Annotated in this window: 56 protein-coding genes (2 of these 56 only partly in view); 20 read left to right on the plus strand and 36 right to left on the minus strand. The window is 50.8% G+C overall.

The features are described 5' to 3' along the window. Positions 1-203: the 5' portion of a hypothetical protein gene (locus CEK60_RS06570; RefSeq protein WP_089038350.1), read on the minus strand. 103 nt of this gene lie to the left of the window's left edge; the window shows 203 of its 306 coding nt (coding positions 1-203); it begins with the start codon at positions 201-203; its stop codon lies off the left edge, out of view. A 179-nt stretch (positions 204-382) separates the two neighbouring features. Between CEK60_RS06570 and CEK60_RS06575 the strand changes: the two genes are divergently transcribed. Next, a complete protein-coding gene (locus CEK60_RS06575; RefSeq protein ID WP_089038351.1) occupies positions 383-1,729 on the plus strand; it encodes a type II toxin-antitoxin system HipA family toxin in 1,347 nt (448 codons plus the stop codon). Further along, positions 1,726-2,028: a helix-turn-helix domain-containing protein gene (locus CEK60_RS06580; protein ID WP_089038352.1), complete on the plus strand. Its 303-nt coding sequence runs from the start codon at positions 1,726-1,728 to the stop codon at positions 2,026-2,028. The genes CEK60_RS06575 and CEK60_RS06580 overlap by 4 nt, the downstream gene beginning before the upstream one ends. Positions 2,029-2,060: 32 nt before the next feature. Here the strand turns inward: CEK60_RS06580 and CEK60_RS06585 are convergent, their stop codons facing one another. After that, complete coding sequence (locus CEK60_RS06585; protein ID WP_089038353.1) at positions 2,061-3,797, minus strand: PilZ domain-containing protein; 1,737 nt, start codon at positions 3,795-3,797, stop codon at positions 2,061-2,063. A 301-nt stretch (positions 3,798-4,098) separates the two neighbouring features. On the opposite strand from CEK60_RS06585, the gene CEK60_RS06590 reads away from it, so the two are divergent. Beyond that, complete coding sequence (locus tag CEK60_RS06590) at positions 4,099-5,268, plus strand: alpha-hydroxy acid oxidase (protein WP_089038354.1); 1,170 nt, start codon at positions 4,099-4,101, stop codon at positions 5,266-5,268. A gap of 117 nt (positions 5,269-5,385) precedes the next feature. Here the strand turns inward: CEK60_RS06590 and cydB are convergent, their stop codons facing one another. Next, positions 5,386-6,384, minus strand: coding sequence for a cytochrome d ubiquinol oxidase subunit II (gene cydB / locus CEK60_RS06595; protein WP_038484179.1), 999 nt, complete (start codon positions 6,382-6,384; stop codon positions 5,386-5,388). Continuing rightward, positions 6,381-7,793 carry a cytochrome ubiquinol oxidase subunit I gene (locus CEK60_RS06600; protein ID WP_089038355.1) on the minus strand — a complete coding sequence of 471 codons (1,413 nt, stop codon included), beginning with the start codon at positions 7,791-7,793 and terminating at the stop codon, positions 6,381-6,383. Before CEK60_RS06600 ends, cydB begins: the two co-directional genes overlap by 4 nt. A gap of 306 nt (positions 7,794-8,099) precedes the next feature. Here CEK60_RS06600 and CEK60_RS06605 point away from each other — a divergent pair, with 306 nt between their 5' ends. The 8 genes from CEK60_RS06605 to CEK60_RS06635 all read left to right on the plus strand — a co-directional run bounded on the left by CEK60_RS06605 (position 8,100) and on the right by CEK60_RS06635 (position 12,966). Further along, on the plus strand, positions 8,100-9,161 hold the full coding sequence (locus CEK60_RS06605; protein WP_089038356.1) for a hydrolase: 1,062 nt from the start codon (positions 8,100-8,102) through the stop codon (positions 9,159-9,161). 23 nt (positions 9,162-9,184) lie between these two features. Next, positions 9,185-10,192, plus strand: a complete 1,008-nt coding sequence (locus CEK60_RS06610; protein WP_089038357.1) for an aldo/keto reductase — start codon at positions 9,185-9,187, stop codon at positions 10,190-10,192. 128 nt (positions 10,193-10,320) lie between these two features. Further along, a complete protein-coding gene (locus CEK60_RS22370) occupies positions 10,321-10,497 on the plus strand; it encodes a hypothetical protein (protein ID WP_167457121.1) in 177 nt (58 codons plus the stop codon). 221 nt (positions 10,498-10,718) lie between these two features. Further along, positions 10,719-11,399, plus strand: coding sequence for a Bax inhibitor-1/YccA family protein (locus CEK60_RS06615; RefSeq protein ID WP_038484188.1), 681 nt, complete (start codon positions 10,719-10,721; stop codon positions 11,397-11,399). An 81-nt stretch (positions 11,400-11,480) separates the two neighbouring features. Beyond that, positions 11,481-11,870, plus strand: a complete 390-nt coding sequence (tusD, locus tag CEK60_RS06620; protein ID WP_089038358.1) for a sulfurtransferase complex subunit TusD — start codon at positions 11,481-11,483, stop codon at positions 11,868-11,870. A gap of 53 nt (positions 11,871-11,923) precedes the next feature. Beyond that, a complete protein-coding gene (tusC, locus tag CEK60_RS06625; protein WP_089038359.1) occupies positions 11,924-12,289 on the plus strand; it encodes a sulfurtransferase complex subunit TusC in 366 nt (121 codons plus the stop codon). 36 nt (positions 12,290-12,325) lie between these two features. Then, complete coding sequence (gene tusB, locus CEK60_RS06630) at positions 12,326-12,613, plus strand: sulfurtransferase complex subunit TusB (protein WP_089038360.1); 288 nt, start codon at positions 12,326-12,328, stop codon at positions 12,611-12,613. A gap of 2 nt (positions 12,614-12,615) precedes the next feature. Next, positions 12,616-12,966, plus strand: a complete 351-nt coding sequence (locus CEK60_RS06635; RefSeq protein WP_089038361.1) for a TusE/DsrC/DsvC family sulfur relay protein — start codon at positions 12,616-12,618, stop codon at positions 12,964-12,966. Positions 12,967-13,007: 41 nt separating this feature from the next. Here CEK60_RS06635 and CEK60_RS06640 read toward each other — a convergent pair whose 3' ends face one another. Further along, a complete protein-coding gene (locus CEK60_RS06640; RefSeq protein ID WP_089038362.1) occupies positions 13,008-13,640 on the minus strand; it encodes a helix-turn-helix domain-containing protein in 633 nt (210 codons plus the stop codon). A gap of 102 nt (positions 13,641-13,742) precedes the next feature. After that, complete coding sequence (locus CEK60_RS06645) at positions 13,743-14,684, minus strand: histone deacetylase family protein (RefSeq protein WP_089038363.1); 942 nt, start codon at positions 14,682-14,684, stop codon at positions 13,743-13,745. A 106-nt stretch (positions 14,685-14,790) separates the two neighbouring features. Here CEK60_RS06645 and CEK60_RS06650 point away from each other — a divergent pair, with 106 nt between their 5' ends. Continuing rightward, positions 14,791-17,538, plus strand: coding sequence for a bifunctional acetate--CoA ligase family protein/GNAT family N-acetyltransferase (locus tag CEK60_RS06650; RefSeq protein ID WP_089038364.1), 2,748 nt, complete (start codon positions 14,791-14,793; stop codon positions 17,536-17,538). A gap of 116 nt (positions 17,539-17,654) precedes the next feature. On the opposite strand, the gene pdxH is transcribed toward CEK60_RS06650, so the two are convergent. Further along, positions 17,655-18,299 (minus strand): pyridoxamine 5'-phosphate oxidase, encoded by a 645-nt coding sequence (gene pdxH / locus CEK60_RS06655; RefSeq protein ID WP_089038365.1) that lies wholly within the window; start codon positions 18,297-18,299, stop codon positions 17,655-17,657. Between the two features lie 237 nt (positions 18,300-18,536). Between pdxH and CEK60_RS06660 the strand changes: the two genes are divergently transcribed. After that, complete coding sequence (locus tag CEK60_RS06660; protein ID WP_089038366.1) at positions 18,537-19,229, plus strand: cytochrome b/b6 domain-containing protein; 693 nt, start codon at positions 18,537-18,539, stop codon at positions 19,227-19,229. A gap of 30 nt (positions 19,230-19,259) precedes the next feature. Here the strand turns inward: CEK60_RS06660 and CEK60_RS06665 are convergent, their stop codons facing one another. The 3 genes from CEK60_RS06665 to CEK60_RS06675 are packed head-to-tail and all read right to left on the minus strand — an operon-like array spanning position 19,260 to position 20,793. After that, positions 19,260-19,652, minus strand: coding sequence for a DUF2069 domain-containing protein (locus tag CEK60_RS06665; protein ID WP_089038367.1), 393 nt, complete (start codon positions 19,650-19,652; stop codon positions 19,260-19,262). After that, positions 19,649-20,275: an NAD(P)H:quinone oxidoreductase gene (wrbA, locus tag CEK60_RS06670; protein ID WP_089038368.1), complete on the minus strand. Its 627-nt coding sequence runs from the start codon at positions 20,273-20,275 to the stop codon at positions 19,649-19,651. The genes CEK60_RS06665 and wrbA overlap by 4 nt, the downstream gene beginning before the upstream one ends. A 47-nt stretch (positions 20,276-20,322) precedes the next feature. Then, the gene (locus CEK60_RS06675; protein ID WP_089038369.1) at positions 20,323-20,793 is read right to left on the minus strand and encodes a gamma-glutamylcyclotransferase family protein; all 471 of its coding nucleotides are present in this window, start codon (positions 20,791-20,793) and stop codon (positions 20,323-20,325) included. A gap of 121 nt (positions 20,794-20,914) precedes the next feature. Here CEK60_RS06675 and smrA point away from each other — a divergent pair, with 121 nt between their 5' ends. Next, positions 20,915-21,505, plus strand: a complete 591-nt coding sequence (smrA, locus tag CEK60_RS06680) for a DNA endonuclease SmrA (RefSeq protein ID WP_089038370.1) — start codon at positions 20,915-20,917, stop codon at positions 21,503-21,505. A 115-nt stretch (positions 21,506-21,620) separates the two neighbouring features. On the opposite strand, the gene CEK60_RS06685 is transcribed toward smrA, so the two are convergent. From CEK60_RS06685 to metH, 4 genes are all read right to left on the minus strand, one after another. Then, a complete protein-coding gene (locus CEK60_RS06685) occupies positions 21,621-22,166 on the minus strand; it encodes a DUF934 domain-containing protein (RefSeq protein WP_089038371.1) in 546 nt (181 codons plus the stop codon). Continuing rightward, positions 22,153-23,811, minus strand: coding sequence for a nitrite/sulfite reductase (locus tag CEK60_RS06690; protein WP_089038372.1), 1,659 nt, complete (start codon positions 23,809-23,811; stop codon positions 22,153-22,155). Before CEK60_RS06690 ends, CEK60_RS06685 begins: the two co-directional genes overlap by 14 nt. A gap of 138 nt (positions 23,812-23,949) precedes the next feature. Beyond that, entirely contained in the window at positions 23,950-25,266 is a 1,317-nt protein-coding gene (locus tag CEK60_RS06695) for an MATE family efflux transporter (protein ID WP_089038373.1), read from the minus strand. Continuing rightward, positions 25,266-28,961, minus strand: coding sequence for a methionine synthase (metH, locus tag CEK60_RS06700; protein ID WP_089038374.1), 3,696 nt, complete (start codon positions 28,959-28,961; stop codon positions 25,266-25,268). The genes CEK60_RS06695 and metH overlap by 1 nt, the downstream gene beginning before the upstream one ends. A gap of 287 nt (positions 28,962-29,248) precedes the next feature. Here metH and nfuA point away from each other — a divergent pair, with 287 nt between their 5' ends. Beyond that, positions 29,249-29,860, plus strand: coding sequence for a Fe-S biogenesis protein NfuA (nfuA, locus tag CEK60_RS06705; RefSeq protein WP_038484241.1), 612 nt, complete (start codon positions 29,249-29,251; stop codon positions 29,858-29,860). Positions 29,861-29,963: 103 nt separating this feature from the next. Here the strand turns inward: nfuA and CEK60_RS06710 are convergent, their stop codons facing one another. Continuing rightward, positions 29,964-30,998 (minus strand): DNA-binding protein, encoded by a 1,035-nt coding sequence (locus tag CEK60_RS06710; RefSeq protein ID WP_089038375.1) that lies wholly within the window; start codon positions 30,996-30,998, stop codon positions 29,964-29,966. 202 nt (positions 30,999-31,200) lie between these two features. Between CEK60_RS06710 and CEK60_RS06715 the strand changes: the two genes are divergently transcribed. Then, complete coding sequence (locus CEK60_RS06715; RefSeq protein WP_089040868.1) at positions 31,201-32,388, plus strand: tyrosine-type recombinase/integrase; 1,188 nt, start codon at positions 31,201-31,203, stop codon at positions 32,386-32,388. Positions 32,389-32,426: 38 nt separating this feature from the next. Then, entirely contained in the window at positions 32,427-32,843 is a 417-nt protein-coding gene (locus CEK60_RS06720) for a SufE family protein (protein ID WP_038484250.1), read from the plus strand. A 26-nt stretch (positions 32,844-32,869) separates the two neighbouring features. Here the strand turns inward: CEK60_RS06720 and yidD are convergent, their stop codons facing one another. The 10 genes from yidD to gorA all read right to left on the minus strand — a co-directional run bounded on the left by yidD (position 32,870) and on the right by gorA (position 41,873). Continuing rightward, positions 32,870-33,145 (minus strand): membrane protein insertion efficiency factor YidD, encoded by a 276-nt coding sequence (yidD, locus tag CEK60_RS06725; protein ID WP_205739042.1) that lies wholly within the window; start codon positions 33,143-33,145, stop codon positions 32,870-32,872. A 71-nt stretch (positions 33,146-33,216) separates the two neighbouring features. Beyond that, positions 33,217-33,684, minus strand: coding sequence for a phosphoribosyl-AMP cyclohydrolase (gene hisI, locus CEK60_RS06730; protein ID WP_089038376.1), 468 nt, complete (start codon positions 33,682-33,684; stop codon positions 33,217-33,219). Then, on the minus strand, positions 33,684-34,133 hold the full coding sequence (locus CEK60_RS06735; RefSeq protein ID WP_038484256.1) for a transcriptional repressor: 450 nt from the start codon (positions 34,131-34,133) through the stop codon (positions 33,684-33,686). The genes hisI and CEK60_RS06735 overlap by 1 nt, the downstream gene beginning before the upstream one ends. A 31-nt stretch (positions 34,134-34,164) precedes the next feature. Next, positions 34,165-35,163, minus strand: coding sequence for an alpha-L-glutamate ligase-like protein (locus tag CEK60_RS06740; RefSeq protein ID WP_038484259.1), 999 nt, complete (start codon positions 35,161-35,163; stop codon positions 34,165-34,167). Continuing rightward, entirely contained in the window at positions 35,160-36,683 is a 1,524-nt protein-coding gene (locus tag CEK60_RS06745) for an inactive transglutaminase family protein (protein ID WP_089038377.1), read from the minus strand. The genes CEK60_RS06740 and CEK60_RS06745 overlap by 4 nt, the downstream gene beginning before the upstream one ends. A 38-nt stretch (positions 36,684-36,721) precedes the next feature. Continuing rightward, positions 36,722-37,561, minus strand: coding sequence for an ATP-dependent zinc protease family protein (locus CEK60_RS06750; RefSeq protein WP_089038378.1), 840 nt, complete (start codon positions 37,559-37,561; stop codon positions 36,722-36,724). Positions 37,562-37,810: 249 nt separating this feature from the next. Then, positions 37,811-38,209: an ectoine synthase gene (locus tag CEK60_RS06755; RefSeq protein WP_009724424.1), complete on the minus strand. Its 399-nt coding sequence runs from the start codon at positions 38,207-38,209 to the stop codon at positions 37,811-37,813. A gap of 84 nt (positions 38,210-38,293) precedes the next feature. Continuing rightward, a complete protein-coding gene (gene ectB, locus CEK60_RS06760; RefSeq protein WP_089038379.1) occupies positions 38,294-39,562 on the minus strand; it encodes a diaminobutyrate--2-oxoglutarate transaminase in 1,269 nt (422 codons plus the stop codon). Between the two features lie 114 nt (positions 39,563-39,676). After that, complete coding sequence (gene ectA / locus CEK60_RS06765; RefSeq protein ID WP_030072977.1) at positions 39,677-40,255, minus strand: diaminobutyrate acetyltransferase; 579 nt, start codon at positions 40,253-40,255, stop codon at positions 39,677-39,679. A 235-nt stretch (positions 40,256-40,490) separates the two neighbouring features. Further along, complete coding sequence (gorA, locus tag CEK60_RS06770) at positions 40,491-41,873, minus strand: glutathione-disulfide reductase (RefSeq protein WP_089038380.1); 1,383 nt, start codon at positions 41,871-41,873, stop codon at positions 40,491-40,493. 172 nt (positions 41,874-42,045) lie between these two features. Between gorA and can the strand changes: the two genes are divergently transcribed. Next, positions 42,046-42,693, plus strand: a complete 648-nt coding sequence (can, locus tag CEK60_RS06775) for a carbonate dehydratase (RefSeq protein ID WP_089038381.1) — start codon at positions 42,046-42,048, stop codon at positions 42,691-42,693. Between the two features lie 39 nt (positions 42,694-42,732). Here the strand turns inward: can and CEK60_RS06780 are convergent, their stop codons facing one another. The 6 genes from CEK60_RS06780 to CEK60_RS06805 form a co-directional block, all read right to left on the minus strand. After that, entirely contained in the window at positions 42,733-43,227 is a 495-nt protein-coding gene (locus tag CEK60_RS06780) for a c-type cytochrome (RefSeq protein WP_232471482.1), read from the minus strand. Between the two features lie 85 nt (positions 43,228-43,312). Continuing rightward, positions 43,313-43,933, minus strand: a complete 621-nt coding sequence (gene msrA / locus CEK60_RS06785; RefSeq protein WP_089038383.1) for a peptide-methionine (S)-S-oxide reductase MsrA — start codon at positions 43,931-43,933, stop codon at positions 43,313-43,315. 9 nt (positions 43,934-43,942) lie between these two features. Continuing rightward, complete coding sequence (gene tamB / locus CEK60_RS06790) at positions 43,943-47,950, minus strand: autotransporter assembly complex protein TamB (protein ID WP_089038384.1); 4,008 nt, start codon at positions 47,948-47,950, stop codon at positions 43,943-43,945. A 9-nt stretch (positions 47,951-47,959) separates the two neighbouring features. Then, positions 47,960-49,813 carry an autotransporter assembly complex protein TamA gene (gene tamA, locus CEK60_RS06795; protein ID WP_089040870.1) on the minus strand — a complete coding sequence of 618 codons (1,854 nt, stop codon included), beginning with the start codon at positions 49,811-49,813 and terminating at the stop codon, positions 47,960-47,962. A 70-nt stretch (positions 49,814-49,883) separates the two neighbouring features. After that, on the minus strand, positions 49,884-50,732 hold the full coding sequence (locus CEK60_RS06800) for a hypothetical protein (RefSeq protein WP_089038385.1): 849 nt from the start codon (positions 50,730-50,732) through the stop codon (positions 49,884-49,886). Between the two features lie 9 nt (positions 50,733-50,741). After that, a complete protein-coding gene (locus tag CEK60_RS06805) occupies positions 50,742-52,034 on the minus strand; it encodes a nucleotide sugar dehydrogenase (protein ID WP_089038386.1) in 1,293 nt (430 codons plus the stop codon). A gap of 165 nt (positions 52,035-52,199) precedes the next feature. On the opposite strand from CEK60_RS06805, the gene ubiG reads away from it, so the two are divergent. Together ubiG and CEK60_RS06815 are read left to right on the plus strand one after the other, a co-directional pair. Then, positions 52,200-52,943 carry a bifunctional 2-polyprenyl-6-hydroxyphenol methylase/3-demethylubiquinol 3-O-methyltransferase UbiG gene (ubiG, locus tag CEK60_RS06810; RefSeq protein WP_089038387.1) on the plus strand — a complete coding sequence of 248 codons (744 nt, stop codon included), beginning with the start codon at positions 52,200-52,202 and terminating at the stop codon, positions 52,941-52,943. After that, positions 52,944-53,609 (plus strand): HAD-IA family hydrolase, encoded by a 666-nt coding sequence (locus CEK60_RS06815; RefSeq protein WP_089038388.1) that lies wholly within the window; start codon positions 52,944-52,946, stop codon positions 53,607-53,609. It begins immediately after the preceding gene. 76 nt (positions 53,610-53,685) lie between these two features. Here the strand turns inward: CEK60_RS06815 and CEK60_RS06820 are convergent, their stop codons facing one another. The 5 genes from CEK60_RS06820 to tolA all read right to left on the minus strand — a co-directional run. Then, entirely contained in the window at positions 53,686-54,447 is a 762-nt protein-coding gene (locus CEK60_RS06820; RefSeq protein WP_089038389.1) for a YciK family oxidoreductase, read from the minus strand. 33 nt (positions 54,448-54,480) lie between these two features. Next, positions 54,481-55,269: a tol-pal system protein YbgF gene (gene ybgF / locus CEK60_RS06825; RefSeq protein WP_089038390.1), complete on the minus strand. Its 789-nt coding sequence runs from the start codon at positions 55,267-55,269 to the stop codon at positions 54,481-54,483. 84 nt (positions 55,270-55,353) lie between these two features. Next, on the minus strand, positions 55,354-55,899 hold the full coding sequence (gene pal, locus CEK60_RS06830; protein ID WP_089038391.1) for a peptidoglycan-associated lipoprotein Pal: 546 nt from the start codon (positions 55,897-55,899) through the stop codon (positions 55,354-55,356). Between the two features lie 46 nt (positions 55,900-55,945). Then, on the minus strand, positions 55,946-57,238 hold the full coding sequence (gene tolB / locus CEK60_RS06835; RefSeq protein WP_089038392.1) for a Tol-Pal system beta propeller repeat protein TolB: 1,293 nt from the start codon (positions 57,236-57,238) through the stop codon (positions 55,946-55,948). Next, on the minus strand, positions 57,238-57,671 hold the 3' end of the coding sequence (gene tolA, locus CEK60_RS06840; RefSeq protein WP_089040871.1) for a cell envelope integrity protein TolA. The gene runs 709 nt beyond the window's last position; the window shows 434 of its 1,143 coding nt (coding positions 710-1,143); its start codon lies beyond the right edge, outside the window; the stop codon is at positions 57,238-57,240. The genes tolB and tolA overlap by 1 nt, the downstream gene beginning before the upstream one ends.

The raw sequence follows: 57,671 nt of genomic DNA on the forward strand, positions 1-57,671 counted from the left end.
ACACCTTCAAATATGCCCACCGGTAATGTTTGCCCCCATTCCCAACCACGTTGAACGGCTAACCTGTATTCATGTTGTGCAATTTCACGTCCAAGCAACAGTGCTACTGCGATGGCGCCGGTGACTCTTGCGTTTGCAAAAGGAAGTAGAGCCATTTGAATCAGCAGCGCGATAAACACATGCTCTAAATGGGTAATATTCACATTAGGCTCCAATATGGCGCTCGTGTGGATAATTCAGTGTGCACTATAGTGTTCATTAATTCTTTTTTGTAGTTATTGTGTGCGCTAAACTGCTCATAAGTAATCGGTGGAAGAGTTTTTGAGCACTTTACTGCGCATCAGTAATTTCGGACATCAGCGGCTTTCGACATGGGTGATTCGTGAAGTTAACGATACAGGTTCATTTTGAACAAGCGTGGCATGATGCGGCTGAATTGTCGTTGCCTGACCCTGAGCAGGGTACTCGCGGGGAATCTCGGCTGCGCTATGCGACTGACTATGCCGTTGAGTGGCTATTTCAAGATGACTTGCACGCTTGCAGTATGCGGTTGCCTATCGAGTTAATGCTGACCCATGAATCGCCACACTGGTTTGGTTTCTTGGAAGACATTATGCCGGCGGGCGCTAGCCGACGTTTTTGGGTGGATTATTTAGGGCTTCACGATTTACCGGTTGGGCAACAGGATGCTGAATTGCTGGCACGTGGCACTATCGCGCCGGTCGGCAACTTACGAATCAAAGAATCAGTGCCTGACCTCTCTGTAAAGAAAGCCTTAGAGGAGCGACGGTTTCCGCTGCAAAGCGTTGTAGAGCGCCAGGTGGACTTTTTAGAGTATGCCCAGCAGATGGGGGCGGCCAGTGGTGGTGCCACTGGGGCTGGCGGTGAAGCGCCAAAATTGCTGCTCAGATTGACGAACGACGACCACGTCTGGATTGATACTTGGCAGGATGAAAACCATCGACCTGACCTACCCATGCTGGTGAAATTTCCACGCGGTAAACGTTCAACTGACGATTGCGACATCTTGAGAGCTGAATATCACTACTATCAGGAGCTTGCATCGTTAGGGGTGGCCACGATAGATACCGAACAGATGCGTTTGGTGGAGGGAGAGCGTTACCCGTCCCTGTGGCTACCCCGTTTCGACATGCAGTACCTCGACGGCACTTGGGTTCGCTATGGGCTGGAGTCAGTCTACTCCTTGGTAGGCGCCGCGCCGGGCACCTTTTTGCATCATGGCGAAACAATCCGCCAACTGATTAGTTTGCTGAGGGCTCAATATCGCGTGCAAGAACAAGGCGCCGTTTTCGAGGGTGAGCGCTTTGTTTTGGAGTGGATTAAGCGTGATTTGTTGAATATCGCTTTCGGCAACTCTGACAATCATGGCCGGAATACGGCGTTATTGAAGCGCCCCGAAGGCATTGAACTTGCCCCCGTATATGACTTCGCGCCCATGAAGGCTGACCCCGAGGGGGTGACACGGACAACGCAATGGGGAACGCCCCTGGAAGTTGGCGGGGAGTACGATTGGCGAGGAATTGCCGACACCCTGGCAGACGTTGTCGATCCAGAACGAGTGATGGAAGAGCTCCGTGCGCTTGCATTGAAGCTAGAGGGCGTCGATGAACGCTTGGCTGCCCGTGGAGTTCCACCCCGAATCCTTGATATGCCTGCAGTCGGCCTACGCACTATCAACACTCGACTCAAGCGCTGGGGGTTGCTATGAAGCGCTATTCTGATGATCGCGAAGAGGCCCTGGTGGCTCTGTTGAAACGCTTCTATGCGGGGGAAATCACCGACGGAGCATTATTGCGTGCGTTACGCCGCGATGTGCTGGGATTAAACCAAACACGTTATGCCGCCTTGGTGGGCATCAGTCGACGAACGTTGTCGGATCTGGAAGGCGATAAAAATAATGTCACCCTAGAGGTTAAGAATCGTGTATTCCGGCCGCTAGGGTTAGAAGTGAGCTTGCTGCCGCGTAAGCGTGCTCTGTTGGAGCAGATATTGGCGTTCACCGAGTAACTTGCGTCGAGGGTAAGTGGTTCTCAAGACCGCTAAATTTTGAGTACCTTTACCCCATAATCAAAGGGATTGACGATGCCTTCGAGCTTGCCAATCTGGGTTATATCGCTTTGGAATATCACGCTACTGATGTTGGTTTCAGGAAAGCGCAGATTTTTAACGATATGAACCTGATTCGGCATGCCTTTTGCGTCGACATCCATAACCCAAGCCAGAAAACTGCCCGAGTATTTGGCCAAGCACCCAATTGGGTAAAGACCGTACACTTGGATGTACTCAACTAACACTGTTTTGTCGTAGGCCGTGTCTGCATTATTGACAATACGGTAAGCATCGAGGGGAGAGTGTGCTGGTTCTCCATTACGCGAGTGTAATAGCTTATTGACCACTTTGATGACCGCTATCAAACGAATTAGCTTCGATAATTGATGGCTGCTGCGCTTCGCTGCGGGATAACCAGAACCGTCTAGTCGCTCATTAGCATTCTCAATGACATCGAGGCAGGTGGGGCTTGGTTTCCAACCTAGCGCGTGAAGTTTATTGAATAGCTCTTCGACATGGCCACTGAGAATGAACTTCTGCGCCGGGTTCATGCTTACCTTCAACGATGGTAATTCTTCGCTTACTAACAGTGGCTTGCCAATGGTGTGTAGCAGTGCACCGAGCATCGCTTCACGCACCTGTGGGTCGTGCGGGTCTCGGGAGAGTAGTAAGTCGGCCAGCAGACCTGCGACCTGAACGGCATGCCTAACCCAGTCTGGTTCTTCCCTCAGGTATGCCAGCGCATACAGAAACGCTTTGCGATCCTGTTCGATAAGATAACGCAGTGTATCAACGCAATCGTATAAAATATCGCTAGGGAATAACTCGCGGTTTTTCATATACATTAGTGATATCTGAAGCTGATGGGCGACATCCATCACACCGCGTTCCATCGGCGGCTGGCGGCCTTGCTTCTCACGCTCTTGGGCTTCTCGCTGCAAGATTTTCTTCTCTTTGAGGCCAGGAATGAAAAGGGAAGAGTGATACGTCAGCTTATCGTTGGATCCGGTACGGTAGGCAGCTTCTCTCTCGGACTCATTAACGAATTGAAATAGGGTTTCGGCTTGTGATGTCGATAGGTTGATGAACTGAACGCCCACCGCCGCATAACCATGATTGCCAAAAGGGCGCATATGGCAGATTCTGCCTTCGGCAAAAAAGCTCTCTCCATTAGGAAATTCGAGTGTCACACCAGGAATGTTCTGGTCGACACCGATTGCTACACTGTCTGCCAAATCGATATCGACCATACAACCGCCGATTGAAAGGTTACGTAATCGCCCCAGCACATGAAGATTGTTGGAGTAAACCTCTAGGCCTACGCGGGCTAGCATACCGAGAATAAAAGGAATGCGAACCGCGCCCCTATTTTCTTGGACAAACACGGACTCTGGTAGCTGGCACTCCAGGCGGTAATGAGTGCTATCCGATTTCTGTAGTTTGGCAGCGACATTGCTGAGGCTGTATGTTTCGCGCTCCATGGCATGGGCGCCTTTTAGTGCTTCTAAGTCAAAGTTGACGCTGCCATGAGCAAAATAACGCTCGATATCTAATCCTGCGTATTCGATTCCCAGCACCATGTGGCCAGTGCTCAGGTTTAGCTCTATAACCTCAGCGGTTAAAGCGTAGGGCATGTCCTTTGAATAAACAGAGAGCTCGTTAGTATGCTTCAGCAACGAGCGAATGATATTGGCTGAAGGATTTTGGTGCTGGGCGGGGGAGACCATCTGCAATACCTGCCTATGTGAGTCGTTTTTATTTGCCCAGGGCAAGGCACTAATTCTAGTTGTTATGCGTGCAAACTCGACACATCAGGTGGCAGTGTAATTACTTGGAGAGGCTTTTATACTGTTAAATTGATTAGAAATATCATGAACGTAAGACTAGTTTCCTGTTTATCAGGCTAGCAGTCAGAGGCACTGACCGCCAGTGTCATCACTGTTATATAATTATTTTCTTGAGTAACGCGCTATTTTGAGGTCATCTGTTATAGATACTAATGAGAACAATATTTCTTAAGGATGTGTTATGCCGATCTATACCAACATTGAAGACCTGCGTCGCCATTACGCCCGCCGCACGCCAAAAATGTTTTATGACTACGCTGAGTCAGGCAGTTGGACAGAGCAAACCTTCCGTGAAAATACCAGTGACTTCCAGCATATTCATTTAAAACAGCGTGTTGCGGTCGATATGTCAGGGCGTTCTACGCGAAGTTCTATGCTGGGTGAAGATGTGGCTATGCCGGTTGCGCTTGCACCCGTAGGGCTAACGGGAATGCAATCGGCAGATGGCGAAATTAAAGCAGCACGGGCGGCTGAAAAATTTGGTGTGCCGTTTACGCTGTCGACCATGTCGATTTGCTCGATTGAGGACGTCGCAGAACACACGACGCAGCCGTTCTGGTTCCAGGTGTATACCTTAAAAGATGATGATTTTATGCGCCGCTTGTTTGAGCGTGCCAAGGCGGCTAACTGCTCAGCTGTTGTGGTCACTGTCGATTTGCAAGTACTGGGGCAGCGCCACAAAGATCTCAAAAACGGACTCTCTGCACCCCCTAAATTGACCGCAAAATCGATTGCCAACATGGCGACGAAAATTCCTTGGGGTCTGGAGATGCTGAAAACCAAGCGTCGCTCATTTGGCAATATTGTGGGGCATGCCAAAGGAGTTACTGACCCTTCCTCATTGTCAGCGTGGACAGCAGAGGCCTTCGATGTATCGCTGGACTGGAAGCGTATTGCGCAATTTAAAGAGTGGTGGGGCGGTAAGCTGATTGTGAAGGGCATTATGACCCCTGAGGATGCGCGCTGTGCCGTAGAGATAGGCGCTGATGCCATTATTGTTTCTAATCATGGCGGACGTCAGCTTGATGGAGCAATGAGCTCGATCCGAATGCTGACAAGTATTATCGATGAAGTGGGAGGCGAGATAGAAGTTCATCTCGATTCTGGTATCCGTTCGGGCCAGGACGTGCTGAAAGCGCTGGCGCTGGGGGCCAAGGGAACCTACATTGGGCGTGCTTTTACCTATGGGTTAGGGGCTGCCGGTGAAGAGGGCGTCACCAGCGCGCTACAGATTATTCATAAAGAGCTTGATACCACAATGGCGCTATGTGGAGAAACAGACGTTAGCCGCTTAGGCCCGCATAATCTTTATGTGCCGCATGGTTTTGCTGATCCTACGGTCAAGCTTTAGATCGCACTCAGTGAGGTCTCACGTCCAAAGAAGTAAAAGAAGGGTGCCCAAATGGCACCCTTCTTTTTTGTGACAAGCAATTTGTGACAAGCAATCAGCAGATTAGCTGGTAAAGCCTCAATGGTACCCTTCGCCCACTTTTACCTTGCCGCGGAATACCCAGTAAGACCAGGCGGTGTAGGCCAATACGATAGGGATTACAAACAGCACGCCGATCAGCAAAAACAATTGCGACTCAGGTGCTGAAGCGGCATCCCAAATTGTATAGTTGGGCGGTACGATAACCGGCCATTTACTGGCGATGAGGCCTAGGTAGGTAAAGATAAATAGGCCCAGTGTTGAGACAAACGGTAAGCCTTCCTGCTGGCGTTTTACGGCACGATAAAGAGCTCCAGCGCAGACCATGGCAAGAATGGGGAACAGCCAAATTAGGTGGATCTGGTTCATCCAGCGGTCACGCACTTCTGGACTAACCAGCGGTGTCCACAGGCTAACAATGCCAAATACCACCAATACCGCTAAGAGTAATTTTGGTGTGATGCGATAGGCCCACTGCTGGACATGGCCTTCTGACTTCAGGATCAGCCACGTAGAACCAAGCAGTGCGTAGCCCGCCATTAGTCCAAGCCCCGTCAATACAGTAAAGGGCGTCAACCAATCCAGTGCGCCACCGACATAGCGAAAGTCTTCGACAGCAAACCCTTGGATGTAAGCGCCGACGACCGCGCCTTGAGCGAAGGTGGCAATGGCAGAACCCCAACAAAATGCGCGGTTCCACCAACGGCGATTTTTCTTAGATTTGAAGCGAAACTCGAACGAAATGCCGCGAAAAATCAAGCCGGCCAGCATTAGGAAAACACCGATATAGAGCGCTGGCAAAAACACAGAATAAACTAATGGAAAGGCGCCGAGCAGCCCAGCACCGCCCAGTACTAACCACGTCTCATTGCCATCCCACACGGGAGCAACAGAGTTCATCATCACATCGCGTGACTCTTCATCAGGGGCGAAGGGAAACAAAATTCCCAACCCTAGATCGAAGCCATCCATTAAGACATACATAATGACGCCAAAGCCAATAATGGCAGCCCAGATGAGTGAAAGATCAATACTCATGTGTTGGCTCCTTCCAAGTCATCATCAAAGGGGGTGTGTGCTGCGGATAGAGGGCGTTTCGGGCGTTCAACCTCGCCTCCAACTTCTGCCTGTGTTTCTTCTTTCATGCCATTGCGCACAACTCGCGTTAGATAATAAATACCAGTGAAAAACACCACGCTGTAAACCGCGATATAGCCAATCAAGGTAAACAGTGCCATGCCGCCAGTAAGGGACGGCGTTAAGCCTTCCGCGTGAGTCATGACGCCATACACTAACCAAGGCGCACGTCCTGATTCGGTAACAATCCAGCCACCCAGAACCGCGAGGAAGGGGGATGCAATCATGACGGTAAGCGTTTTTAAGAAAAGTGGGTTTTCATAGACACGCCCCTTACGACGCAGAAACAACCCGGTCAGCGCAACAGCAATCATCAGCACGCCAATGCCTACCATGACGCGGAAAGCCCAGAATACAATGATGACAGGAGGCTGCTCTTCTATTGGTACTGCGTTAAGCCCGGGAACTTCACCATCGACATGGTGCGTCAGAATCAAGCTGGCAAGGTTGGGGATGCCAATTTCAAAATGATTGGTCTGGGCTTCTTTATCAGGGATAGCAAAAAGCAGAAGCGGCACATTGTTTTGCGTTTCCCAGTTACCCTCCATGGCGGCTACTTTCGTTGGCTGGTGCTCCAAGGTGTTCAGACCGTGAAAATCGCCGACTACCGCTTGCGCAGGCGCTAAGATCAGCAGTAACCACAAACACATGGATAGCGCTTTTTTGTTAGCTTCAACATCACGCTTGCGTAGTAAGAACCAAGCGCTAACCCCTGCAACGACGAACCCGCCAGTTAGGAAGGAAGCCATGCCCATGTGAACAAAGCGATACCAGAAGGAGGGGTTAAAGAGTGCTTCCATCCAGGAAGTGATATGGAACCGACCGTCGATGAGCTCGTAACCTACCGGGGTTTGCATCCAACTGTTGGCAGAAAGTATCCAGAAAGAAGATATAAACGTGCCTACAGCAACCATGATGGCAGCAAATAAATGCACACCTTCAGGTACTTTATTGCGACCAAATAACAGCACACCTAGAAAAGCGGCTTCTAGGAAAAAGGCCGTTACTACCTCATAGCTGAGGACAGGGCCTAAGAAGTTAGATGTGGCGTAGGCAAAGTTGCTCCAGTTAGTACCAAACTGAAACGACATCACAATGCCTGATACGACGCCCATGCCAAACACAACGGCAAACACTTTTGTCCAGAAAAGCGCTAAGCGATCCCAAGCGGGGTTTTCCGTTTTGTAAAACAGGCCATGTAGTAGCGCGATGTAGGAAGCCAGACCGATAGTAAACACCGGAAAAATGGCATGAAAAGAGACAACAAAAGCGAACTGCAGCCTTGAAAGCAACAGAGGATCTAATTCCATGGCGACCTCCTAGATCGTGTGGCATGAAAGTATTGAAAATCAGTAGTTGTCGCAGGAGCTATATTCTTAAAGGCTATGGCTATATTTCTTTAATTATTAATAGTAGTTGAAACCACTCTGCGGCGTAAGTTGAAAGTATCTAATGACGCATGGCGTATTGTCGCATCTATGAGAATGCTGCATACAAGGGGCGTCTACTTTAGGCGAGCTAGTGCCAGCCCCAAGGCGATATTTCTGCCACAACCAAATCTGCTTACAAATTTTGCTAAGCTATTCAGCTGTTTTTTTTGCTGGCGCTATTCCTCCATGTCTTCAATACGGTCTTCACTACCGTCTTCACCTCTGCCACCATTTCGACCTTCGCGCTGGCTGCCAGGCGGACATTTGCAAACGCTCTATAGCCCACTATGTCGGACATCGCCTCAATTACAACGTCGGCGGGAGCGAATGACGCTTCAAGATGGTGATTTTATCGATCTGGATTGGTATGGGCCTGAGGGTGAGTCGGCGAATTGCGTACTGCTGCTTCATGGCCTAACTGGCAGCTCTTCTTCACTTTATATATTAGGGCAACAACAGGCGTTAGCGGTGCGCGGCTGGCAGAGCGTGGCTGTCAATTGGCGTGGCTGCTCTGGTGAGCCAAACCATCGCGCCAGGGGATATCACTCTGGCGCGAGTGAGGACTTGGCGGATGTGGTTAAGCAACTAACGTTACGCTATCCAAACAAATTGTTTGCCGCGATTGGTTACTCATTGGGTGGCAATGTGTTGCTCAAGTATTTGGGCGAAGAGGGTAGCAATACGCCGTTGAAGGCGGCGGTAGCAGTATCGGTACCGTTTCGGCTGGACCACTGCGCAGACCGGATAAGTAAAGGCTTCTCCAGAATTTACCAGGCCCGTTTCCTGCGAGACCTGCGCCAGTATGTTGAACATAAACAGCAGGTGTTTGTACGCCAAGGGCGAAGGGAAGAACTGGCGCGTTTAGCGGCGCTTGAAACATTACAAGGTATGAAGACGTTTTGGGACTTCGATGGCCGCGTTACTGCGCCACTGCATGGCTTTGAAAGCGCCGATGACTATTACCACCGCTGTAGCAGTGCTTTCTTCGTGGAGCACCTTCGTATTCCAACGCTCATTGTGCATGCGCTAGATGACCCTTTTATCTACCCACAGAGCGTTCCTAATGCGGAAACTCTGCCAAGCTATGTCACCCTGGAGCTTCATGCCTCGGGTGGCCATGTGGGCTTTATAGAGGGGCCTCCGTGGCGGCCGCGTTATTATCTTGAACACCGATTGCCTGACTGGCTGCAGTCGCAGGTTTGTAGCCAGGGTAAAACGCATAACACTAGCGCACTACTATCTAATTAACGTCAATCACCCCAGAGGTTGCTATGTCCGCGTTCTTTGACCGATTAAACGGTGTCTCGTCTCCTCGTATTGGCTTGGGATGCATGAATCTTTCCCATGGCTATGGGCAGTATGTGCCAGAAACAGAGGCGCTTCGGGTATTGGAAGAAGCCTTTGAGATGGGATGCCGCCATTTTGATACGGCGACGCTCTATGGTGGAACAGCAAATGAGCGGTTGTTGGGGCTCGCTTTAAAAACAAAAAGGTACCAGCTGTTTCTCGCCAGCAAGTGTGGAATGGCATTGGATGCTGAAACAGGGAAGCGCATTATCGATGGTCGCCCTGACACATTGCGTCGCCAGTGTGAAGAGAGTCTGTCACGACTGAAAACGGATTATTTGGATATTTACTACCTGCATCGCCTAGATCGTAGTGTTCCTATTGAAGAGAGTGTTGGGGCGCTGGGCCGACTAGTGGAAGAGGGTAAAATTGGTGCGGTTGGCTTATCTGAGGTATCGGCAGAAACATTTCGTAAAGGTAATGCGGAATATCCAGTCGCAGCAGTACAGTCAGAATACTCACTCTGGACACGTAATCCCGACATTGCTCTGAAGGATGCATGTGCGGAGCTCGGTGCTGCCTTAGTGGCGTTCAGCCCACTTGGGCGCGGTTTTTTGACGGGGGCAGTGGAAGAAAGTACCCAGTTTTCGACAGGGGATATGCGCGCCGGAATGCCCCGCTTTAGTAAAGACAATTTACCTCACAATATAGCTTTGTTGGATGACGTTAAAACAATGGCTAGGCATCTTGAGATCTCACCCGCGCAACTGGCGCTAGCCTGGTTAAACGCCCAGGGCCATCATATTGTGCCTATTCCTGGTTCCTGCTCAGTGACGCATATATGCGAGAACTTACGCGCTGAAACGGTCGTGTTGGATGACGCAACAGTGACTCAGCTCAACGGTATGCTGTTGCCGAGCCAAGTCGCTGGCGCTCGTTATAGCGACGCGCAACAAGCTGATGTTGATACTGAAGAATTTGCGGATTGTTAGAGTAAATTGATAGGGCAAATGGTGATTTTACCAAACCCCGTTGCTTTCTTTCCGCCGAGGACTATTATTCGCTACCAGCGACGATGTTGTTAGCCCTCTAAGTTGTTAGCCCCCTAAGGAACAGTGTCATGTTAAAAGGTCTGATTATTTGTTTTGCCGTGCTATTTGCACAGTTGGCGGTGCTGAACGTGATCGATGCACGTCTCTATAACGCTCAGGATGCGCGTCAAGCAGCGACAATGCAGCATTTACCTCACAAGGAAGAAGACGACGATAACGTTTCACCGCCAGCAGTGAAGCTGTAAGCAGAAGAAGCGAAGATAATCACGCCAAATGTGGCACAGTCAGGGGAATTTTATAGCGCATTTCTATGTCCAAAGTGGTGTGGAATGTTAAGCATAGTCAATGCTTGAGGAGCAAGTGCCTTAAAAAGCAGTTGTTTGCGTGGAAGACAAATACTTGCGTCTGGAACTTGGTAACGGCATCCTTGTCCGTTGTTAGTATTACCATTAGGGAGCATAGATAAATGGCTTTTAACGATTCGAACACGGCGAGAGCGCAAACGCGCAGCGAAGTAAGTAGTGTTAGCGCTAATAAAGTTCTGCGTAACACCTACGCGCTATTGGCCATGACATTGCTATTCTCTGCGGTCACCGCTGGTGCCTCTGTCGCAATGGGCATCCAACAAATGAACATTTTTGTGTTCTTTATCGGTGCATACGGGCTGATGTTCCTGGTTCACAAAACGGCCAATTCGGCAGCTGGCTTGTTGGCGACTTTTGCATTCACCGGATTTATGGGCTTCACGCTTGGCCCAATCATTTCCGCCTATCTTACGTTGCCTAACGGTGGCGCTTTGATAATGAATGCATTGGCAATGACTGGCTTGACGTTTATCGGCCTTTCTGCGGTTGCATTAACCACCAAGAAAGACTTCAGCTTTTTAGGTAATTTCCTAATGGCTGGTGCCATTGTGTTGATTCTGGCCATGGTAGCCGGGCTGATCTTCAACATTCCTGCGCTTTCATTGATGGTTTCCGCTGGTTTTGTGCTGTTTGCATCAGCGGCGATCCTCTACCAAACCAGTGAAATTGTTCACCGGGCGGGAGAGACCAACTACATTCTCGCAACTATTACGCTTTATGTTTCCATTTATAACCTGTTCATCAGTCTGCTCTCGATTTTAGGCATTATGAGCAACGACTGATCAACCCCTGCAGTACTATCGCGACAGACCCTACTTGCTAGGGTCTGTTTTTTTTAGGGCGGACTGTATCGAGATAATCCGATGGAGTATGGCTTATTGGTCATGGGGGCGCCGTATAGTAGTGCCGCCCCTCATTCCGCGCTGCGATTTGCCCAAGCAGTGCTAAATGAAGGACACCACATCAAGGGCGTTTTTTTCTATCAAGATGGCGTTCATAATGCCTCTCGACTAATGACTCCTCCACAGGATGAGCTCAATATGCGAGACGCTTGGGTTGACCTGCATCATCAGCACGGGGTGGCATTAGATGTATGCATCGCGGCGGCGTTACGCCGTGGTGTGGTGAGTGAAGCAGAAGCAAAGCGGCACGGGCAAGTGAACTTCAATCTTGAGCCACCCTTTGAATTAACGGGGCTAGGGCAACTGCTTGAGCTACAGCAGCGCTGTGATCGTTTGATTACGTTTGCTTAGTAGTGAGAACAGGGCTGAAAACAGGGCGGCCGGAGTAGATAGGTAGGACTAAGATGGCTGAAGCAAATGAGCGACTTATCGTTATACGACATGCGCCCTATAGCTCAAATGAGTTGCGGGAAGGGCTGGATGTTGCGCTAGTGTCTGCTGCCTTTGGGCAAGCGGTTGATCTGCTGTTTTTAGGGCAGGGGATATTCGCGTTACTCAAAGAGCAACAGGTTGGCGCGCCAGGCCAAAAAGCCACGCTACCGACAATTAATATGTTAGAAATGTACGATATAGAAAACCTATTAGTCCCTACCGAGACCCTACAAGCCTTCAATATAGCCACTGATCAGTTGGTTGAGGGAGTTACCTTAGTCTCGGCTTCAGACGTGCCAGACCTGTTCCAGCGTTATAATTATGTTCTTAATTTTTAATTTTGCGCTCAATTTTTAGCAGAGTAGCCAATAACTATGCTACATATTCTGAATAAACCTCCCCATAGCGATGCTGCTGTGCAAATGCTCAATGCACTCAGCAATGGCGATTCTGTTGTACTGATAGAAGACGGCGTGCAGGCTGCGCTCTATCCTGAATGGCAAGGCTGGGCAGCCAATACAGCGTCGATTTTTTTGCTAGCTGAAGATGCTATTTCGAGAGGGGTTCTCTCTGTTGCCACAAGCCATGGGCTGCCTTTGATAGAGATGGATGGCTTTATTAGGTTGACTGAGCAAAATGAAAAGATCATTTCCTGGTATTGAATATGAGTAATCAAAGTTTATACCGTTATCTTGATTCGTCACAAAAAGTCCAACTAGATCCTGAGGGATATTTAGTTAAGCAGGATCAGTGGAGCGATGAGGTTGCTCAGTTGCTCGCTGAGGATGAAGGATTAACTCTTACAGAAAAACACTGGGAAATTATTCAGCTGGTGCGCGAGTTTTATACTCGATATGAAATGGCACCCGCAATGCGGCCCTTAGTGAAAGCCACAAAACAGGCGCTGGGTGATGAGAAGGGGAATTCGATTTATTTAATGACGCTGTTTCCAGGGAGTCCACCAAAGCGTATTGCTCGCATCGCTGGCCTTCCTAAGCCCACAAACTGTTTATAGCTATTTTTTGTGGTTAGTTTGAGCGATACAAAATCTGGGCGTTAGACCGAGTCGCCCCGCGTGCAAACAGAAAGCACGACCGCATCTTCTGGGCTGGTAGAAACAAGGGCATGCCCCATGTCGCTATCAAAATAAATACTATCGCCTTCGGCGAGCATGAGTGGCGCATAAAATTCTGTGTATAACAAAATATCGCCTTCTAAAATCATCAGAAACTCTTCACCGTCGTGACGAACCCACTGATGATACTCATCAAAACTGCGTGCTCTAACAATGGTCTTGAAGGGAATCATGCGCTTTTGAGCAAGCTGATGCCCTAGCAGCTCATGCTCGTAGGTAGGGGTAGGGTGCACTTGGCCCTTGCCCTTACGGGTAAAATCCCTACGCCCCATGGTATAGCGCTCACGCTTCGGCGGCGTAAATAGCTGGGGCAGGTCGATGTTCAGGCCGGTAATAAGTTTTTGAACCACACTGAACGTAGGCGACACTTGGTCATTTTCGATCTTAGAGAGTGTTGAACGTGCTAAGCCTGTGCGCTGGCTGACGTCTTCCAATGTCCACTGGTTAGCAAGGCGAATCTGTTTTAAACGTTCCCCCAGGCGTAAAGGTTCGACAAAGGGCTTTCGCCCAGAGGCTATGCGCAGCGCAGCATGCTCTTCAGTAGTAGCGGTCATAAAAAGCCACGTGAGTAAACGTCAATAAAACCGCATGTTATCACAGACGCTCTGTATCAAGGTCGCCGTCGCATGACGTTTCACAATAGTGAGTGGCATACGTCATGGAACATCCGTAAAGGGCAAACCCAATAGCGCTTTTAAGTGAGCTTCTGCACCGCTAGCGAGCGTTTTCGGGTTATACCCCCCCTCAAGTACTGAAACTACTCGGTTTTCTGCATAGAGGGCTGCAATCTCCATTGCTAAGTGGGTTATCCAATAAAAATCCTCATCTTCTAAACAGATATCTCCCATAGGGTCGTCGCGATGAGCATCAAAGCCTGCAGAAAGCATGACTAAGTCTGGTTTGAACGCATGGAGAGCGGGAAGCCACTGTCGTTCGATAATGCGTCTAAACTCTTTACTATCAGTGCCTACTTCCAGCGGCGTATTGACCACATTTTGCCATTCACTGCGTAAATAGCGCCAGGGGTAAAACGGATACTGGAAGCTCGTGCACACCAGTACCTCTGGATCATTTTTGAAGATATCAATCGTGCCGTTGCATTGATGAACATCAAAATCGAGTATTGCGATACGTTTAGCACCATATTTTGCTTTTGCATGGGCCGCACCGACGGCAATGTTGTTATAGAAACAAAATCCCATCGCATCGGCCGCTTCTGCATGATGCCCTGGCGGCCTTACTGCGCAAAATACGTTGTCAGCTTGGCGCTTAAACACTTGATCAACTCCGCGAATGACGGCTCCCGCGGCCACTCTCGCCGCTTTTAGGCTATCGGGGTTCATCATTGTGTCGCTATCGAGTGTAACGATGCCTTCTTTCGGCAGACACTTTGCTAACGCATTAAGGTGCCTTGTTGGGTGAACTCTTGCTAACGCCTCGTCACACGCCTCTTTGGCATCCGCCTGCATGGTTTGTTGAAGAAGGCCTGCTAGAGATAGGCGCGCACGAATCGCTTCAAGCCGTTGAGGGCTTTCAGGGTGCTCAGGCCCCATATGGTGCAATGCGCAGTCTGGGTGAGTAAGGTAGGCAGTAATCATGCAAGCGCTCCGAAGACAATATCGCCACCTTAATCGTCCCAGGGGCTTGCGCGACAGTGTCAATAAGTCGTACACAGTGGTTATTAATTTCAGGGGAGACGCATTCGTGAGCACACGTTTTTTGCATCATTTTTTCGAACCGCGCACAGTGGCCGTGTTCGGTGCCTCTGAAAAGCCAGCCTCGTTGGGTGGTTTAGTACTTGGTAATCTTCAAGAGGGCGGTTTTAGGGGGAAAATATGGGCGGTCAATCTGAAAGGATATGACACAGTCTTCGGCGTGGATTGCGTCCGCACCGTGAATGAACTGCCTGAAATCCCTGATTTAGCGGTTATCTGTTCCCCAATCGATGGTGTTCCTAGTCTGATCAAAAAACTTGGGCAGTTTGGTGTAAAAGCTGCGTTGGTGCTTTCCGGCGGTGCCTACCTTGATCGTGAGACGGGCAACAAAGGCTCAATCCGGCAACGTATGTTGCAGTCGGCGATAGAGTCGGGTATCCGGGTGCTAGGGCCCGAGTGCATGGGGCTGATTGTGCCTGGGAAGAAACTGAATGCTTCCTATGCCAGCCAGCCAGTTCAAGCGGGCAAAGTGGCCTATTTAGGGCAATCGGGCATGTTGGCAAATGCCATGATCGATTGGGCTGCAGGCCGCGATGTTGGTTTTTCACACTTGATCACGGTCGGTGACAGTGTTGATGTTCTACTGCCAGATTTGATTGATTATGTGAATCAGTTTTCCCCAGCGCAAGCGATTCTGCTGCACCTTGAGCGCGTGATGGATGCTCAGCACTTTATGACCTCCGTGCGTGATGCATCGCGTAACCGCTTGGTCGTCGCCATCAAGAGTGGGCGAACGCCGCAGTCAGATATTTCGGGTATGGCCCCCACACCAGGTATTGCTAATCGTGATGTGGTGTTTGACGCGGCCTTTGCCCGGGCGGGCGTTGTTCGCGTCAATGATTACGATGAATTGCTGGATGCGCTGGAAACCTTATCGCGCATGAAGCCGCTTCGCGGCGACCGATTGGCTATTGTATCCAATGGCTTAGGACCCGCCATGCTGGCGATCGATAAACTGATAAGTGCGGGCGGTAAACTGGCGGAGTTTAGCGAAGAGACCCAGCGGGTGCTGCATAAAAGCCAGGTAGATATGAGCAAGCCCGGTGAGAACCCAGTGGATTTAGGCGGCAACGCGACGCCAGAGCGTTTTGTAGAAGCGCTAAAAATTGTCACTGCCGATCCAAATGTGGATGCCGTACTGGTGGTTCACGCGCCTACTCGTTTAGCGCCTTCATTGGCCACTGCTCAGGCGCTGATTGATCATCGAAAGACATTTAAACGTAACTTACTAACGAGTTGGATGGGGCTGAAAGAAGCCCTGAATGCTAGGCATGTGTCCAATTTGGCGGGTATACCCACCTATACATCGCCGGAAAAGGCAGTGAAAGCATTTATGCATATGGTGGACTATCAGCGTGTTCAGGCGCTGCTGCATGAAATTCCGCCTAGCTTACCTTTTTCCACCAGCGCAGAGATTCGTGCGGAGTGTCGCGCGCTGATTAAAAATGCCAAAGCGGAGGGGCGACAAACGTTGACCCATTCCGAAACGGCCCAAGTGCTAGAAGCCTATGGCATTCCTGCCGCACCGAGTGTCTATTTGGCTAATCCGGAAGATGCCTTAGCGATGGCGGATCATTTTCCAGGTCCTAAGGCGCTAAAAGTCATTCACGAGGGCAATTGCCGTCCTTATCGCTACCGTAAACACCCCCATAAAATATCCGCAGGTCTACTGCAAGATTTAGAAACGCCGGAGCAAGTGGCCGAAGGGATCCGTCAGCTGGGCGATAAGGTGCGCGAGAAATTCCCCGAATATGCTATTCGCGAATACTGTTTGCAGCCAATGCAGCGTGGTAAACACTCAATGCAGATCTGTGCCGGGATCACTCGTGACCCTGTGTTCGGTCCGCTGATTGTTTTCGGGATAGGTGGCTATAAAGTGAACGTGCTAGCGGATCGTCAGATTGCGCTACCACCGCTGAACATGAGTTTGGCCGCTGACGTGGTGGGTAGAACCCATGCGGCTTCATTGATTCGCGAGCATTCGGCCGACCCCGAACGAGATATCCAGCGGCTCTGCCAACTGTTGGTCAAGCTGTCTCAAATGGCTTCTGACTTGGGCGACTTGAGGGGGCTTGAACTCAATCCTTTGCTGCTGAACCGTGATGGGATGTTAGCAGTGGATTTTGCCATGGACTTAGGCCCGCCGGCGCGTTTTGCCATCATGCCTTACCCTGAAGAGCTACGTGAATGGGTAACGCTGACAAATGGATGGCGGGTAGAGGTTCGCCCCATCCGCGCGGAAGATGCGCCTCTGATTACGACGTTCCACCGACAGTTATCAGAGGAGAGCATTCGTTTTCGTTATTTCCACAATAAATCCAACCTAACCCAGCGTGATTTGTCGATTCTGTCGCATATCAACTACGACCGACAGATGGCCTTTATTGCCGAACATCAGCACGATGACGGGAGTAAAGAGATGTTGGGTGTCGTTCGGGTATGGAATGATCCCGATAATATTCGCACGGAATTTTCGGTCATTATCCGTGACGACTTGCAGGGGCTGGGTATTGGTAGCCTGTTAATGAACAAGATGATCGATTACTGCACCAACATTGGTACGCTCGAAATGATCGGCAAAATTATGGTAGATAACCATCCCATGCGCGCCTTGATGAAGCACTTGGGCTTTAGGTGTCGCTATAACATGGAAGAGCAGGTGATTGATGCCGTGCTCAGGTTGAACGAGCCTGAAAGCGAATGGCAGCGTCACCGGTTGGAGAGCCAGCCTGACTAGGCTATTGCTGACACAAATGAGCCTGCCTCAAAAGAGGCAGGCTCATTCATGGGATGGGTAAAAGCGAGTGACGAAATGTCTAAATTAAGAAGCCACTAAATTAATGGATTTCTTAATTAAGGAGCTAAGCGGAAGCGACTCCAATCGCCGCCGTCACGCCGTTCAAAGCGTAGGCGGTCGTGAAGACGACTGGGTTGCCCCTGCCAGAACTCAATCATTTCAGGATTAACTCGATAGCCGCCCCAGTGATTCGGACGTGGAATATCTTGTCCTTCGTAGGCTTGTTCAAAGCGTTTTTGCCGCTCTTCAATCCAATTGCGATCAGGGATCACAACGCTTTGGGTAGCAATCCAGGCACCCAACTGGCTACCACGTGGCCGACTCGAGAAGTATTCATCAGACTCTTCTTGTGCCACTTGTTCTACGGGACCTTCGATGCGCACTTGCCGTGACAGCGAAGGCCACCAAAAGGTGATGGCAGCAAAAGGTACGTTGCTCAGCTCGCTACCTTTGTGGCTATGGTAGTTGGTGAAAAACACCATGCCTTGCTCGTCAAACCCCTTGAGCAGAACGACACGGGCATGAGGGCGCCCCTGACTGTCTACCGTAGAAAGGGTCATTGCGTTACCGTCTTGTCCTTCTGCTTCCAGCGCTAGGTTAAACCACTCATCAAACAGCACAAAGGGATTGTCGGGGGCTTGGGCTTCATCAAGGCGGCCACCTTCATAATCGCGCCTAATATCAGCTATATTGCGTGTCATTGAATACTGCTCCCTTTAAATTTTGTTCATGGTCGCTGGTCTTTCGGTAAAGCTCAAGCCCTGTCTCTAAGCTTTGCTGACAAGCTCTATTTAGAAGCCCAGCCGAGAGGTTGATGGCGTTACGGGTAATGCAAAGTTGCTTGATTGTATAACGCGTCGACTGTGCTCTGTAATGCGTTATATCAGAAACATTGAAGAAATGAGAAAATGTATGAATAGAAGATAAAGGGCAACGTAATGCAGAATGAAAGAAAACAGCTGGCCGTTTGGGACGTCTTTGTACGCTTATTCCATTGGTGTCTGCTGGCAGCGGTGATCATTTCGTTTTACACCGCGAAAACCGATGGTGTACCGTTTTTGTTTCCGATTGAGGCTCATGCCCAAGCAGGCTACCTCATTATTGGTTTATTGATATTTCGCGTGATATGGGGCGTCTCAGGCCCTGCCTATGCCCGCTTTAGTGCGTTTATCTATGGGCCAAAAGATACGGCAATTTATGCAAATGCACTGCTGAAGCGACGTGCACCTCGCTACGCGAGCCACAACCCCCTGGGTGGTTGGATGGTGGTTCTTTTGTTGCTCTCACTGAGTTTTCAGGCAGTGAGTGGGCTATTTTTGAGTGACGATATCTTCTTTCAGGGTCCACTTTACGGTTTGCTGGGCCGAGACATAAGTGGCGAGCTAGCCAGTTTGCATTCACTCAATAGTGATATGCTGCTTATCCTGATAGGCATCCATATTGCGGGCATCATTGTGCATGCTCTGCAGGGGGAAAATTTAGTCGCTGCAATGGTGACGGGAATCAAACATTTCAACAGTGAACCGATTGATATAAAACCTGCCCACCGAACTAAGCATCGCCTGTTTGCGCTAGGTGCTTTTTTAGTTGCGGCGGGCGTTTGTGGCTGGTTGTGGTTTTATCCTTACTGATATTTCTAGCAAACAGAGCGTTATCTAAGCTTACTTCTGGCGCTGTTGACGACTGCGAAAACGTGCGTACGCCATACAGCCAGTAAATAGTGCCAGCGATACAACCGCTTCCAGCACGCCGCGAACCCCTTGGCCGGGTAGGGTTGCCAGCATAGTGCCTTGGGTGAAGTACAGTAGACTGACAAATGCTAACCAAGCATGGCCTCTGGCTCGCTGACCAATGATAGAGGGTAGGAATAGTAAGAGTGGCAGTACAAATGCGACCACAGGACGCCAGTTAAAGGTATCACCCTGAATAAAAAAGCCACGATAGATAACTAGTAGCAGCAGAATGACAAAGCTGACGAGCACTAATTGCCTTGCTTGCTGTGTGAGCTTATCGAGTCCATGGCGAGTCTCGAGACCTTCTAACCACTGCCTCATGCCGCTTCCTCCTGGCGCATTTTATGCAGCGCTCGCGCAAGCCTAGCCAACCGCTTGCCTTGAGCAAGACACAGTGCACGCTCGTGCTCGTCGACAGAGCGGTCACTTCGCGCACCGGCAACATGACTAGCCCCGTAGGGAGTGCCACCGGTTTGGGTGCTGAGAAGGGCGGTTTCATTATAGGGGATGCCGGCGTAGACCATGCCGTGATGCAGTAACGGAATGAGCATGCTAAGAAGCGTGCTTTCCTGGCCACCGTGGAGGCTGGAAGTGGATGTGAACGCACAGGCAGGTTTATCAATCAACGCGCCATTCATCCATAGGCTACTGGTCGTATCTAGAAAATACTTAAGCGGCGCAGCCATATTGCCAAAACGCGTAGGGCTACCCAATGCCAACGCGCTGCAGTGGCGTAAATCCTCTAGGTCTGCATAAACCGCTCCCTCTGCTGGAATTTCGGGATCAACGGCTTCACAGGTTGTGGAGACAGGGGGAACGGTGCGCAGCCGCGCTTCAATCCCCGTAATGCTTTCGACACCTGCTGCAATTTGCCTTGCCATATCCGCAGTGGCTCCTGAGCGCGAATAGTAAAGAATTAAAACAAACGGCGTGGAATCACTCATGAGGTATCCTAGAAATAACGACGTAAAGAGGGCACTGCGTTGTCTGCTTATGGTACCAGAGCTACCGGTTGTACAGGAGATGCGTTAAGCAATTGGCTAAGCGTGGGCAGGCGTAGATAAACCCATGCGGTTGAACCGTCCGTTAGCGTTTGTTTGACCCGCTCATAGCGAATACCTAGGCGCTCATAACGATCCAAGCGCAATAGCTGATCCGCAGTGACTTCTAACCGTAACCCTTCTACATGGCTATGGGTATCGGGAGTCAAGTCCAGGCCTTGTTTTTTAAAGCCCTCAAGACGTGCAGGTTGTGGGTTGCCTGAACTGCCCATCACCACCCAGCGCACAGGGAGATAGCGCAGCGTGCCATAGACGAAGACACTGTGGGTTCGCTCTTCAATGATTGGCAGGTGGGCGGGGCGCTCGTAAAACCACGGGCTCAGCATTGTCAGCCAAAGCCAACCTGCAGCACCGATTAGTAGTGCTGCGCTACACGCGATCAAACGTTTTAACCAAACCATGCCCACTCCTTTGATAATGTTGGCTATCAGCGTGGCGTTAGATGTTAATGAAAACAAGTCTTAAGCAATGTCGGCGGGTTTGCTAGGATAGAGGCATTAGACCCTGTCAGAGGAGCCTGTTATGAATCAATCACTTCGTGATGAGATGGATTTCAGTGCGTTGGTCGGCGATGTAAAGCCGTTACCCAAGCATAACCGCGCAGATACAGGTACCCAGCGCCAGCGGCCTACAGAGGCCCAGCTTGCTCGTCGTGAAAGTGCTGAGCAGCGTCTGGAAGAGCGTAATTTCTTATCCGATGATTTTGTCGACTTGTTGCCGCCCTTTGATCCGATTGAATACCGCCGGGAGGGTATTCAGCAAGGAGTGGTCGATAAACTGAAGCATGGTGGTTACAGTGTTCAGGCCCAGCTACATCTGCTACGGCGGCCGTTGGCAGAGTGCCGCAGAATGCTGTTCCCGTTTATTCAAGAAGCTTACCTCCACGACCTTCGCTCTGTGCTCATTGTGCATGGGAGAGGTCGAGAAATAGATAGTCCTGCGAATGTCCTGCGTTCCTATCTGGCTAAATGGCTTACCCAGTTTGACGAAGTGCAGGCTTATATTTCTGCGCAGCCTGCGGAGGGTGGCCTTGGTGCCACCTGGGTAATGCTACGTAAAAGTGACCGTGCCAAAGCTAACAACCGTGAGCGCCAGCAAAAACGTCGCGGATAGCCTGCCATTGTTTATCAAGTAATTGTTTATCAAGCAAAAGGGCAGCCGAGGAGCTGCCCTTTCTGTTTCTATCTCTACTTCTATCTTTCTACGTCTATCTCGATACCGTTTGCGGTTACTGCTTGCTGTCCGCCAGGCGGCGTTCGAACAATGCTTGACGCTGCTCAACATCGGTTTGGTAGCGAACACTAAACATATTCAACGCACGGATAGCGTCGTCTGGGTGCTGATCATCACGCAGAGCCATGGCGGTAAAGCCACAGCGGCGCATGTAATCCAACTGGTCGACCAACACATCACCGACTGCACGTACTTCACCGGTATAGCCGTAGCGTTCGCGAAGCAAACGAGCAAGCGTGTAGCCACGCCCATCCGTAAATGCCGGGAAATCGATGGCAATCGCACTGGTACTGCTTAGCTGCTGGCCAAGCTCCGTGGTTAACTCGGTATCACTTGAAAGCAGCGGTGCTAGCTCGGCATCGTCCTGGTTCGCTTGCCAGAGTGCCAGCGGCACAAAGGCGGGACGCTGTTCAGGGAGCGTGTCTGCGTCATAGGACACACACCACGCATTCTCTGCTGCCAGTTCACCATCAGCGATCAGATGGTCGACATGTACTGGCGTGAGCTCAACCGCGTCAGTCTGAGTGTCATTGCTGGGCATAAACACGCTCCTTAAAGGGTTTTAAGCCAATACGGCGATAGGTGTCGAGGAACCGCTCGTCTGCGTGACGTTCGGCCACATAGACTTGAAGTACCTTATCGACAACGTCCGGCACGTCTTCGCGGTAGAAAGAGGGCCCTAGGATTTTACCTAACGAGGCATCGTCAGTTGAGTTACCACCAATCGAGATTTGGTAGTACTCTTCGCCTTTTTTGTCGACGCCGAGGATGCCGATGTGGCCAACGTGGTGATGCCCACAGGCGTTCATGCAGCCTGAAATATTCAGATCCAGCGGGCCGAGGTCATAGAGGAAGTCCAGGTCTTCAAACCGCTCCTGCAGTGCTTGGGCGATGGGGATAGAGACCGCGTTGGCCAAGCCACAGTAGTCGCCGCCAGGGCAGCAGATAATATCGTTCAGCGTACCTACGGTTGGATTGGCCATGCCCAGTGCATCAAGCTCTTTCCAGAGTGCTTCCAGCTCATCGACGGGAACGTCAGACAGCACTAAGTTTTGCTCGTGGGTCACGCGCACTTCACCGAAGCTATAGCGATCGGCCAAGTCGGCGACGGCTTCCATTTGATCCGCTGTGACATCACCAGGCGCGTGTTCGCGGCGCTTAAGTGATAGCGTCACCGCTTTATAACCAGGGACCTTGTGGTCGGTGACGTTATTCGTCACAAAGCGGGCCAAACTACGATTTTCGCTGCGTAGCTGTTCGAAATCGGCAATGGCGCTCTCAGCAACCGGACGGCGCTCTGGTTCAGGGAAGTGAATCTTGGCCGCATCAACCGCTGCTTGGTTAAGTGTTTGCGGGCCATCTTTAAGATGCGCCCACTCTTCGTCAACGCGGCGGCGAAACTCTTCAATACCGAGCGCTTTGACGAGAATTTTAATACGTGCTTTAAACTTGTTATCGCGGCGACCAAATTGGTTGTATACGCGAACACACGCTTCCAAATACGTTAACAGATGCTGCCAGGGAAGATCTTCGCGCACCACGTCGCCAATCATCGGTGTGCGGCCAAGACCGCCACCTGCCAGCACTTTAATGCGGACGTCACCGTCTTCGTTACGCCATAGCCGCAGGCCGATGTCATGCACTTGAATAGCTGCGCGATCTTGGGCGGCACCGCTGACAGCAATTTTAAATTTGCGTGGCAGGTAGGCGAACTCAGGATGTAAGGTCGACCACTGACGAATTAGCTCACACCAAGGGCGTGGATCTTCCACTTCATCCCCTGCAATACCGGCAAACTGGTCACTGGTGGTATTGCGGATGCAGTTGCCGCTAGTTTGAATAGCGTGCATTTGTACTTTAGCGAGGTCTGCCAAAATATCGGGCACGTCTTCCAATGCGGGCCAGTTCAGCTGCAAGTTTTGCCGAGTCGTGAAGTGGCCATAGCCACGGTCATAGCGGCGGGTAATTTCCGCTAACGCGCGAAGCTGCTTGCCCGCTAGCATGCCGTAGGGGATGGCGATTCGCAGCATTGGCGCATGCTTCTGAATATACAGGCCGTTTTGGAGTCGCAGCGGGCGAAACTCTTCTTCTCCCAAACGCCCGGCGCGGTAGCGGTCCATTTGGTCACGAAACTGAGCGACGCGCTCGTCAACCAACGTTTGGTCGTGAATATCATAACGGTACATGTGGCACGATCCTGCTAAAAGCGAAATGGTCACGTCGAGACGGACGGTAATGTGCCGTCACCTTAACGCGGGCGTCATATTCTACAAAAGAATATATAATTATCTTTTTATCGCTAAATGATATTTGAGGTTTGTAAGTCATAGCGTTTGAGCTAGCCAGCGTCGACGCTGCCACACCCATAAGAAGCTGCTGGAGTTGAGCGCACGGTAGAAAAGCTGCACTAGCCATACACCGAGTAGCCCATATTCCAACTCAATGCCTACCCACCAGGCCAGTGGCAGAAACACTAGCCACTGCATGCTCAAAGTAAGCAACATCACTGTTCGCTGAGCGCCAGCGCCCATTAACGTTTGGGCCAGCACCAATGCGGCAGCATCCAGCACTATCATTAAGCCAGTAATCTGTAAGGGAAGAGTACCTAACTGAATAAGTGAGTGATCTTCAAAAAAAATAGCCAGAACAGTGGCCGGGAACAACAGCATAGGGAGTGCCAACACTGTCAGCAGCAAGCCAGCGACGCTTAATGCGTCGATTCCCCAGCGGTGTGCTGCCTGTTGATCATCGCGCCCTAATGCTTCACCGACCAAGCTCATTGCCGCCACACCCACCCCGACGCCAGGTAAAATAAGTAGCAACGATAGATTCACTAGCACATGGCCCACAGCGACACTCTGCGTGCCCATCCTACCTAATAGCCAGAACAGCACCACATAGCCGGCGGCAAACCATACTTGTTGCATTGAGTGTGGGATAGCCAAAAATAGTGTGGTCTGTAATGAGCGCAATGTCAGCTTCTGTCGGGTAAGTGCGTGGGCGTTATACGTCACGTAAGCCCAAATAATCAGTCCCAGCAGTAGCGAAAGCGTCGTGCCCATACCTGCACCGTTGGCACCCAGCGCCGGAAGGCCACCAATGCCATAAATTAATCCTGCACTAGCGACCACATTGAACACATGCACAATGACGATAATACGCAGGTAAAGGTGCGTGTGCTGCCGGCCGTTCCAGTAACCGCGAAAGCAAAGTGTCAGGGCAATCGCGGCTAACGATACAACGCGCCAGCGGAAATACTCCACGGCAATCGCCGTCACGTCATCTGCTGGCGTCATTAGTTGTATTAACCGGGGAGCCTGCCACCACGCGAGACACGATAATGGAATGCCGACCATAACGGCGATCAGCAAGCCAGAGTGAAGTGAGCGTGTTAGCGGGAAGTGTTCTGCGCCCAGGTCTTGAGAGGTTTGCGACTGGACGCTGGAAGAGAGGCCAAAAACCAGCGCCGTCATCATAAACATGGCATAGCCGCCGATACCAACACCTGCCAATGCCTCTTGGCCTAAATGGCCTACCAGTGCAGCATCAATAAGGTTGAGCATGCTCTGTGAGAGCATGCCCAGCATGATCGGTAAGGCTAAGCGTATGACCTTACCTTGGCGGCGGCCCACTGCTGACATTAGCTAGGGTCGTAAGAGAGCACTGGCGATAGCCAGCGTTCCATTTCCACTAATGGCATCTGCTTGCGTTGCGCAATCGCTTCCACTTGATCCCGGGTGATTTTTCCGGTGGAGAAGTATTTGGACTGGGGGTGTGCGAAGTACCAGCCAGAGACCGCCGCCGCAGGCCACATGGCAAAATTTTCGGTCAGTGCCAAGCCGGTATTTTCCGTCGCATCAAGCAACCGGAACAGCGTGGCCTTTTCGGTATGGTCAGGGCAGGCTGGGTAGCCGGGAGCAGGGCGGATACCCTGATATTTCTCGGCAATTAGCGCGTCATTATCCAGCGTCTCTTCCGGCACATAGCCCCAGAACTCTTTGCGCACACGCTCGTGCATGCGCTCGGCAAACGCTTCTGCCAAGCGGTCGGTTAACGCTTGCACCATGATGGCGTTGTAATCGTCACCTGCCGCTTCATAGGCTTTAGAAAGTTCATCAACCCCATGGCCTGTGGTAACGGCAAAACCACCGATCCAGTCGGCTTTGCCGCTCTCTTTAGGCGCAATAAAATCCGCCAGACTGTAGCAGATCCCATCACGCCCTTTGGTGGTCTGCTGACGAATGTGATGCAAGCGCTCAACTACCTCGGTACGGCTTTCATCGGCATACACTTCGATGACATCGTCATCGACGCTGTTAGCGGGCCACAGGCCAATGACGCCGCGCGCCTGAACACGCTTTTCGTCGATTAACTTGCGCAGCATCACTTTGGCATCTGCAAACAAATTGCGTGCAGCTTCCCCGACTACCTTATCTTCAAGGATTTTGGGGTACTTGCCAGCGAGCTGCCAGCTCATAAAGAACGGTGTCCAATCGATGCGTTCAACCAGCTCTTCAAGATCGTAGTCGTCGAAGGTTTTGAGACCCAACACCTGAGGTTTAACTGGAGTAAAGCTGTTCCAATCCGTGCGGAAGCGCCGTTTACGGGCTTGGGTATAGTCCAGGTCTGCGGCTTTAGGGCGGCGTTTGGCGTTACGCTCGCGCACTTTTTCGTACTCTTCGCGAATCTCGGCAACGTAGGCGGCTTTAAGGTTCGGCGCCAGTAAACGGCCCGCAACGCCAACCGCTCGAGAGGCATCGGTTACATAAATCACCGGATGATCGTATTGTGGCTCAATTTTTACGGCTGTATGGGCTTTGGAGGTAGTGGCACCACCAATGAGCAGCGGCAGATCCATGCCTCTGCGCTTCATTTCTTTAGCAACATGCACCATCTCATCAAGCGATGGGGTAATCAGCCCTGAAAGCCCAATGATGTCAGCATTATGGTCTTGGGCGGCCTGAAGAATTTTTTCGGTGGGCACCATCACGCCAAGGTCGATGACTTCGTAGTTATTACACTGCAGTACCACGCCGACAATGTTTTTGCCGATATCGTGAACATCGCCTTTGACCGTGGCCATTACGATCTTACCTTTGGCCTTGGTCTCTTCGCTTTTTTCCGCTTCGATATAGGGAATCAGATAGGCAACCGCCTGCTTCATGACGCGAGCCGACTTAACTACCTGGGGTAGGAACATTTTGCCGGCACCAAACAGGTCGCCAACCACGTTCATACCATCCATTAACGGGCCTTCGATCACCTCGATGGGCCTAGCGGCCTCGGCGCGAGCCTGTTCGGTGTCCTCTTCTATATATGCCGTTACGCCTTTAACCAACGCATGCTCGATACGCTTATTAACCGGCCAACTGCGCCACTCCAGGTCTTCTTTTTTGGCGGCGCCGCTGCCATCGCCCTTGTACTTGTCGGCAAGGTCAAGCAGCCGCTCGGTACCATCGCTACGGCGGTTGAGTACGACGTCTTCTACCGCATCACGCAGTTCAGTGGGTAAGTCATCATAAACCGCCAATTGGCCCGCATTGACGATGCCCATGCTGAGGCCTGCACGAATGGCGTGGTAAAGGAATACCGAGTGAATGGCTTCACGAACGGGGTTATTGCCTCGAAATGAAAACGAGACGTTCGACACGCCACCGGAGATCATCGCGTGAGGTAGGTGCTCACGGATCCACTGGGTAGCCTCAATGAAATCGACGGCGTAGTTATTGTGCTCATCTATGCCGGTAGCGATAGCAAAGATATTAGGATCGAAAATAATATCTTCCGCAGGGAAGCCAATGTCATCGACGAGTAAGCGATAGGCGCGTTCACAAATTTCGGTTTTACGCGCAAAGGTATCTGCTTGGCCTTCTTCATCAAACGCCATGACCACAATGGCAGCGCCAAAGCGGCGACATTTGGTGGCTTGCTCACGAAACGCAGCTTCACCTTCTTTCAGCGAGATAGAGTTAACAACCGCTTTGCCCTGAACACACTTAAGGCCCGCTTCGATGATGTCCCATTTAGAGGAGTCGATCATGATCGGAACGCGAGCGATATCGGGTTCGCCAGCGATTAAATTAAGGAAACGAACCATCGCTTCCTGGGACTCCAACATGCCTTCGTCCATGTTGATGTCGATAATTTGCGCGCCGTTCTCGACCTGCTCCAAGGCGACTTCAAGCGCGGTGGTGAAGTCTTCTTCGACGATCAGCCGCTTAAAGCGTGCCGAGCCGGTCACGTTAGTGCGCTCACCGACATTGACAAACAGCGCGTCGGCTTCAATGTTGAAGGGTTCTAAGCCAGACAGTCGGCACGCATGACTACGCTTTGCAATCTTGCGGGGCGCCATCGAGCTGACTGCCTCAGCGATGGCGCGAATATGCTCAGGGGTTGAGCCACAGCAGCCCCCAATAATATTGACCAGTCCACTTGCCGCGAACTCGCTGACAATGGCCGCCATTTCCTCTGGGGTTTGGTCATACTCACCAAACTCATTGGGTAGGCCCGCATTGGGGTGCGCAGAAACAAAGGTATCGGCTTTAGTGGAAAGCTCTTCGATGTAAGGGCGCAGCTCCTCCGCACCTAGAGCACAGTTCAAGCCAACTGAGAGAGGCTGAGCGTGGCGAACAGAGTTCCAGAATGCCTCGGTGGTTTGACCAGAAAGCGTGCGACCTGACGCATCGGTAATGGTGCCGGAAATCATCACCGGCAGCCGCGTGTTCAGGTCATCAAACAACTCTTCAAGCGCATAAATAGCGGCTTTGGCATTAAGTGTGTCAAAGATAGTCTCGATCATAATAAGGTCGGCACCGCCTTCGATTAACGCACTAGCAGCTTCATAATAGTTCTCGCGAAGCTCGTCGAAGGTGACATTGCGCTTAGAAGGGTCGTTGACATCCGGCGACAGAGACGCGGTGCGTGAGGTTGGCCCAAGTACCCCAGCGACATACCGCGGGATATTCGTTTCAGCAGCCACGGCGTCACAGACATTACGCGCCAAACGTGCCGACTCACGATTCAGCTCAGGCACCAGATCTTCCATGCCATAGTCTGACTGGGAAAGACGTGTGCTATTAAATGTATTGGTTTCGATAATATCCGCGCCAGCTTCTAGATAGTCGCGGTGAATACGTGCCACTAAGTCCGGACAGGTAAGTGCTAATAAGTCATTATTACCTTTAAGATCCGAGGGCCAGTCACGAAAGCGGTCACTACGGAAATCGTCTTCGCTGAGTTCGGCGTTCTGCAACATGGTACCCATGCCGCCGTCCAAAATCAGGATACGTTGGGCAAGGCGTTGGGTGAGGGAAGCAGTCAAATCACTAGCAGCCATGGCAGGGGGGAATCTCCAGCGTCTCAGTCGAAAAGGATATTTTTTATAGTCGTCGTCATAGTGTGAGCGGCGCCTATCATAACAAAGGGCACACCATAGGGCAGCAAGTAAGGGCGTGAAGTTATTGCAGTATCTTAATGAGGCGCGCTCATATACATAGGCAATAGCCTACTAAAATAGTCGGGATTGTGCTGGCGAGCAGTTTTGCTTACCATAGGCGTTAATGAAATAGTTATAAATGACATGTGATGTGGCCAAGCCACAACCACGGGAGGATAACATCCCTTATGACCGCGACTATCGAAACTGATACCCAAGGTATTGATATTACTGACAGTGCTCAGGAATATCTTGCTGAACTGTTGGAAAAGCAGAATGTTGAAGGCATTGCTGTACGTATTTTTATCACCCAACCCGGCACGCCTTACGCGGAAACATGTTTAGCCTATTGCCGTCCAGGTGAAGAAGAACCCACTGACGTTAAGCTTGAACTTGAAAAAATTAACGTATTTCTCGATAAAAACAGCTTGGCGTTTTTAGACGAGGCGGTTGTTGATTTTAACGCGGATCGTATGGGCGGCCAGTTAACCATCAAGGCTCCTAACGCGAAAATGCCTAAAGTTAATGCGGACAGCCCGCTGGAAGACCGCATCAACTACACGCTTTACAGCGAGATTAACCCAGGGCTGGCGGCCCACGGTGGTGAAATCAAACTGGTAGAGCTGACCGAAGACAAGGTGGCGATCCTTGCTTTTGGTGGCGGTTGCCAAGGTTGTGCAGCGGTAGATTTAACGCTTAAAGATGGCGTTGAGAAAACACTAATGGAGCGGATTCCTGAGTTAGCGGGTATCCGTGACGTGACCGATCACACGGATACAACGAACGCTTACTACCGCTAACGTTATATTAGCTGTACCGTTTGCGCTTCGAAAAGCCCGGCAGAAATCTGCTGGGCTTTTTTTATGAGTGGTAGGTTGTGAATGCTAGGTGATGAGCGATAGGTCACTCGTTGGGTGGATTATCTTCTTTTTCTTGCGAGGAGAGCGTCTCGGGCAGGGCTGTTAATTGCGCCTGAAGGGCTTCCATTCGTTGCCAAAGCTGTTGCTGCCAGTTCTCGTCCTGAAGCGCCGTTTTGTGCTGCTGTTCTAGTGCTTGGTGGGCTTTATCAAGCTCGCTCTGCAGGCTGGAGTGTTGCTCTTGTAGCGCTATATTGTTGCGCTCAAGCTCGTCAATACGCTGTTGCAAGCTGCTGTTGTCTAACTGGTAGTGCTGCAACGTGTCTTTTTTGAGCTGAAGCTCTTTCGCCAAGCTGTCTGAGCGCTGCTCGAACTGGAGCAGGCGCTTTTGTAGTGCTTTTTCTTCTTGGGCACGCTCTTGTCTTAGCGTGTCTAGCAACGCCATCAGTTTTCCTTCTGCTGCTTCGTTACGCTGCTCTTCCTGAGCAAGGCGCTGTTCCCAAGCGGCTTGGCGTTGTTGCAGCTCTTCAGTGAAGCGCTCTTTCAGCGCAGCTACATCATGCTCCGACTGGGTAAGCAACTGCTGGTATCGCTTAGCATCTTGGTTAGCTTGCTCTGCCTGTTGCTGCCACTGATGCTCGTTCGCTTGGCTAGCGGCCAGCTCGCGATTAAGTGCTTCCAAACGCTGTTCTGTATGTCGCAAATGCTCTGCAAGGGCGCTTTCTCGTTGCTGCGCATTGGCTGTTTGCTGAAGTGCTTCGGCAGCTTCCTGCTGGGCGCTCTCTACCTGCCGGTTAGCATCTTCACGATAGTGGACGAGCGCTTGATTGGCGACCTCTTGCGCCTCGCGCCATAGTTCGGTGGCGACGTTAACGATAACTTCTGGGACGCCCTTAGGTGGCGGAATATCGCGATTTTGCTCTCGCTCAATACGCCAATTACGGAAATGCTCACTGATCGTTGTGAAGCTGCCGGTTCCCAGTACTTCCCGAATGCGTTGCACGCTAGGAGTGTCGCCGCGAGCGAGCAGGGTGTCGATTGCTTGCTGAACATCACTGTATTGAATCCCGCTGCGAGCCATGGTGCTTATCCCTGTCAGATTGGTAGCGCTATTTTCGTAGGGTTTGGTTAAAATTACAATAATTACGTAATACATAAAACGTAATATTATTTACATTAAGCATTATAAATTCAAGATTACTGCTATTATCTTGAATTTTAGTGCCGATAGCAGCACACTTAACCCATTGAAAAATAACGCGGTAGATATGGGGAATGTGGCGATGCCCAGAGAGGTCGAAAAACAGCAAAAACACGTACGTGAAGGCCTAGAAAAGGGCAGCTGGCCTGACTTGCTGGCTAAGTCTTCCGTGCCCGTCACCCCAACGCAGCTAATTGATGCTCAAAACGACGTTGAGGCTGTTGCTGCGTGGCTTAGGGAGTATCAAGACAGCCCTCAGACATTGAAAAGTTACCGCCGAGAGGCGGAGCGCCTGCTGCTTTGGCTGTCCAGCCATAACACGTCGTTATGCGATATGAATCGTGAAATGTTGCGCCAGTACGAGGCTTTTTTGGAAGATCCTCAGCCAACTGAGCAGTGGGTGGGGGCAAGTAAGCCTCGCTATCATGCGCAGTGGCGACCTTTTCGTGGTGGGCTTTCGCCTGCAAGCCGACGGCAAAGCCTGATTATTCTGCAGGGTTTGTTTAGTTGGCTAGTGGAAGCAGGGTGGGTACGCCATAACCCATTTGTGCTAATGCGCGACAAGGCTAGGCGGCTGAATAACCAGGCTCAAACCATTGAGCGTTATCTAGAACGAGATCTTTGGGCATGGTTTTGGCAGTGGCTGAATACGCCGGCCGGGCACGCTAGTGAGCGAGAAGCGTATGAACAAGCGCGGCGACGATTTATATTCAGCTTCGCTTATCTATTAGCACCTCGTATTAGTGAAATGGCTAACGCTCGGATGGATGACTTTCAGGAAAGCGAGGGGCGATGGTGGTGGGTGGTAGTCGGTAAGGGGAGTAAGCTTGCGCGTATTCCGGTGCCTGGTGACATGCTTGAGTGCGTGCTCGAATGGCGGGAAGCGCTTGGATTATCAGGCCTGCCCAGTTATCACGAGCCCGACCCTCTGATCCGTGCGTTAGATAAACGTCGTGGCATTAGCGATAACCAACTTTATCGGCTGATTAAAGGCGTATTTAGCGAGGCGGCTGATGCGCTAGAAGCGCAAAATGGCAAGCCTGCCTATGTGGGCGCGCTGCGTCGTGCAACACCCCACTGGCTGCGGCATACGGCGATTACACATCAAGCGCAATCGGGAGTAAGCCTGCGCTATTTAGCCGAGAGTGCGCGCCATTCTAAACTGGATACGACGAGTCGCTACTTACACACCGAAGATAATGAATGGCACCAAGAGCAGCAGCGTCATCGCTTGAAAACAGCCCCAAAAACGCCTTCTGACCCGTTATAATAGGCATGATATTGAGACACCAACCCAAAGGAAACGCCATGGCAACTTCAGGCGCTGAGCTGGCCCAGCAAGAACTGGTCGAAGAGTTTGAAATATTTGATAACTGGATGGATCGTTATCAATACATTATCGATATGGGGAAGCAACTGCCTGACTTTCCGGAGGAGCAGCGAACTGAAGAGTTTAAGATTCAGGGCTGCCAATCTAACGTGTGGATGTGCCACGAAGGGCAGGGCGACAAGCTTATCTTCAAGGCAACGTCGGATGCGGCCATCGTTTCAGGACTGATTGCGTTGCTGCTGAGAATCTATAGCGATCGCACACCTGATGAGATTAGCCAAACTGAACCTCACTTCTTGAAAGATTTAGGTTTGGATAAGCACCTATCACCTACCCGCAGTAACGGCTTGCATGCCATGTTGGAGCGTATTTACCAAGTGGCAAAACAGTCTTAATTGTAAACGCGCATTGGAAAGCTTTCTCAGTGATGATGGTCGCACTTTGAGTGCGGCGGCGCCGTTAAGTCCGGGTCTTCACGACACAACTGCTCGCTTCTGCCACCAGGCACGGGATCGATACCACCGGCGCTGCCTGGGTGGCATCGCATAATACGCTTTATCGCCATCCAGCCGCCCTTGAAAGGGCCATGCACTTGAATGGCTTCAACGGTATAGGACGAGCAGCTTGGCCAGAAGCGGCAGCGCGGCCCCAGTAGGGGGCTAATGGTGTATTGATAGACCTTGATACAGCCAATCATGACGATGGCAAGGGCCTTCAAGGCCCAGTGCTTTGCTTGGGATAGCAGCTTTACCACTATTTCTTTTACCACTATTTCTTGCCGTAAAGCGCCGCTGGGTCGATAAGCGGTTCGCTGGTAATCGTCGCACGCTGTTCGTTTACCGATAAGTAAAAACAGCTGCGTCGACCGGTGTGGCAAGCGGGTCCAGTTTGATCGACTTGCAGTAATAGCGTGTCACCATCGCAGTCGAGAGCCGCAGATTTCAGCTGCTGTTGTTGACCCGAGGTTTCACCTTTATGCCAGAGCTTTTTACGCGAGCGTGAATAGTAGCAAACACGCTGCGTTGCTAGCGTTTCTTCAAGTGCCTCGCGGTTCATCCACGCCATCATTAACACCTCACCCGAATCAAACTGCTGGGCAATGGCAGGCAGCAAGCCTTGTTCGTTAAAGTGTACTGCGTCAAGAAGCGCTTCGGTCCCGGGCAACGTATCGGAAGGGCTGGCAGACTCTAGGGCTTTGAATAGGTCGCGCGGGGCTAATTGGTCAAAACGTGACATTACTCGTTACTCGCAGATCGGCAATTTTGGCACAAGCCTTGAAGTTCTATCGTTTGGCGCTCGACGTTAAACCCTTGTCGTTTGGCTAATTCGGCCAGTTGAGCGCTTATTTCATCTAAGTGAAGCTCTTCAACATAGCCACAATGGCGACAAATCAACAGCTGAAACCCATGGGCATGCTCAGGGCAGGCGCAGGCAACGTAAGCGTTTTGTGACTCTATACGATGAACGAGACCTTGCTCGATAAGAAAGTCGAGAGCACGGTAAACCGTGGGAGGTCTTGCTGCGGCATGCTCAGTGGATAGCTGGTCTAACAAGTCATACGCTTTTAGGCCGCCACCATTCTCAGCAATCAGCTCTAATACTCGGCGACGAATAGGTGTAAATCTCACGCCTCGGGTATGGCACTGGGATTCCGCTTGTTGTAATAGCGTATTAGCTTCTGTCATTAGGGCACTCGTTGAACGGGATATGCGTAGTCTACGCCGTCGCCGAAGAAGTGTCAGGCGTTTCTACGAGTTCGCTTTGGCGGGCAAAGTGGTGTTGTGCAAACGCTACCCGTTCCGCGACGGGAACACCGTCAGGCTGCTGCTCGATCAGGTCAAGCCGACGGCGAAGTCCTTCACCGTTGGTCATTTGGATAGCAAGCCCGGGGCGCGCATTAAGCTCAAGCAGCATGGGGCCATGCTTTCTATCTAGCACCATATCGGTGCCAAGATAGCCAAGCCCGGTCATCTCGTAGCAGCCTGCTGCCAGGTGGAGCAGGGTATCCCACTGTGGGACAACCAGACTTGCCAAGTCGTGACCTGTATCGGGATGGCTAAAGCATGGACGATCAAACTGCACTCCACGTAGGGCCGCGCCTGTGGCAATGTTCAGCCCAACACCCACGGCCCCCTGGTGAAGATTGGCCTTGCCATCCGACGCAGCGGTAGAAAGCCGCATCATGGCCATCACGGGATAACCTTTAAACACGATGACTCGAATGTCCGGTACGCCTTCATAGGTATAGGCCATCAGGCTTTCATCGAAATTGATCAGTGTTTCGATAACGGCGACATCCGGTGAGCCGCCTAGCGAATACAGCCCAGAAAGTATGTTCGAAACATGGCGCTCAATATCTTCAATCGACAAACTGACACCGCTTGGCTTGATAAAGATACCCTCTTGTACCTTTTCAATAACAAGTATGCCTTTTCCGCCACTGCCTTTGGCGGGCTTGATCACAAAGCCTGAATGGCCGCTCAGCATCTCACTGATATGCTTGACACCAAACTGAGTCGTTACCGTACCAATGAGCTCTGGCGTTGTGATGCCGTAACGTTGCGCAAGAAGCTTGGTTTTCAGCTTGTCGTCAACAAGCGGATATAAGCGTCGGGAATTATAGCGGCCAATGTAGCGAATATTTCGCCGATTCATGCCGATAATTCCCTTGTCTCTAAGTCGTGTCGGCCACGTCCAGTTCTTTAGCCAGCTCATGAGGATTTCTCTTCATCTGTAATTGGCTTAAAACGGCGAAGCTCCAATAAACGATAGCCCGTGTAATTACCAAGCAACAAGATGAGCGCCATCAGAATGAACTGAACACCAAGGAAGTTGAAAGTAATGTGGCGAACCCAGGGGTTGTTCATGGCAAGGAACGCTAATACAGCGGTTAAGAGGCTGCCTCCGCCTTGAACCAGTACCTGCTTTGGCCCTTCCTCTTCCCAAAGAATCGACATCCGCTCAATCGTCCACGCCAGAATGATCATTGGGAAAAATGTGACGGTTAACCCCGAACTTAGGCCCATACGATAAGCAATGACAGTGAAAATTGAGATGATTGCTATGACCGTGATGATGACCGCCGAAACCCTCGCTACCAGCAATAGATTGAGGTATGAAAGATAATTACGAATGATCAAGCCCATGGCCACAATCAGCAGGAAGCCAATTAAGCCCGTTAGCAGGGTAGTTTGAATAAACGCTAATGCAATCAGCACCGGCATAAACGTGCCCGACGTTTTTACCCCAACCAGCACGCGCAAAAACACCACTACCAGCGCGCCAATGGGAATCAGCAGGATCGTTTGGAAAAGTGCCTGCTCTTCCAAAGGAAGGCTATGGATAGAAAAGTTGAGTAGTGTGTCATCAGAGTAGTGATTGCGAACCGCCGCAGAAGCCGGTTGGTAATGTGTCAACATTGAAAAGGTGACCCGCGAATTGGTTCCGCCCTGGACCTCTAGCACCGCGCGACCACCTGTTTCCCAGAGCAGAAGGTTGTCGGGTTTTCCTTGCTCGCCGGTAGTCGGGTTAAATAGCGTCCACGTTTCGGCAGATTCGTCGAACACTTGAATCCAACTGCTGAGGGTTTGTCGACGACGACCATCCTCCATCAATAGGCCGCTGACTTCCCTTGCATGAACACCCGCTTGGTTCAACAAACGCACAATCAGTGGCGATGGCTGTTCCTGGGCTAAGAGTAGTCGTGCATTTTCCCCTTGGCGTTCGCCATTAATATCTAAAATCAATTCTCTCGCAAAGGTGGCGTTATTGGCGCTACGTGCCCAAGCACGATCAATTAATTGGCTAGCGGCAGTGTCGTACGGGCTTTCCCAGGGGGGAACAGACGATAATTCTGGTGGCGTTTGCACGGGTGAGCGCGCATCTGGCGAAACAAGCATTTGCACTGAATAGTAAAGCTGCTGGCTACCGGCGGCATTGCGAATAGTCCACTCAGCCTGACGACCTAGCTCATCTGCTTTGTAGGCAAGCCCATAGCCAGAAGACGCGGTGTTTTCGGTCAAAACCCGGTACCCAGCCTGATGTGAAGGCAGTGCTAGATCAACCTGCACAGGGCCGTCCTGGGCATTAAAGTTGATAACAGCTTCGATTTCCCATACTTGGCGCTGTTCGCCGGGTAGCCAGGGGATTTCGAACTGAACATGTCGATGCACACTGGCGGCAATACCAACCAACAGCAGTAGTCCAACGATCAAATAAAACGGCAACCGTGACATCATGATTCCTTTCAGCGAAAAACGGCGGGGGAGAACTGTTACTCTTCAGTATCGTCTTGATCTGCTGCTTCATCTTCAGCGGCTTGATCGGCAGGTTCACCGCCAGGGAATTCTGGACGTTCGTAAAGATAGGTTTGAGCAACATCAATGGTGGCAATATCCATCATGAATCGCCGTCCTAACAGCACTGGGTAGTCCAAATGGGTGCGATTATTAAGCGTGAACTCAACGTTTTCGCGGATTGGGCCCAAGGTCATTAACAGTGAGATCACTGGGCGAGACTCTTCACCAGATGCCTGAACAATACGCACCCTACGTACAATTGGCGCTTCGATCCATTCATCACGCACGCGATCTACGACCACGTCATTGTCATTTAGTGCCAACTTAAAGCGCACCCAATTTTCGCCATCACGTTCAAAGCGGGTAATTTCGGATGCTGATAGTGATGACGTGTTGGCTCCAGAATCAACGCGCGCCTTCAAATAAGTGCCAACACTGGGTAAACCAACCCATTCACTGCGGCCCAGCAGTGTTTTGTTGTCTTGAGTGGCATCAACATCGCACTCTTCACGAACAATAACGGGATCTTCACCGCGAGCTTGTAGGCCAGCCACATCTTGGCGCAAATAGCGCAACAGGCTACCGACTTCGCGAACATCAGCTGTCAACGCTCGCTGTTGGTTAAGCTGCTGCTCGTGCAGTCGTGTAGACGCGGATGCACACTGCTGAGCAAGAGAGGTTTCAAGTTCAAGGATGCGGGTGTTAAAAGACGCTTCGCTTAATGGCGGTGGCTCATTCGTTTCTGGCGGTGTCACAGCACAGCCTGCAAACGAAAGCGACAAACCAGCCATTAGACACAATACACCTGAGCGCATAACGTGAGATATCCTTAAACAAGAAGAGCATGAATGATAAGGAGAAGGACATTGTATTGTCCAACTTGATCCGTTGGTTTTGGAATCTTTATTTGCCTAATTTAACATAATATATATTATGCGAACCCGTATGATCTCACAGGCATCAGGTTAAAATCCTAATCATCAATGACAACCCTCATAAAAAACAGCCTGCTTTTTAAGCAGGCTGTTTTGTCATTAGCCAATCCGTAACGCTAACGTTGGGCCTTACTCACCAGCGGGTGCAGCGTATGAGCCGTCTTCCTGGTGTACTTCATTACCGGTAATTGCTGGCGTGAAAACGCATGCGACGGTCATGCCTTTTTCTTTACCGCGTAACAGATGTTCGTCGTGCTGATCCAGCAGATAAATATCGCCTGCTTTGATCGGCCAGATTTTGCCATCGGCTAGGGTTTCTACTTCGCCTTCGCCTTCATAGCAAAACACAGCTTCATAGTGGTTTTTGTAATGAATATGCGTCTCAGTGCCTGGGAAAATACGGGTAATATGAAATGAAAAACCCGCATTATCATTGGCTAGAACAAGACGCGTGCTGTCCCAATTGCCATTCTCGGCGGTGACAAGACGATCTGTTTTACGTGCTTCTTCAAGATTACGAACGATCATAGAATTGCTCCGTTATGAGGCACTTGGTATTAACCGAAGCGGCCCAGTGCTGAATCGATGCTGCAAAATTAGCCTAACTCTACATCACGCTTGGATAACAGCATTGACTGAGGCTTCTAGAATATCCAGCGCTTCCAGCAAGTCCTCATCACTGATGGTCAGCGGGCATAGGCATTTCACTACTTCGCCGTCTTGGCCGCTGGTCTCAATAATAAGGCCGTGCTCAAATGCTTTGCTGGTGATCTTGTCGGCAATATCACCAGAGACAACATCAATACCGCGCATGAGGCCGCGTCCACGTTCAGTGGCAGGCATGCCGTTCTCACTGAGTAAGGCTGCCAGCTTTTGGAAACGTTCTTCAACAATACGCGCTTTGCGCTGAACATCACGCTCAAAAACATCATTTGACCAATATTTTTTGAGCGCAGCCGTGGCGGTCACCATCGCCAGGCTGAAACCACGGAACGTGCCGTTATACTGACCAGGCTTCCATTTATCAAGCTCTGGACGCATCAATACATGGGCAAATGGCAGCCCGAATCCAGAGAGTGATTTTGAGTTCGTCACGATATCAGGCGTGATGCCCGCGTGTTCAAAGCTAAAGAACTTACCCGTGCGGCCACAGCCTGCTTGGATGTCGTCGATGATCAACAGAATATCATGGGCGTGACAGATACTTTCTAAACGCTTGAGCCACTCAAGGCCTGCCACGTTAATACCGCCCTCGCCTTGCACGGTTTCGACAATAACACCTGCCGGTATATCGAGGCCGCCAGATTTGTCGTTAAGTAATTTCTCGAAGTAATCCAGCGTATCCGCATGCTCTCCCATATAACCATCAAAGGGTAAAAAGCTTGCGCCCTGTGTGGGAATGCCACCGGTCGCTTCGCGGAACTTGCGGTTACCCGTGGTTGCCAGTGCTCCCATGGTGACGCCGTGGAAGCCGTTGGTGAAGGTCACAATGTTATGGCGACCTTTAGCAACACGGGCCAAACGGATGGCCGCTTCTACTGCGTTAGTGCCTGTCGGACCAGGCAGATGTACCTTGTAGTCTAAGCCACGCGGTTTGAAGATAACTTCTTCAAGGGTTTCCAGGTAATCACGCTTTGCAGCGGTCCACATATCCAGGCCATGAACAATGCCATCTGTTGACAGATAGTCGATCATTGCTTGTTTGAGGTGTGGGTTATTGTGGCCGTAATTGAGCGTGCCGGCACCGGCTAGGAAATCAATGTACTCACGACCATTCTCGTCCGTTAAACGAGCATTCTGGGCTTTCGTAAACACAACGGGGAATGAGCGCGAATAAGTACGTACGTTAGATTCCATGCGTTCAAGCGTTTGGGTCTGCATTAACGACCTCCTTTTAAAATCATTGAGCCAAGCGTAGGACAAACTGGCGGAAACAGCGGTAACACGTAACCAGCTAGCAAGAACCGCGTATTGGGCAATAGCTGGTCCGTTCCGTTACATGCTGTCTGTTTGAAATGGACCTATACGAACTAGGTTTTCAGGATCATGCTCCCCACCGAGTTGTTCGGTAGAGAAATATTCACGGCTATTTAAAGGGGCTTGCCAGCGTGCAGCTAAGCGGCGAAATAAGCCCCAAGAGGCCTGATTGTCTGGAGTGATCGTCGTTTCCAGGTGATGCACATTATCAAGTTCTGGACGCGACATAATGGCTTCGACTAAGCGGCGCGCCAAGCCTGTGCCACGTGCTTTTTCACCGACGGCAACCTGCCATAGAAAGTAGGTATCCGGCGCGTTGTCTTTCACATAGCCAGATACAAATCCTACTATCTCGCCCTCTTCATTTGTCGCCACCGCACAGGTGTCGCGAAACTGAGTTGCCAACAGTAAATAAGCATAAGCAGAATTAACATCAAGCGGCGGGCAAGCTTTTATCAACTCGTAGACGCCCCAACCATCATCTGCATTCGGCTTGCGAATAAATAACGGAGTAGATGCATGCCCGACCACAGCATCAGCGACTGTTGGGCGTGCAAGGTCTGCAGAAGGGGTAAAAGGTGTTATTGGCGTGCTCATGGTTATGCTTCGCTGTAGCGAATTTGAGCGCCATTATAACAGCTGATTATGAGCAATTCAAAAATCATATTATTCATCCTGTCCTTTTCCATAATTTTTGGTTATCAAAGGCGTCTCTACCTGCAAAAATCAGCTGAAAGAGCCGCTGTATTGGAAGAGTTTAGATCAACCTCACATAGCTGCGAGACAAAAAAGGCGAGCTAATGCTCGCCTTAAAAATGTAAATTTTATGTAATCAATTGCGCGTAGCTGTTCTCATTGTCACAAACTCTTCCGCACCTGTTGGATGGATGCCGATGGTACGATCAAAATCTTCTTTTGTAAGCCCAGCTCTGACCGCAATGGCGATCCCTTGTATTAATTCACCGGCCTCTTCACCGACCATGTGAGCCCCTACGACAACATCTGTCGCGTCATCAACGATTAGCTTCATTAAAGTGCGTTCTTGGCTACCAGACAAGGTGTGTTTCATTGCTTTAAAGTCCGCGCTATAAACGCGAATCTTGCCAATGTTTTCTCTGGCAGCCTCTTCAGATAGCCCTACCGTCCCAATATTGGGATGACAAAAAACCGCCGTAGGAATCGTGGCGTAGTCCAGCGGTTTAGGCAGTGTTTCATTGAAGTGGATATCGACTAACTGCATCGCCTCAGCCAGTGCTACGGGCGTCAATTCAGGCCCCTGGGTCAAATCGCCAAGCGCCAAGATTGAAGGGACCGCCGTCTCGTAGCGCGCATTTACTGGGATTTTTCCACTGCTATCAAGATGAATACCCAATGCTTCAAGCCCTAGCCCCTGCGTATTGGCATTACGTCCTGTCGCTGCTAAGACGGCATCTACCTCTTGAACATCACCGTTAGTTAAATACACGTTAAACGCCGAGCCATTGGGTTCAATCCGTTCAATATTGGTATTGAAATGCAGATTGACGCCTTTTTTGCTCATTTCATCGCGGGTAAAAGCTCGAACTTCTTCATCAAACCCTTTTAGAAACAGCTCTCCACGATAAATCAAATGCGTTTCACTACCGAGGCCGTTAAAAATGCTCGCGAATTCGACCGCAATATAGCCGCCTCCCAAAACCAGAAACCGCTCTGGAAAAGCGTCAAGGTCAAATATCTGGTTTGAAGTGACTGTGTATTCACTGCCAGGAAAATCAGGTACCCATGGCCAACCACCTGTCGCTAGCAGTATCTTTTGTGCGGTTACTTGGGTAACGCCTTCTTCAGAAGCCAGTGAAACGCTGTGTGACCCTGTCACGGTTGCTCTAGCATGAAGCAGTACGACTCCCGCGCCCTCTAACATCCGCTGATAAATGCCATTAAGCCGTTTTATTTCACTGGTTTTATTATCGCGTAGCACTGACCACTCAAAGACAGCAGGCCCAGGCAACTGCCATCCAAAGCCTGCGGCATCATCGAAGCTGTCGTGAAAGTGAGCCGCATAGGAGTACAGTTTTTTAGGCACGCAGCCGACATTGACACAGGTGCCGCCCAAGTAACGATCTTCTGCTATAGCAACTCTGGCGCCGCTTGCAGCTGCCATTCGTGCGGCGCGAACACCCCCTGACCCTGCTCCAATTACCAATAAATCGTATTCATATTCCGCGTTATCTGCCATGTGCTATTCCTATCCTGAACCATTGCATGTACTTATCGGTCATGTACTTACCGACAACGGTCGTTAAGCACAAAGATTGACCTTAGATTCTGAGAAGGTTAAAACCCCTCTCTCTGTACCCTAGTTTGCTCTATCTTGAACCTAACAGCTCCTAACCTGTGACGGAGATCCAATGTCTAACGCTATTGAAACACTGCTTGATAATAATCGCGCCTGGGCAGAGCGTATGTGTGAGGAAGATCCTGACTACTTTAAACGCCTTTCCAATCAGCAAAACCCTGATTACCTCTGGATTGGTTGTTCTGACAGTCGTGTGCCTGCTAACCAGATTATTGCCCTTCCGCCAGGCGAAGTTTTTGTCCATCGTAATGTCGCTAACCTGCTCCACCATACCGATATGAACGCACTGTCAGTTGTGCAGTTTGCGGTGGATGTACTTAAGGTCAGTCATATCATGATTGTGGGGCACTACGGTTGTGGTGGCATTAAGGCGGCAGTAACCGGCGGTGAGTGCGGGGTCGTCGATTACTGGCTGCATTCGGTGCGCGAACAGTATAACCATCACCGTAATACGCTTGAACATTTACCAATGGAAGAGCAAATTGACCGCATGTGCGAATTGAATGTAAAAGCTCAAGTTAATAGCTTGTGCCGAACCAAAATTCTGCAACGTGCTTGGCAGAGAGGCCAAGATATTTCAGTGCATGGTTGGGTCTATGGGTTGAGCGACGGCCGTGTAAAAGATCTCAAATGCACCATAACTGGCCTGGAGCAGGTTGAGACCCTTTATCGTATCGACCGCCTTCAACAAAGCGACTGACACCATCTGTGCCTATCGCTCTGATGACATCGATCTCGGTCAGTTATAGCGGTAGGCGCGATGACAGCTTTTACAGCTTAAGCCAACATCAGAAAATGCTCGCGTGGCCGCGCGATAGTCCTCTTGCTCGGTCGCATCGATTAGCGTCGCCACTTTTTGCTCAAGATCCGTAAATCCCGCTGCGAAATCTTCCCACTCTTCCCAGATTTCTGGGCGAGCGTCAGACCCACGCCCATGAGTGCCGACAATAAACGCGGGCAAAAAATGAGCTTGAGTCGCTTGTTCCTGAAGCGTTGCTAACCGCGGCGCGGCTCCGCGTGCATCCTGGTTATTCACCAAGTCAAAACGCAGCTGACGCAGAAGGCTTTCTAGCTCTTTCAATTCATCCTGACGCCATATGACCGCTTCTCGCTCACTTGCAAACGGGCTCTCTTCAACCGTTTGTGGCGCTGGAACGGCATCTTCAGTAACTTCCTCTGCCATGGTCGGCGTAGTAATTGCAGCAAAGACGACCAGGGCCCAAACCGAAGGCATGAGCCATGAACGTTTTAAAGTATGTGGCATTTTACTGACCTTATTACTGACCTTGTGATGGAGTACTTGGCTCTTCTCACCACGACTAACCGATGGGGCAAGTAACGCCAGTACCTTTGAGCCCGCAGTAACCAGCGGGGTTCTTGTCTAAATACTGCTGATGATAAGCCTCCGCGTAGTAAAAAGTATTCAGCGGCTTGATCTCGGTAGTAATAGTACCTCGGCCAGCCTCATCGAGCGCCTTTTGATAGGCATTGGCACTCTTTTCAGCAGCCATCAACTGAGCAGCCGTTGTTGTGAAAATGGCAGAGCGGTACTGGCTACCCACATCGTTGCCTTGACGATTGCCTTGAGTAGGGTCGTGCTGTTCCCAAAAAATTTGCAACAGCGTAGCCAAGGATGTGGCACTGGGGTCGTATACCACTCGAACTACCTCGGTATGGCCTGTTTGTCCCGTACACGTTTCTTGATAAGTTGGGTTTGGTGTTTCTCCCCCGGCATAACCGGCGGCAGTGACGTAAACTCCCGGCACTTGCCAAAACAGGCGTTCAACGCCCCAAAAGCACCCCATGCCTAACACAATTTCTTCATACCCTGCTGGGAAAGGAGGGTGAAGTGAGTGGCCAGTAACGGTATGTACGCTGCTCGTTTCGATCGGCGTTACGCGGCCAAGTGGTGCTGAATTTGCTTTAGAAAATAGCGTCATAACGCCCTCTTATTGCCGTGGATAAATCGTAGGGTCACCTGACCGAGTAAATGTGTAGATTAAGTCGACGGCTTGATTTGCGCCTGATACTGCCTGCACATATAGATTGCGCCAAAGTGTGTAGCGTAATGTCAGTTCTGCAATGGGCGAGAAAATGCCAACACCGTAGCTAATCCGGATATCGTCGGTTAACTGCCCTGTCAGCGCCACTTGGCTATTGTCACCTGCCCCAGTGGTATCCAAGGTCAAATCGCTAATACCAAACGCTTCCCCAATGGAGCCAACGGCTCCGCCTGTCTTACCGAGAGACATGCCGATTAAGGCGGTAGTAAGCGCACTATCAATCCCTCCTCCAGCAGCATCGGGTGCACGCCCCCTCAATAAATATGACAGCGCACGGGTTTCATCCATTGCTGGTTCAGAAAAGATCAGTAAGTTGGGCTCTTCTGCATTGCCACTAACACGAATGCCAGCAATAACCTCATCTTCCGTGATATCAGGATTACGAATTGCTTCGAAATCGAGAATTGGCAGCCCTGGAGGGCCGCTGAATATCAGCTGTCCACGGCGAATCAGCAGATCCTGACTAAAGGCTTTAAAACGACCATTGATAAGGTTGACATCACCAAACAGCTGAAGTGCACCGCTGCCTTGACGAATTTCTAACGTGCCACCCAAATCAGAATTAAGCCCATATGCTGATATTTGCATATCACGGCCCAAGGTTAGTGTGATGAGCACATCAATGTCCATTCCTGATTGTGAAAGCTCATCAGCAGCGCTTGGCTCGCCATTGGCAGTCCGTTGCTGAGCCACTCGCTCAGCTTCTCGATCATCGCGCTCGGTGATAATGACTTCGTCAGAGCTTGGGCTAACAGCTGAGGCAGGAAGATCGCCAACTTCTAAGCGCGCCCATGGTAGATCGACATTGCCACGTACTTGCAAGCGATCCGGTGTTACACGAATGCGGATATCAGGCGCTGCTTCTAAACGCCCAAACTGTGGCAAAACGATTAATAATGGCTCCTGAGTCGCGTTAACATCGACACCAATACGCCAGTCGTCGCCTGCAGGAAAGTAAGCATCCCCAGCGATATTCAAGCGACCACGTTCAGCAGCAACAAAACCATTTATGTCCCCTTGTTCGCCGTCAAACGCAACGACCAGCTCGCCATCTTTGATATCGATAGGAATATCTGGGCCATGAACGCTTAGATTACGAAGCGCAAGCTGCCCCTGTAAATCGGGCTGACTGGTGGTTCCTGCAATTTGTATACGGCCATTTAAGTCGCCCTCTAAGCGATCCATGCCCACCACCAACGGGCGGTAAGGTGCTAAAGAAAGCGCTTGGGCGCTTAGCTCGCCACTAAGACCACCACGACCAAGTGGATCACTAATGCTGAGATCGAGTGCCAGCTCACCAGCATCTGCAAACGACAGTACAATATCGGCATCAGCTTGAGCCTGACTGGCGTCTAACTGCGTGTTTAAACTAATCACAGGAAGCTGTACGGGCTGGCCGTAATCGTTGACTGCCGTAATCGCTAACTCACTTAATACCTGAACATCGGCTTGCCACTGAGCCCCGCCTTGGCGCCAAGCTGCAACAATGTCTGCTGTCGTATCACCCTCAAAGCTCCACTCTTCTGGCAATAAAGGCTCGAGTGCTTCCATCGGCACTTCTCTGATGCTCAACACCGCGCGCCCTTGGTCGGCCGATGCGGCAATCTGTTCTTGCGAACAAACAAGCCCTCCTTCTTCGCGACGCACACAGAAAGGTGAGAGTTGCGCTTGGCCGTTAGCTAGGTTGTAACGAATATCAAGAGGGGCTTCTAAACGTAGATTGCCGAACTCGGAGTCGATTTCCAGCGGTGTTAGTTGGCCCTGATACTGCTGCGCTTGTTGATCAAAACGACCATCTAGCGCTACAAGTGCACGGCTTAGCATGTTATCGGCTTGGCCGTCGATACTGACAGTGAGTGCGTGCTGAGATAGGCGTCCGTTAAGCTCAAGGGCAATACTTGAAAATGCCTGCCCACCTGCATTGACTTGCTGCAAACCAAGGTTAATGTCTAGCGTTGGGTCTTCGATTCCCTCGATATTGCTGGTCAGTGATAACGTTTCAATACGGTTTTCGGCAAACTGCAAATCACGGCCAGTTAATTCGGCTTCCACCTTAGGTTGGCTAATGCTACCTCTGGCCAGAATATTACCTGTTAATGTCCCCGCTAAGTCTGGATGCAGCGTTTGTAATTGTCGCAATGCAATCTCGGTATCTAGCGACATTGCTTGCTCACTAACTTGACCAGAGGCCGTTAACCGGTTGTCTCCCTGAGTGAAAAGTAGTTCTTGGATATCTACTTCAAGCGCACTGTTAGCCTCTAAAGAGGCTTGAAGCGCCAAGGGATACTCCTGGAGCTCCCCAGTAATATCGAGGACTGGCAGGCTGATTTCCCATAGCTCGCCGGTTTGACGCACACTAGCGGTAATGTCGCCATTGAGATTGCCGTTGAGCTGTTCGACAAACAGCGATGGATCGAATTGATCCAGTCGGATGGTGGTATCAACCCGTAGTGACGAAGCCCAATTCACTTCCCCCTCACTACTGAGCGAACTGTCATTAATCGCTAGGGTTAGCGGCGTCCAGCGGAACGATGAAAGATCTCCGTTGCCACTGAGTCGAATATCGGTGGCCGGCACTTGCGGGCCTTGAGCGTTTAAGGAAAGCGTTGTCTGGTACGCTTCCAAGCTGCCGCTAGCAACGATGTCTATATCTTCAACAACATAGGGTTCTGCCGATGACTCATCGCTACTAGGTTGTGTGAGTGGCCACTGCAGGCGGTCACTCTGCAGTCTTACATTGAAAGGTAGCGTCGGTGCCAGCGCATCGACTTGAGCCTCGAACGTTGCATTAACGACACCGGCTGCCCCTAAACTGGCTGTCAGCTCATCTAGGGATCCTGACAGTTCCAAAACAAGCTCTTCGCCACTTAGCTCAGGAAATATTTCGGGTAAAAACAAGGTTGTTGTTAATCGAGCATCTAACGGATAGCTGCCTGATAATGTGGCGTTGGCTGTTAAGTTCGCCTCGGCATCAGGTGTAAGTAACTCTAATGAGCGGAGCGCTATTTGGTTGCCTTCAGCACTCGCAACCACCGCTAATCTTTCGACTTGGTAATCAACGGCTCCGCTGACAGTGACGTCAGTCACGGTGAAGGATGCTAAGTCGATATCAATGGGCAGCATTATTTCAGGCAGCTCAATGCGCTGCCGTGCTGTTAAGGCTTCGACCGCTTGACCTGGTTCTGCTATGACCGGTTGGGTAACCATAACCGCACCATCAATAGCAGATGCATGTAACGGTGTCTGGATACCTTCTGTTAGTTGAGTGCCTGCCGTGGGAGGCAAGTACACGGTTGGCTGCATGAGCGTGGTGGGCGCGATACTGACAAGATGTTGCTGCGCGGTAATCGCGGTTGAAAACGACTCCCAGCCGACGCGAGTTCCATCAGCTAGCTGCAGTTGGACGTTAGTGAACTCAACTGAACGTAGTTCAATAGGAAAAGGCAGTTGGATGCTAGGCATCCCATCAGATTCTGATGAGTCTGGCTCCGCTTCAGTGCTCTCGCCCAAACGTATATCTGCGCCTTCTACATGAAGTTTGTCCAGGCAAAGCTTACCTGACAGCACACAATCTTCAGCCCAGGCCAGTTCAAGGCTGTCGACGTTGATGCGTGTCTCACCAAGCGATAGTTGAAAACCGCGCAACGCAAACTGGTCAAGCAGTGCGCCTTCTTGGTGTTCATACGTAAAGAAGCCCCGTTGCTCGCCTTGAGAAAACAGTTGACCTGTTCCCCAAGGAGAGAGCGCAACGCCGAGTAGCAGAGCGACCAGACCAAATAGCCAGAGTGGTAGCACAATGGCTAATCGTACAAAACTCCACAAAAATAACCCTACACGATGTTTACCTGAGAGCGGTTGACGCTTGATAGATGCCGCTTTTGCAACCTTAGCCAAAATGCTCTCCTAAAATTCCGGTCCGATGGAAAAATGCAGGCGCCAATCGTCTTCATCGTCAAATGGGTGTGCTACATCAAGTCGGATAGGGCCCACAGGGGAAATCCAGCGTACGCCAACCCCTGCGCCCGTTTTTAACTCTTCTGGCCCCCAATTATCGAAGGCATCTCCAGTATCGACAAAAGTTGCTCCCCACCAGTCGCCAGTCACGCGACGCTGGTACTCTAGAGTCGAGGTCAGCATTTGCTGGCCGCCACGTAACAGCCCTTCTTCATTTCGCGGAGATAGGCTTTCGTAGGAGTAACCCCGGACACTTCGGTCACCGCCCGCAAAAAAGCGTAACGAAGGAGGCAGTTTATCGAAATTATCTGTTTCGATAGCGCCGATACTTAGCCGTGCCGAAAAACGATTATCATCGCCAATGGTGCGAATCCATTCTGTGTCACCCGTCATACGCGCGAACTTGGCATCGGATCCCCATATCGTGTCTGAATACTCGAGCGATAATTGTTGCCTATCTCCCCAAAGCGGAAACCGCTGAGGACGCGTTCTTGTACGGGACCACTGAATGCCTGGATAAAACAGCAATACTTCATCTGAGACTCCCCCTTGGGTGAAGTCTTCATAGGTCGTACGGAAGTAAAGTGTTTGTACCCAGCGATTTTCAAACTCCCATCGACGAGCGATTTCCACGGTACCCTCTAACGACTGGGTATCGCCATCATCCAGGTTACGCACGCCATATTGCAGACGATAGCTATCGCGTAACGGATCTTCTAACGGGATATTGTAAGTCCCTGTGAAGCGCTGGTCGGGGGCTGAAACATACAGATCATGATCCAGGCTATGGCCAAAGCGGTTAATCCATGGCTGTTTCCAGCCAAAGCGCATGCGCGGCCCTACGTCAGTTGCAAAGCCAATCCCGACTTCAAATTGATGGCGATCGGCAGGCTCTACACTTACGTCAATAGGCAGACTGGTATCGTCCCGCTGAGTGACACTAAGTGCGCTGACAAGCGCTGCGCTGGACAGCCTAGGACGTTGAGGCTGCGATGCCGTTGCTTCATTCCACCACGGTGAGCTTCCTGTTGGCGGCGATAGGGTCAGCTCCCGCGCTGTCTCTAAGCGTGGTCGTACCGTCACAGAGCTGAACCATTCTGTCTCAGCTAAACGTTGATTATAGCGGGCTATCGATTCCGCTAGATAAGGCTCCCCTGCTTCAAAGGTCTGCATTTGAAGCAAACGCTCAGGTTCGATATGACTACCTGAAATAGTCGTATTGCCAAATTGATAGCGTGGGCCGCTGTCGAAATCCATATAGAGACGAGCGCTTTCAAGGTATGGCCTTATTTCCATTCGGCGGTCAGTAAACCCCCAGTCGAAATAACCACGCTCAAGTGCTAGGCCTGAAAACTGGTTGCGTAGGCGATCCCATGGGGCATGCCGTAGTGTATCGCCTTCCTTCAAGGGAAATGCATCGAGTGCTTCCTGAAACGGAGGGTCATCGCTTGCTTCACCGCTGATATTGACAGAAAGCACGTCGATTTTGACCGGCGAGCCGGGTTCTATGCGAAGTGTGATAGGTGAGCTATCAACATCAACCGTAATGTCAGGCTCGTAGTAGCCGAAAACGCGCATGGCTTCTTGCGCACGCTTACGTATTTCGCCTTCCAAACGGATATCGGTGTACTGATCTTCGTCAATGTTCTGTAAATAGGCATCAATATTGTCCTCTACTTCACTACTGACACCATCGATTGACGCGTTAAGTGCCCATACGGGAGCTGACCACGTTACAAGAAGCGGTAAAACCACCTCACGAGTCGCTTGTTTAACGGTAGGCCATCGCCGTATTCTTTCCATGCAGTTCATCCCTAACCAAATCAGCGACTCGGTGGCTTTATTACCCATTGCTTTATGCTGGTGACAATTGCTAGCGGAGCATCTCCATCTGAGCACTAAATGCCAGCTGGGCTTGCCGCACTTGACGGATATCACTCTCTAAGGTGTTTAATCGTTGCGCCCATTGCTGTTCAAGCGCTTGTAACGCTTCTTGAGTAGCTGAAGTATCAGTGCTGCTTAGCATTTCAAGGGTTGAGTTTACCTCAGTAAAACGCTGATCGACCTCTTCTTGCCATGCAGTAACATTTGTTACCAATTCGCTGTTTTCGTTTTCTAACTTAGCAATATCATCGAGTCGGTTGGTAGTCGCAGATAGGCGCTGCGACAGCATCTCTTCGAGGTAAGTTACCTCTTCTGCTAGATTTTGCCGCCCAGACATGCCCGCTTGCTCAAGTGAGTCAAGTGATGTGCGTATAGCGGCAAGCTGTTGGTCACGCAACGCTGCTTGTTCTTCCAACTGACTAATACGCTCAGCAATGCTGCTTAGGGCATCACCATTCACGAGCTCTTCGTTTGACGTCAAAAGACCGTAGAGTTCCTCACGGGTACGTGTCACCGCAACGGCTAGTTGCTCCTGTTCTTGGAACAGCGTTGTCATCTGTGCTTGTACAAAGGCTATCGCATCTTGCGTGTCCGTGTCACCCGAGTCGAGTCTTGCATGAAGATTAGAGACTTCTCCACTTACTCGATGGACCTCTTCTAATAAGCGCTCTCTTTCATACCAAAGGCCCACCGCGGCGGCCCCCAGCGAAATGATAATAAGCATCATCAATAACCACAATGGCCACAGTTTGGGCCCCCTGCGATGACGCAAGTGTTGTGCGGTCAAGCTTTGGTCCACATCGGGAACAATGCGAGAAGATGCAGTACTGTTGGGCATGACTTTTCCTCAATGCGTTGTGGGATCTGCTCGACGCCCGATTCCTCTATACCGTAAGCCACAGCTAGCCACGAAGGCTGGGTCATAAATATTTCGTCCATCCAGCACCAACTTAGCGCTCAATAACGAGGCTAAACGATGCCAGTCAGGGTTCCAATAAGTTTTCCACTCAGTCACCAGCATCAGTGCGTCAGCTCCTTCACATGCCAAGTATGGGTCACTGGTGAATGTAGTTAGATCGTTTCGGTCACCGACCGCGTTGAGCAGCGCGGGGGTTGCCGCTGGATCATGAAGATTTACCTTTACGCCTTGCGCCCATAAGGCAGCAAGGAGTGTCAGCACAGGCGCGTGATCGATTCGAGTGGTTCCTGGTTTAAAAGCGGCTCCCCAAATAGCAATCGTTTTGCCGGCTAAATCGCCCTCGAAGAGCGTCCAGAGTTTCCTAAATAACGTCTCTTTTTTCTGTTCATTGATGTCCATTACTTGCTCTAGCAATGCCGAATTACGACCACTGGCTGACTGAACATCAGCTAAGCGCATTAGGTCGCGAGAGAAGTTGGGGCCACCAAAGCCACAGCCAGGGTATAAATATTCATAGCCAATTCGGGTATCAGCGCCCATACCTTGGCGTACATGTTCAACGTCAACTCCGAGCGTATCTGCAAGGCCTGCAATCTCGTTCATGTAGCTGATACGTGTTGCCAGCATGCCGTTTATAGCGAGCTTAGTCAGCTCAGCCGCTCTACAAGGCATACGCTGGAACACATCATTGCGGCGATTAAAGGCACGTAAAAGCTCGCGCGCCACCTGTTCACCTGTTGCATCGTCACAACCGAGCAGCCAGCGTGAAGGACGCGTAAAGGAGAGCCAGGCCCGCCCTTCTTCCAGGGTGTCAGGTAAGGCAACGCTACTGTGCTGGGGCCCCATAAGCGCGTGCAACTGCTCTGTTTCGCCTACTGGAAATGTTGAGTTATTAATTAATACAGCACCACTATGGTGCTCAAATATAGGGGCTTCAAGCAGTGTCTTGGCCGCTTGGCGCTGATCGGGCGACAGAGCCAACCAAACCACATCAGGAGAGTGAGCCTGCTCTGGCGCTTCAATGATTCTCAGTGTTTCACTGGCTAACGCTTGTTCAATATGCGTCATTAACTCAGGTTCGCTGCGCAGCCAGTCCGCCTTTAAAAGCTGTGGCCATGGTGCGCTTTCGTGTAGTAGCCACTCAACTTGATGGCCTACCCAGGCTAACGCGGCGGCGGCGGTAGCGGCACTTAGTTCACTTCCGTGGAGTAATACTCGCATTCATCACGCTCCCTGAGAAAATAAAAGTCGCGAAAATAGGGGGTTAAGATTCATGTCGCGTTCCTTTTCATGCGTTCCTTTCCAGGAGTGGTTAGAATGACATAATACTGAACGACTGGTTGGTTGCCACCTTCATGCCAACTTACCGACAATGGGAGTTAAAACATGCAAGCGATACCTCAGGATAGCACTACTCATCGCAACCACGACAATGTCGACGCAGCGGAAGTTGCGAAATTTGAAGCACTTGCTAGTCGTTGGTGGGACGCAGAGGGGGAATTCAAGCCGCTGCACGCTATCAATCCCTTGCGCCTTGACTTTATTGACGCGCGTGCAGGTTTAGCCGGTAAAAAGGTGCTCGATGTCGGCTGTGGCGGTGGGATTTTAAGTGAATCAATGGCTCATCGAGGTGCTAATGTTACCGGCATTGATCTTGGAGAAGCGCCTCTTAGCGTTGCCCGGCTACATGCGACAGAAAGCGATGCATCGGTGGATTATCGACTGATAAGCGTTGAAGCGCTGGCAGCAGAGCAGCCGGGGCATTATGACATCGTAACCTGCATGGAAATGCTTGAGCATGTGCCTGACCCTGCATCGGTCATTCGTGCTTGCAGTGAGCTGGTTCGCCCTGGGGGTTATGTTTTCTTCTCGACCCTAAATCGCACCCCCAAATCGTATGCTTTTGCGATTTTAGGCGCTGAGTATGTGCTTAAACTATTGCCGCGCGGCACCCATGATTATGCAAAATTTATCCGCCCTTCTGAGATGGCCGCATGGGCGAGAGCCTCAGATCTTGAGATTAACGAACAAACGGGGCTGACCTATAACCCGCTGACTCGTCACTACCGCTTGGTCGCAAACGATGTATCGGTCAATTACATGATGTATTGCCGGAAAGCGAGCCAATAAATGTCAACATCAATACCTGAAGCCATACTGTTTGATTTAGACGGAACTCTTGTTGACACTGCCCCTGATCTTGCTGAAGCAACGAATGCATTGAGGCGGCATCATGGGCTGGCACCACTGCCCTACGGGAAAATACGAGGCCAAGTTTCTAACGGCGGCAGTGCCTTAGTAACCTTGGCTATTGGTATCGAAAGTGGTTCTACTGAACACGATACGGCGCGGCAGTATTTGTTAGATAATTATGAACAAGCAGTTGCTGTTCACAGTCGGCTATTTGAACCCCTTGACCAATGGCTAGACCGCTGGCATTCAGCATCACGCTCGTGGGGAATCGTAACGAACAAACCAAGACGCTATACCCTTCCGCTGTTAGATGCATTGGCGCTAACGCCAGGGGCTCTTTTATGTGCAGATGATCTAGCGGTCAGAAAACCCGCTCCGGAGCCTCTTTGGGAGGCTGCGCGCAGGCTTAACGTGGCGCCACAAGCGTGTTGGTACGTCGGTGATCATATTCGTGATATGGAGGCGGCAAAAGCGGCAGGAATGACGGCTGTCGCCGTTGGCTACGGGTATATCAGCGAGGAAGACGATTATCAGCAGTGGCCAGCTGACTTATGGTTTGAAACCTGTAAAGACTTAGTCGATGCTCTGGCTGCTTTTCATTGATAGCGTTAATTGAATGAAAATGCCTAGAACATCGACAAGCGGTGCGGTACGTCAGAAAGCTATGGGTAAGATGCATTTATGCACGTGGTGGTTGAGCGTCAAACTTCTTGCCACTAACCCCCGTGCTGTCTGGCCCCATAAGCCATAAGTAAGTGGGCATAATTTCCTCAGGGGTACGCAGCGTCAACGGATCCTCACCTGGATAAGCAGTTCGGCGCATTTGGGTACGTGTTGCCCCTGGGTTTAACGTATTGATCCGCACAGTAGACTGGTTTTCAAGTTCGTCAGCAAGCACTTCCACAAAACCTTCAGTGGCGAACTTTGAAACCGAATATGCCCCCCAGTAGGCCCGGCCTTTTCGTCCAACGCTTGATGAGGTGAAGACCACAGAAGCATCAGCTGACTGCTGAAGCAGTGGTAGCAACGCTTGGGTCATCCAAATAGGCCCATTGATATTGACCTGCATGACTTGTTCCCACAGCTCTGGATTGTACTGCTCAAAAGGCGTAATTCTGCCTAGCAAGCCAGCGTTATGTAGCAATCCATCTAAACGGCCAAACTCTTTGTCCAGCGTTTCAGCCATATCGTGAAAGTCTTTGAGCGTTGCGCCCTCAAAGTTGAGCGGAAAAATTGCCGGCTGTGGTCCGCCTTCTGCTTCAATTTCATCGTAGACACGCTCAAGCTTGGCTATCGTGCGGCCAAGCAGTATCACAGTTGCCCCATGGCGGGCGTAGGTAAGTGCCGCCGCACGTCCAATTCCATCACCCGCACCGGTTACCAACACGACGCGGTTTTCCAAAAGATTGGACGCTGGTTGATAGTCGATTTTGCAGCTCATGAGGTTTCCTTGATACAAAAATGTAAACAGACGTTATCCTGCAGACTGACGTAAAAAGTCATTGGCAAGCCCTGCCGCGCTACTCTGCGGGTAATCATCACGTACTTGTTCGAGCAGTTCACGACTGCGTTCAGCCTCGCCCTGCCGTGCTTTTACTAATCCTAGCTTATAAAGCGCATCGGGGACTTTACTGCTGCCGCTGTACTGCTCAATAACACGGCTAAATGATTCATCAGCAGCGCTAAGTTCGCCTTCAGCAGCATAAAGTTCCCCCAGCCAGTAATAGCCGTTAGAGGTCAGACTGCTGTCGGGGTGATCAGTGACAAAGGCTTTAAACGCATTGATCGCATCTGCGAATTGACGTGCTTGAACGTGGGCAAACGCTGCTTGGTAATCAGCCTGAGCGTCTTCACTGACGTTCCGAGCAGAAGGTGCGTTGGCAACTTGCTCTGCCGCCTCGGGCTCCACTGCAGGCGTCGATTGTTCAATTTGGCTAGGGCCGCTATTCATCAAACGATCTTCAATATCCAGGTACTGCTGCTGTGATTGCCGACGAAGCTGCTCTAACTGGTGTCGCAGTTCTTCAATTTGACCACGTAGCTGCTGGATCTCTGTCTGGTGCTCTTGCACTTGGTTAAAGAGTACCAAGTTACCACCAGATGCTTCCTGGCGTTGGGTTTGCTGATAAAAGCCAGACCCGCTTGATAAGTCTTGAACGAGGGGCTGTTGACCAAAAGCTGTCAAGGGCAATACGGACAGCGGGAGCACAATGGCTCCCGCACCGCACAGCCTCTCAAAATAACGTTTGAGACTGTGATTCATGATGACTCCAATCATTACTTAGTTAGCGTACCTAGCGCCTAATAGCGAGTACTTGATGTTGAGCACCTAGGTACGCCAATGCCATCAGTAGTTAAAGACGACGCGACGGTTTTGAGAGTAGGCACTTTCACCTTGGCCGCTAGCAGCCGGACGCTCTTCACCATAGCTCACGACGCTCATTTGCGAGGGAGACACGCCTTGAATATTTAAGAACCGCTTAACAGCACCGGCACGACGCTCACCTAGGGCCATGTTGTATTCGCGAGTGCCACGCTCGTCGGTGTGGCCATGCAGAACAACTTGGGCGCTGGGATTAGCACGCAAATAGCGAGCATGAGCCATCACGACTGATTCGTAATCGCCCTTGATAGTGTCGCGGTCAAAGTCAAAATAGATAGTACGGACTTCTGGAATGCGTGAATCGGCTTGTTGACCAGCGCCTGCGCCAGAACCTGATGTAGAGCCATACTGGCCACCAGTGCCAGCACCTGAGGTGCTAGTCCCTGTGCCGCTGCCATCCTGGCTTCCATAAGAGTCACCATCCTGGGTTCCGCCGGTGCTGGAACAGCCAGCGATTACTACGATAGATAGCGCTACTGCTAATGAGCGAGCCAACGGTTTAAGTTGCATAATCAGACTCCTTGCCTGAAAACAAAAAATGTAAACTTTTCGTCAATCAATTTAAAAAAGGTGACCACGCGGGATCGCGAACATCACCCTGCGCTGCGGGTAATCTAAATGACGAGCGGCCATCCGCTGAAACGGCACTTAACACCCCATTACTACCCTGTTGGGTAGCGAAGATTACCATGGTCCCGTTCGGCGCAACACTAGGAGATTCATCTCTTGTTGTTTCGCTTATTACAACAAGACGTCCCCCATCACGCTCCTGACGCGCAACTTGGTATCCGCGGTTGGAGCGGTGAATTAAAAAGATTTGCTCTCCGTCAGGTGAATAGCGCGCGCGAGCATTGTAGTTACCGGTAAATGTAATGCGATTTGCTTCACCGCTACCTAGCAAGTATTCATAAATTTGCGGTCCACCGCTACGGTCAGAGGTAAACAACAAACTACGTCCATCGGGCGCCCAAGTTGGTTCGGTATCAATGCTACTGTTTTGAGTTATACGCTCTACTGAGCGATTACCGATGTCTAGGATATAAATTTCTGGTTGTCCATCTTTGGACAGCGACATAGCGATTTTGCGGCCATCAGGTGACCATGTAGGGGCACCATTAATACCGTCGAAAGAAGTTGCCTGTATCCGTTGCCCAGTTGAAACATCTTGAATATAGATAGCCGGACGCTCTGTTTCAAAGGATACGTATGCCAGCTTCCGGCCATCGGGAGACCATGCAGGTGACATAATCGGTTGGTCGGAGGTAAGCACTTGTTGACTGTTACGTCCATCCGCATCGGCCACATACAGACCAAATTGCATGTTATCGCCCAACCCTTGAGCGGTTACATAAGCAATTTTAGTTGAGAAAGCCCCCCGGATATCGGTAATTTCTTCAAAAATTTGATCGCTCATATAGTGAGCAGCACCACGCAAATCGTTCACATTTGCCGTGACCGTTTCGCCAATCATACGGCGCTGTCCACTGATATCCATTAACTCAAATTGAATCTGATAACCACTATTTGTCTGTTGTGCTCGGCCTACCACCAAATATCGAACATCAAGCGAACGCCAAGTGCCAAACTCAACGTCATCCGCCTGGCTTGGCCTATCAAACATGGCACTGCGTTCTAAGGGCGCAAAAAAACCGCTGCGCTCAAGGTCGTCCTGGATAATTTGAGCCACGTCTTCAGGCATATTATCGCCGCCTGCAAAGGGAACGATACCAATCGGTAAAGCCTGGTCGCTCCCACGTGTTATTTCGATAGTCAGGTTTGCATTTGCAGTTGCATAACTACTAACGAATAGCAGTACGCAAAACAGCCACACTTTGCTTATGGTTTGCATCAGCGAACATCCCCCGGGGTAAATCGCAGATTAAATTGACGTAAGTTACGCTGCTGCTCTGCGGGCAAATCCCTCAGCTCGCTGAACGGAGCAGCGTGTTCAACAGCCTGCATTGCAGACCGATCAAAGGCACTATCACCGCTGGATGTGGCGATAGTGGTTAAAAGTACCTCTCCTGATGGCCCAAGCCTTACTTGAATCGTAGCACTCATTGCGTCACTGGCACCTGCTGGAATTAACCATGCCTGCTCTACCGCTCGACGCACAATATTAATAAAACCATTCGCTGCTTGCTGCGCCTGCTGTGCGTTAGCAGCAGCTTGGGCTTCCCCCTCTAGCTGACGCTGCATGGCCGCCTCGGCTTCCCGCTGGCGCTGAGCTTCTGCCTCTGCTTCCCGTTGGCGCTGAGCTTCTGCCTCGGCTTCCCGTTGGC

The sequence above is a fragment of the Halomonas sp. N3-2A genome, from assembly GCF_002216165.1.
GTDB lineage: Bacteria > Pseudomonadota > Gammaproteobacteria > Pseudomonadales > Halomonadaceae > Vreelandella.

Coding starts and splice junctions, on each gene's coding strand:
- ubiG (WP_089038387.1), top strand. CDS start 52,200: ATGCAAGCGATACCTCAGGATAGCACTACTCATCGCAACCACGACAAT.
- CEK60_RS06590 (WP_089038354.1), top strand. CDS start 4,099: ATGCCGATCTATACCAACATTGAAGACCTGCGTCGCCATTACGCCCGC.
- CEK60_RS22370 (WP_167457121.1), top strand. CDS start 10,321: ATGTTAAAAGGTCTGATTATTTGTTTTGCCGTGCTATTTGCACAGTTG.
- CEK60_RS06675 (WP_089038369.1), bottom strand. CDS start 20,793: ATGGTTTGGTTAAAACGTTTGATCGCGTGTAGCGCAGCACTACTAATC.
- ybgF (WP_089038390.1), bottom strand. CDS start 55,269: ATGAATCACAGTCTCAAACGTTATTTTGAGAGGCTGTGCGGTGCGGGA.
- CEK60_RS06580 (WP_089038352.1), top strand. CDS start 1,726: ATGAAGCGCTATTCTGATGATCGCGAAGAGGCCCTGGTGGCTCTGTTG.
- CEK60_RS06605 (WP_089038356.1), top strand. CDS start 8,100: ATGTCTTCAATACGGTCTTCACTACCGTCTTCACCTCTGCCACCATTT.
- CEK60_RS06740 (WP_038484259.1), bottom strand. CDS start 35,163: ATGAGCTGGCTAAAGAACTGGACGTGGCCGACACGACTTAGAGACAAG.
- CEK60_RS06755 (WP_009724424.1), bottom strand. CDS start 38,209: ATGATCGTTCGTAATCTTGAAGAAGCACGTAAAACAGATCGTCTTGTC.
- CEK60_RS06690 (WP_089038372.1), bottom strand. CDS start 23,811: ATGTACCGTTATGATATTCACGACCAAACGTTGGTTGACGAGCGCGTC.
- CEK60_RS06600 (WP_089038355.1), bottom strand. CDS start 7,793: ATGGAATTAGATCCTCTGTTGCTTTCAAGGCTGCAGTTCGCTTTTGTT.
- CEK60_RS06720 (WP_038484250.1), top strand. CDS start 32,427: ATGGCAACTTCAGGCGCTGAGCTGGCCCAGCAAGAACTGGTCGAAGAG.
- CEK60_RS06685 (WP_089038371.1), bottom strand. CDS start 22,166: ATGCCCAGCAATGACACTCAGACTGACGCGGTTGAGCTCACGCCAGTA.
- CEK60_RS06820 (WP_089038389.1), bottom strand. CDS start 54,447: ATGAGCTGCAAAATCGACTATCAACCAGCGTCCAATCTTTTGGAAAAC.
- yidD (WP_205739042.1), bottom strand. CDS start 33,145: ATGATTGGCTGTATCAAGGTCTATCAATACACCATTAGCCCCCTACTG.
- can (WP_089038381.1), top strand. CDS start 42,046: ATGTCTAACGCTATTGAAACACTGCTTGATAATAATCGCGCCTGGGCA.
- CEK60_RS06735 (WP_038484256.1), bottom strand. CDS start 34,133: ATGACAGAAGCTAATACGCTATTACAACAAGCGGAATCCCAGTGCCAT.
- CEK60_RS06695 (WP_089038373.1), bottom strand. CDS start 25,266: ATGTCAGCAGTGGGCCGCCGCCAAGGTAAGGTCATACGCTTAGCCTTA.
- CEK60_RS06665 (WP_089038367.1), bottom strand. CDS start 19,652: ATGAGGCAGTGGTTAGAAGGTCTCGAGACTCGCCATGGACTCGATAAG.
- tamA (WP_089040870.1), bottom strand. CDS start 49,813: ATGGAAAGAATACGGCGATGGCCTACCGTTAAACAAGCGACTCGTGAG.
- hisI (WP_089038376.1), bottom strand. CDS start 33,684: ATGTCACGTTTTGACCAATTAGCCCCGCGCGACCTATTCAAAGCCCTA.
- CEK60_RS06780 (WP_232471482.1), bottom strand. CDS start 43,227: ATGCCTTCGGTTTGGGCCCTGGTCGTCTTTGCTGCAATTACTACGCCG.
- CEK60_RS06615 (WP_038484188.1), top strand. CDS start 10,719: ATGGCTTTTAACGATTCGAACACGGCGAGAGCGCAAACGCGCAGCGAA.
- CEK60_RS06800 (WP_089038385.1), bottom strand. CDS start 50,732: ATGCCCAACAGTACTGCATCTTCTCGCATTGTTCCCGATGTGGACCAA.
- tusD (WP_089038358.1), top strand. CDS start 11,481: ATGGAGTATGGCTTATTGGTCATGGGGGCGCCGTATAGTAGTGCCGCC.
- CEK60_RS06640 (WP_089038362.1), bottom strand. CDS start 13,640: ATGACCGCTACTACTGAAGAGCATGCTGCGCTGCGCATAGCCTCTGGG.
- CEK60_RS06645 (WP_089038363.1), bottom strand. CDS start 14,684: ATGATTACTGCCTACCTTACTCACCCAGACTGCGCATTGCACCATATG.
- tusB (WP_089038360.1), top strand. CDS start 12,326: ATGCTACATATTCTGAATAAACCTCCCCATAGCGATGCTGCTGTGCAA.
- CEK60_RS06660 (WP_089038366.1), top strand. CDS start 18,537: ATGCAGAATGAAAGAAAACAGCTGGCCGTTTGGGACGTCTTTGTACGC.
- pdxH (WP_089038365.1), bottom strand. CDS start 18,299: ATGACACGCAATATAGCTGATATTAGGCGCGATTATGAAGGTGGCCGC.
- msrA (WP_089038383.1), bottom strand. CDS start 43,933: ATGACGCTATTTTCTAAAGCAAATTCAGCACCACTTGGCCGCGTAACG.
- CEK60_RS06585 (WP_089038353.1), bottom strand. CDS start 3,797: ATGGTCTCCCCCGCCCAGCACCAAAATCCTTCAGCCAATATCATTCGC.
- CEK60_RS06745 (WP_089038377.1), bottom strand. CDS start 36,683: ATGTCACGGTTGCCGTTTTATTTGATCGTTGGACTACTGCTGTTGGTT.
- gorA (WP_089038380.1), bottom strand. CDS start 41,873: ATGGCAGATAACGCGGAATATGAATACGATTTATTGGTAATTGGAGCA.
- CEK60_RS06750 (WP_089038378.1), bottom strand. CDS start 37,561: ATGCGCTCAGGTGTATTGTGTCTAATGGCTGGTTTGTCGCTTTCGTTT.
- cydB (WP_038484179.1), bottom strand. CDS start 6,384: ATGAGTATTGATCTTTCACTCATCTGGGCTGCCATTATTGGCTTTGGC.
- CEK60_RS06610 (WP_089038357.1), top strand. CDS start 9,185: ATGTCCGCGTTCTTTGACCGATTAAACGGTGTCTCGTCTCCTCGTATT.
- ectA (WP_030072977.1), bottom strand. CDS start 40,255: ATGAGCACGCCAATAACACCTTTTACCCCTTCTGCAGACCTTGCACGC.
- CEK60_RS06635 (WP_089038361.1), top strand. CDS start 12,616: ATGAGTAATCAAAGTTTATACCGTTATCTTGATTCGTCACAAAAAGTC.
- metH (WP_089038374.1), bottom strand. CDS start 28,961: ATGGCTGCTAGTGATTTGACTGCTTCCCTCACCCAACGCCTTGCCCAA.
- nfuA (WP_038484241.1), top strand. CDS start 29,249: ATGACCGCGACTATCGAAACTGATACCCAAGGTATTGATATTACTGAC.
- CEK60_RS06710 (WP_089038375.1), bottom strand. CDS start 30,998: ATGGCTCGCAGCGGGATTCAATACAGTGATGTTCAGCAAGCAATCGAC.
- CEK60_RS06815 (WP_089038388.1), top strand. CDS start 52,944: ATGTCAACATCAATACCTGAAGCCATACTGTTTGATTTAGACGGAACT.
- tusC (WP_089038359.1), top strand. CDS start 11,924: ATGGCTGAAGCAAATGAGCGACTTATCGTTATACGACATGCGCCCTAT.
- smrA (WP_089038370.1), top strand. CDS start 20,915: ATGAATCAATCACTTCGTGATGAGATGGATTTCAGTGCGTTGGTCGGC.
- wrbA (WP_089038368.1), bottom strand. CDS start 20,275: ATGAGTGATTCCACGCCGTTTGTTTTAATTCTTTACTATTCGCGCTCA.
- CEK60_RS06805 (WP_089038386.1), bottom strand. CDS start 52,034: ATGCGAGTATTACTCCACGGAAGTGAACTAAGTGCCGCTACCGCCGCC.
- CEK60_RS06715 (WP_089040868.1), top strand. CDS start 31,201: ATGCCCAGAGAGGTCGAAAAACAGCAAAAACACGTACGTGAAGGCCTA.
- ectB (WP_089038379.1), bottom strand. CDS start 39,562: ATGCAGACCCAAACGCTTGAACGCATGGAATCTAACGTACGTACTTAT.
- pal (WP_089038391.1), bottom strand. CDS start 55,899: ATGCAACTTAAACCGTTGGCTCGCTCATTAGCAGTAGCGCTATCTATC.
- tolB (WP_089038392.1), bottom strand. CDS start 57,238: ATGCAAACCATAAGCAAAGTGTGGCTGTTTTGCGTACTGCTATTCGTT.